Source organism: Mesorhizobium sp. M1066, assembly GCF_040318635.1.
Taxonomy (GTDB): domain Bacteria; phylum Pseudomonadota; class Alphaproteobacteria; order Rhizobiales; family Rhizobiaceae; genus Mesorhizobium.
The window spans coordinates 1-56,654 of sequence record NZ_JAMYMR010000002.1; the positions used below are offsets into that span (position 1 = coordinate 1).

General features: G+C 63.2%; 53 protein-coding genes, 1 tRNA gene and 1 pseudogene (1 of these 55 running past the window's edge). 24 read left to right on the forward strand and 31 right to left on the reverse strand.

The window, feature by feature from the left end; all coding sequences use genetic code 11:
- Window positions 1-156: 156 nt before the first annotated feature.
- A complete protein-coding gene (locus NKH52_RS02945; protein WP_013529716.1) occupies window positions 157-624 on the reverse strand; it encodes an Hsp20 family protein in 468 nt (155 codons plus the stop codon).
- A gap of 478 nt (window positions 625-1,102) precedes the next feature.
- Here NKH52_RS02945 and NKH52_RS02950 point away from each other — a divergent pair, with 478 nt between their 5' ends.
- Window positions 1,103-2,080 carry an alpha/beta fold hydrolase gene (locus NKH52_RS02950; protein ID WP_352728336.1) on the forward strand — a complete coding sequence of 326 codons (978 nt, stop codon included), beginning with the start codon at window positions 1,103-1,105 and terminating at the stop codon, window positions 2,078-2,080.
- A 97-nt stretch (window positions 2,081-2,177) separates the two neighbouring features.
- Here the strand turns inward: NKH52_RS02950 and hisN are convergent, their stop codons facing one another.
- A complete protein-coding gene (gene hisN / locus NKH52_RS02955) occupies window positions 2,178-2,951 on the reverse strand; it encodes a histidinol-phosphatase (protein ID WP_023810077.1) in 774 nt (257 codons plus the stop codon).
- A 327-nt stretch (window positions 2,952-3,278) separates the two neighbouring features.
- Window positions 3,279-4,220 (reverse strand): N-formylglutamate amidohydrolase, encoded by a 942-nt coding sequence (locus tag NKH52_RS02960; protein ID WP_352728334.1) that lies wholly within the window; start codon window positions 4,218-4,220, stop codon window positions 3,279-3,281.
- 164 nt (window positions 4,221-4,384) lie between these two features.
- Between NKH52_RS02960 and cpdR the strand changes: the two genes are divergently transcribed.
- On the forward strand, window positions 4,385-4,747 hold the full coding sequence (cpdR, locus tag NKH52_RS02965; RefSeq protein WP_006199474.1) for a cell cycle two-component system response regulator CpdR: 363 nt from the start codon (window positions 4,385-4,387) through the stop codon (window positions 4,745-4,747).
- Window positions 4,748-4,863: 116 nt separating this feature from the next.
- A tRNA-Val gene (locus NKH52_RS02970) sits at window positions 4,864-4,938 on the forward strand.
- Between the two features lie 112 nt (window positions 4,939-5,050).
- On the opposite strand, the gene NKH52_RS02975 is transcribed toward NKH52_RS02970, so the two are convergent.
- On the reverse strand, window positions 5,051-5,257 hold the full coding sequence (locus NKH52_RS02975; protein ID WP_352728333.1) for a hypothetical protein: 207 nt from the start codon (window positions 5,255-5,257) through the stop codon (window positions 5,051-5,053).
- Between the two features lie 189 nt (window positions 5,258-5,446).
- Window positions 5,447-6,601, reverse strand: a complete 1,155-nt coding sequence (locus NKH52_RS02980; protein WP_352728332.1) for a dihydrodipicolinate synthase family protein — start codon at window positions 6,599-6,601, stop codon at window positions 5,447-5,449.
- Window positions 6,602-6,853: 252 nt separating this feature from the next.
- Between NKH52_RS02980 and NKH52_RS02985 the strand changes: the two genes are divergently transcribed.
- From NKH52_RS02985 to NKH52_RS03045, 13 genes are all read left to right on the forward strand, one after another.
- On the forward strand, window positions 6,854-7,912 hold the full coding sequence (locus NKH52_RS02985; protein ID WP_352728330.1) for a LacI family DNA-binding transcriptional regulator: 1,059 nt from the start codon (window positions 6,854-6,856) through the stop codon (window positions 7,910-7,912).
- Window positions 7,909-9,510, forward strand: a complete 1,602-nt coding sequence (locus tag NKH52_RS02990; protein WP_352728328.1) for an acyl CoA:acetate/3-ketoacid CoA transferase — start codon at window positions 7,909-7,911, stop codon at window positions 9,508-9,510. Before NKH52_RS02985 ends, NKH52_RS02990 begins: the two co-directional genes overlap by 4 nt.
- Window positions 9,503-10,279, forward strand: coding sequence for an enoyl-CoA hydratase/isomerase family protein (locus NKH52_RS02995; protein WP_352728326.1), 777 nt, complete (start codon window positions 9,503-9,505; stop codon window positions 10,277-10,279). Before NKH52_RS02990 ends, NKH52_RS02995 begins: the two co-directional genes overlap by 8 nt.
- A 9-nt stretch (window positions 10,280-10,288) precedes the next feature.
- On the forward strand, window positions 10,289-11,800 hold the full coding sequence (locus NKH52_RS03000) for an aldehyde dehydrogenase family protein (protein ID WP_352728324.1): 1,512 nt from the start codon (window positions 10,289-10,291) through the stop codon (window positions 11,798-11,800).
- Window positions 11,801-11,857: 57 nt separating this feature from the next.
- Window positions 11,858-13,111, forward strand: coding sequence for an ABC transporter substrate-binding protein (locus NKH52_RS03005; RefSeq protein WP_352728322.1), 1,254 nt, complete (start codon window positions 11,858-11,860; stop codon window positions 13,109-13,111).
- Between the two features lie 104 nt (window positions 13,112-13,215).
- Window positions 13,216-14,172: a carbohydrate ABC transporter permease gene (locus NKH52_RS03010; protein WP_352728320.1), complete on the forward strand. Its 957-nt coding sequence runs from the start codon at window positions 13,216-13,218 to the stop codon at window positions 14,170-14,172.
- The gene (locus NKH52_RS03015) at window positions 14,169-15,113 is read left to right on the forward strand and encodes a carbohydrate ABC transporter permease (RefSeq protein ID WP_128303136.1); all 945 of its coding nucleotides are present in this window, start codon (window positions 14,169-14,171) and stop codon (window positions 15,111-15,113) included. The genes NKH52_RS03010 and NKH52_RS03015 overlap by 4 nt, the downstream gene beginning before the upstream one ends.
- A gap of 4 nt (window positions 15,114-15,117) precedes the next feature.
- Complete coding sequence (locus NKH52_RS03020; protein WP_023810089.1) at window positions 15,118-16,233, forward strand: ABC transporter ATP-binding protein; 1,116 nt, start codon at window positions 15,118-15,120, stop codon at window positions 16,231-16,233.
- Window positions 16,234-16,321: 88 nt separating this feature from the next.
- Window positions 16,322-17,824 (forward strand): GMC oxidoreductase, encoded by a 1,503-nt coding sequence (locus tag NKH52_RS03025; RefSeq protein ID WP_352728318.1) that lies wholly within the window; start codon window positions 16,322-16,324, stop codon window positions 17,822-17,824.
- Window positions 17,821-18,579 carry a 3-ketoacyl-ACP reductase gene (locus NKH52_RS03030; RefSeq protein WP_352728316.1) on the forward strand — a complete coding sequence of 253 codons (759 nt, stop codon included), beginning with the start codon at window positions 17,821-17,823 and terminating at the stop codon, window positions 18,577-18,579. The genes NKH52_RS03025 and NKH52_RS03030 overlap by 4 nt, the downstream gene beginning before the upstream one ends.
- A 12-nt stretch (window positions 18,580-18,591) precedes the next feature.
- Window positions 18,592-20,220 (forward strand): GMC family oxidoreductase, encoded by a 1,629-nt coding sequence (locus NKH52_RS03035; protein WP_352728315.1) that lies wholly within the window; start codon window positions 18,592-18,594, stop codon window positions 20,218-20,220.
- Window positions 20,221-20,237: 17 nt separating this feature from the next.
- Window positions 20,238-20,546: a Dabb family protein gene (locus tag NKH52_RS03040; protein WP_352728313.1), complete on the forward strand. Its 309-nt coding sequence runs from the start codon at window positions 20,238-20,240 to the stop codon at window positions 20,544-20,546.
- Window positions 20,547-20,701: 155 nt separating this feature from the next.
- Window positions 20,702-21,931: an MFS transporter gene (locus NKH52_RS03045; RefSeq protein ID WP_502908007.1), complete on the forward strand. Its 1,230-nt coding sequence runs from the start codon at window positions 20,702-20,704 to the stop codon at window positions 21,929-21,931.
- Between the two features lie 7 nt (window positions 21,932-21,938).
- Here NKH52_RS03045 and NKH52_RS03050 read toward each other — a convergent pair whose 3' ends face one another.
- The 15 genes from NKH52_RS03050 to NKH52_RS03120 all read right to left on the reverse strand — a co-directional run bounded on the left by NKH52_RS03050 (window position 21,939) and on the right by NKH52_RS03120 (window position 37,793).
- The gene (locus NKH52_RS03050; RefSeq protein ID WP_013529691.1) at window positions 21,939-22,784 is read right to left on the reverse strand and encodes an EamA family transporter; all 846 of its coding nucleotides are present in this window, start codon (window positions 22,782-22,784) and stop codon (window positions 21,939-21,941) included.
- Window positions 22,781-23,683 (reverse strand): endonuclease/exonuclease/phosphatase family protein, encoded by a 903-nt coding sequence (locus NKH52_RS03055; protein ID WP_128303141.1) that lies wholly within the window; start codon window positions 23,681-23,683, stop codon window positions 22,781-22,783. The genes NKH52_RS03050 and NKH52_RS03055 overlap by 4 nt, the downstream gene beginning before the upstream one ends.
- A 164-nt stretch (window positions 23,684-23,847) precedes the next feature.
- The gene (locus tag NKH52_RS03060) at window positions 23,848-25,398 is read right to left on the reverse strand and encodes a cation:proton antiporter (RefSeq protein WP_023810096.1); all 1,551 of its coding nucleotides are present in this window, start codon (window positions 25,396-25,398) and stop codon (window positions 23,848-23,850) included.
- A 271-nt stretch (window positions 25,399-25,669) separates the two neighbouring features.
- On the reverse strand, window positions 25,670-26,734 hold the full coding sequence (locus NKH52_RS03065) for an ABC transporter ATP-binding protein (RefSeq protein WP_023810097.1): 1,065 nt from the start codon (window positions 26,732-26,734) through the stop codon (window positions 25,670-25,672).
- 30 nt (window positions 26,735-26,764) lie between these two features.
- Window positions 26,765-27,556 (reverse strand): ABC transporter permease, encoded by a 792-nt coding sequence (locus tag NKH52_RS03070; RefSeq protein WP_023759707.1) that lies wholly within the window; start codon window positions 27,554-27,556, stop codon window positions 26,765-26,767.
- A complete protein-coding gene (locus NKH52_RS03075) occupies window positions 27,553-28,467 on the reverse strand; it encodes an ABC transporter permease (RefSeq protein WP_023810098.1) in 915 nt (304 codons plus the stop codon). The genes NKH52_RS03070 and NKH52_RS03075 overlap by 4 nt, the downstream gene beginning before the upstream one ends.
- A 63-nt stretch (window positions 28,468-28,530) precedes the next feature.
- On the reverse strand, window positions 28,531-29,637 hold the full coding sequence (locus NKH52_RS03080; RefSeq protein WP_127290572.1) for an ABC transporter substrate-binding protein: 1,107 nt from the start codon (window positions 29,635-29,637) through the stop codon (window positions 28,531-28,533).
- 242 nt (window positions 29,638-29,879) lie between these two features.
- A complete protein-coding gene (locus tag NKH52_RS03085) occupies window positions 29,880-31,052 on the reverse strand; it encodes an iron-containing alcohol dehydrogenase (protein WP_352728308.1) in 1,173 nt (390 codons plus the stop codon).
- 35 nt (window positions 31,053-31,087) lie between these two features.
- A complete protein-coding gene (locus NKH52_RS03090) occupies window positions 31,088-31,576 on the reverse strand; it encodes a DUF2569 family protein (RefSeq protein WP_352728306.1) in 489 nt (162 codons plus the stop codon).
- A 31-nt stretch (window positions 31,577-31,607) separates the two neighbouring features.
- The gene (locus NKH52_RS03095; protein ID WP_352728304.1) at window positions 31,608-32,993 is read right to left on the reverse strand and encodes an aldehyde dehydrogenase family protein; all 1,386 of its coding nucleotides are present in this window, start codon (window positions 32,991-32,993) and stop codon (window positions 31,608-31,610) included.
- Window positions 32,994-33,008: 15 nt separating this feature from the next.
- Window positions 33,009-33,428: a type II toxin-antitoxin system VapC family toxin gene (locus tag NKH52_RS03100; RefSeq protein ID WP_127290580.1), complete on the reverse strand. Its 420-nt coding sequence runs from the start codon at window positions 33,426-33,428 to the stop codon at window positions 33,009-33,011.
- Window positions 33,418-33,855 carry a helix-turn-helix domain-containing protein gene (locus NKH52_RS03105; protein WP_352728302.1) on the reverse strand — a complete coding sequence of 146 codons (438 nt, stop codon included), beginning with the start codon at window positions 33,853-33,855 and terminating at the stop codon, window positions 33,418-33,420. Before NKH52_RS03105 ends, NKH52_RS03100 begins: the two co-directional genes overlap by 11 nt.
- Before the next feature lie 60 nt (window positions 33,856-33,915).
- Complete coding sequence (locus NKH52_RS03110) at window positions 33,916-35,286, reverse strand: glutamine synthetase family protein (protein WP_352728300.1); 1,371 nt, start codon at window positions 35,284-35,286, stop codon at window positions 33,916-33,918.
- An 87-nt stretch (window positions 35,287-35,373) separates the two neighbouring features.
- Complete coding sequence (locus NKH52_RS03115; protein WP_352728298.1) at window positions 35,374-36,930, reverse strand: amino acid permease; 1,557 nt, start codon at window positions 36,928-36,930, stop codon at window positions 35,374-35,376.
- A 44-nt stretch (window positions 36,931-36,974) separates the two neighbouring features.
- The gene (locus NKH52_RS03120; protein ID WP_352728296.1) at window positions 36,975-37,793 is read right to left on the reverse strand and encodes an N-formylglutamate amidohydrolase; all 819 of its coding nucleotides are present in this window, start codon (window positions 37,791-37,793) and stop codon (window positions 36,975-36,977) included.
- Window positions 37,794-37,937: 144 nt separating this feature from the next.
- On the opposite strand from NKH52_RS03120, the gene NKH52_RS03125 reads away from it, so the two are divergent.
- The 3 genes from NKH52_RS03125 (at window position 37,938) to NKH52_RS03135 (ending at window position 43,247) form a co-directional block, all read left to right on the forward strand.
- Entirely contained in the window at window positions 37,938-38,765 is an 828-nt protein-coding gene (locus NKH52_RS03125) for a MurR/RpiR family transcriptional regulator (protein ID WP_127259943.1), read from the forward strand.
- A 193-nt stretch (window positions 38,766-38,958) separates the two neighbouring features.
- Window positions 38,959-40,119, forward strand: a complete 1,161-nt coding sequence (locus NKH52_RS03130; RefSeq protein ID WP_352728295.1) for an efflux RND transporter periplasmic adaptor subunit — start codon at window positions 38,959-38,961, stop codon at window positions 40,117-40,119.
- Window positions 40,116-43,247: an efflux RND transporter permease subunit gene (locus tag NKH52_RS03135; protein WP_352728293.1), complete on the forward strand. Its 3,132-nt coding sequence runs from the start codon at window positions 40,116-40,118 to the stop codon at window positions 43,245-43,247. Before NKH52_RS03130 ends, NKH52_RS03135 begins: the two co-directional genes overlap by 4 nt.
- Window positions 43,248-43,308: 61 nt before the next feature.
- Here the strand turns inward: NKH52_RS03135 and NKH52_RS03140 are convergent, their stop codons facing one another.
- From NKH52_RS03140 to NKH52_RS03165, 6 genes are all read right to left on the reverse strand, one after another.
- Window positions 43,309-43,719 (reverse strand): GtrA family protein, encoded by a 411-nt coding sequence (locus tag NKH52_RS03140; protein ID WP_352728291.1) that lies wholly within the window; start codon window positions 43,717-43,719, stop codon window positions 43,309-43,311.
- Entirely contained in the window at window positions 43,716-44,525 is an 810-nt protein-coding gene (locus NKH52_RS03145; RefSeq protein WP_352728289.1) for a ChbG/HpnK family deacetylase, read from the reverse strand. Before NKH52_RS03145 ends, NKH52_RS03140 begins: the two co-directional genes overlap by 4 nt.
- The gene (locus NKH52_RS03150; RefSeq protein WP_352728287.1) at window positions 44,522-45,511 is read right to left on the reverse strand and encodes a glycosyltransferase family 2 protein; all 990 of its coding nucleotides are present in this window, start codon (window positions 45,509-45,511) and stop codon (window positions 44,522-44,524) included. The genes NKH52_RS03145 and NKH52_RS03150 overlap by 4 nt, the downstream gene beginning before the upstream one ends.
- Complete coding sequence (locus NKH52_RS03155) at window positions 45,504-46,667, reverse strand: glycosyltransferase 87 family protein (RefSeq protein ID WP_352728285.1); 1,164 nt, start codon at window positions 46,665-46,667, stop codon at window positions 45,504-45,506. The genes NKH52_RS03150 and NKH52_RS03155 overlap by 8 nt, the downstream gene beginning before the upstream one ends.
- A 215-nt stretch (window positions 46,668-46,882) precedes the next feature.
- Complete coding sequence (locus NKH52_RS03160) at window positions 46,883-47,920, reverse strand: zinc-binding dehydrogenase (protein ID WP_352728283.1); 1,038 nt, start codon at window positions 47,918-47,920, stop codon at window positions 46,883-46,885.
- Between the two features lie 53 nt (window positions 47,921-47,973).
- Window positions 47,974-49,215 (reverse strand): acyl-CoA dehydrogenase family protein, encoded by a 1,242-nt coding sequence (locus NKH52_RS03165; RefSeq protein ID WP_352728281.1) that lies wholly within the window; start codon window positions 49,213-49,215, stop codon window positions 47,974-47,976.
- A gap of 115 nt (window positions 49,216-49,330) precedes the next feature.
- Here NKH52_RS03165 and NKH52_RS03170 point away from each other — a divergent pair, with 115 nt between their 5' ends.
- The 5 genes from NKH52_RS03170 to NKH52_RS03190 all read left to right on the forward strand — a co-directional run bounded on the left by NKH52_RS03170 (window position 49,331) and on the right by NKH52_RS03190 (window position 52,965).
- Window positions 49,331-50,146, forward strand: coding sequence for an SDR family oxidoreductase (locus tag NKH52_RS03170; protein WP_352728279.1), 816 nt, complete (start codon window positions 49,331-49,333; stop codon window positions 50,144-50,146).
- Window positions 50,147-50,158: 12 nt separating this feature from the next.
- A complete protein-coding gene (locus tag NKH52_RS03175) occupies window positions 50,159-50,671 on the forward strand; it encodes a MaoC family dehydratase (RefSeq protein ID WP_276325616.1) in 513 nt (170 codons plus the stop codon).
- A complete protein-coding gene (locus NKH52_RS03180) occupies window positions 50,668-51,699 on the forward strand; it encodes a phosphotransferase family protein (protein WP_352728277.1) in 1,032 nt (343 codons plus the stop codon). Before NKH52_RS03175 ends, NKH52_RS03180 begins: the two co-directional genes overlap by 4 nt.
- Before the next feature lie 166 nt (window positions 51,700-51,865).
- A complete protein-coding gene (locus NKH52_RS03185) occupies window positions 51,866-52,504 on the forward strand; it encodes a TetR/AcrR family transcriptional regulator (RefSeq protein WP_027037641.1) in 639 nt (212 codons plus the stop codon).
- 212 nt (window positions 52,505-52,716) lie between these two features.
- Window positions 52,717-52,965: a DUF680 domain-containing protein gene (locus NKH52_RS03190; protein ID WP_127290616.1), complete on the forward strand. Its 249-nt coding sequence runs from the start codon at window positions 52,717-52,719 to the stop codon at window positions 52,963-52,965.
- A gap of 43 nt (window positions 52,966-53,008) precedes the next feature.
- Here the strand turns inward: NKH52_RS03190 and NKH52_RS03195 are convergent.
- The 5 genes and pseudogenes from NKH52_RS03195 to NKH52_RS03215 form a co-directional block, all read right to left on the reverse strand.
- A pseudogene (locus tag NKH52_RS03195) lies at window positions 53,009-54,057 on the reverse strand (Gfo/Idh/MocA family protein).
- A gap of 65 nt (window positions 54,058-54,122) precedes the next feature.
- On the reverse strand, window positions 54,123-54,908 hold the full coding sequence (locus NKH52_RS03200) for a ThuA domain-containing protein (RefSeq protein ID WP_352728275.1): 786 nt from the start codon (window positions 54,906-54,908) through the stop codon (window positions 54,123-54,125).
- A 77-nt stretch (window positions 54,909-54,985) separates the two neighbouring features.
- Complete coding sequence (locus tag NKH52_RS03205; protein WP_352728273.1) at window positions 54,986-55,216, reverse strand: hypothetical protein; 231 nt, start codon at window positions 55,214-55,216, stop codon at window positions 54,986-54,988.
- A 58-nt stretch (window positions 55,217-55,274) separates the two neighbouring features.
- On the reverse strand, window positions 55,275-55,859 hold the full coding sequence (locus NKH52_RS03210; protein WP_352728271.1) for a sarcosine oxidase subunit gamma: 585 nt from the start codon (window positions 55,857-55,859) through the stop codon (window positions 55,275-55,277).
- Window positions 55,852-56,654: the end of a sarcosine oxidase subunit alpha gene (locus NKH52_RS03215; RefSeq protein ID WP_352728269.1), read on the reverse strand. It continues 2,194 nt past the right edge of the window; only the last 803 of its 2,997 coding nucleotides appear in the window; its start codon lies off the right edge, out of view — the gene reads right to left on this strand; it ends in the stop codon at window positions 55,852-55,854. Before NKH52_RS03215 ends, NKH52_RS03210 begins: the two co-directional genes overlap by 8 nt.

The window sequence follows — 56,654 nt, forward strand, 5'->3', positions numbered from 1 at the left end:
CCCCCCCCCCCGCCCCCCCCCCCCCCCCCCCCCCCCCCCCCCCCCCCCCACCCCCCCCCCGGTCCCCCCCCCCCCCCCCCCCCAACCCTCACCCCCCCCCCACCAAAACCCCCCCCCCCCGCCCCCCCGCTTCCGTCTCGGGAGGAGACTTGTACTTTAGGCAGCGGTCTTGGCCTCGATCTGCTTGGCCTTGGCCGAAGACGCCGTAATGGCGATCTTGCGCGGCTTCAGCTCCTCGGGGATGTTGCGCTTGAGGTCGACGAAGAGCAGGCCGTTCTTCAGCGAGGCGCCAACGACCTCGACGTGGTCGGCAAGCTGGAAGCGGCGTTCGAAAGCCCTCGAGGCAATGCCGCGATAGAGCAACTCGGACCCTTCGCCGGTACCCTCGTCCTTGCGCTCACCCTTCACGGTCAGCACGTTGCGATGGGCTTCGATCGAGATTTCCTCGTCCGAGAAGCCGGCAACCGCCATCGAGATGCGGTAGGAATCCTCACCGGTGCGCTCGATGTTGTAGGGCGGATAGGTCTGCGCGCCATCCGGCTGCGCAAGCGAATCCAGCATCGTGAACAGACGATCGAAGCCGACGGTAGAGCGATAAAGCGGGGAAAAATCAACGTGACGCATGAGGTGTTCTCCTGTTGAGCAACATGGTTTGCGTATGGCCGGTGCGAAACCCTTGAGCGGCGTTTCGGGTGGGCCAGCGGCCCCGACATTGGCGACCGCATCAGACATTTGGGGAGCGCTCGAAAGCATTTCAAGATTTCACCCGACGGCAAAAGCCGTGCGGCTGATTCCCAGATGAACGGCAGATGAACCGGCGCTTCGGCGCGCGTTCAGACAGCCGGCGCTAGAGTGCATTCCAGGATCAAGGACTGGCGGCGCCGATCGCACAACAGGCGCCGCAACGAGGCCGACCGGGTGTTAACGTCCCTTCCTCCCGGATCGACAGAGGCCGGAAGCACGCTTTCAAGCGGCTTCCGGCCTTCCCCGTTGCAGCCTCCGTCACCGGGAATTCCTTGGCTTTTGGCGCATGGGCGTCTATCACCTTAGCGGAGCCGGCCAGCGCAGGCGGGCATGCGAGACGCCGAGCACGAAGCGCCGAATGACGGATCTTTTCACCGAAAACTCCCTTTTTCACGAAATCGAGGGCAATCCGCGGCCGGAAAATGCCACCGGCGGCTTCTTCACCACGCGTGACCGCAAGAATATCCGCTACGGCCTGTTCGGCGCAGTCGCTCGCCCGATGAAGGGCACCGTGGTCCTGCTCACCGGCCGCAACGAGTGCATCGAGAAATATTTCGAAACCATCCGCAACCTTGCCGATCGCGGCTTTGGCGTCGCCACCCTCGATTGGCGCGGCCAGGGCGATTCCGACCGGCTGATCCGCGATCACCAGCGCGGCTACGTCAGCAGCTTCCGCGACTACACCGCCGACCTCGAACAATTCTTCGAGGAGATCGTGCTGCCCGATTGCCGCGGACCGTACTACATCCTCGCCCATTCGGCAGGTGCCTTGATCACCCTGCTTGCCGCCCCGTCGATGGTGAACCGCATCCGGCGCATGGTGCTGATCGCGCCCTTCCTGACGCTGCCCGACCTGCCGGTCTCGATCTCGACGGTTCGCCGCGTCTGTTCTCTGTTCTGCGCTCTGGGCCTCGGCCGGCTCTACGCCGCCTGGGGTCCGCGGCCGAGGGTAACGGCCCCTTTCGAGACCAACAAGCTGACATCGGACCCGGAGCGCTATCGGCGCAACACACGGATCTACGAAGAATACCCGCAACTGGCGCTTGGCGGGCCGACGATCCGCTGGCTGCAGGCAGCCGCGAAAGCTTCGGAAGCCGTCAGCGACCCCGATTTCATGGCTCGGATCCAGGTCCCGCTGCTGATCATCGCCGCCGGCGCCGACCAGGTCGTCTCGACCAGGGCCGTGGAAACCTACGCCAGGCGTCTGAGGCTCGGTTCGCTGCTGATGATCGATGGCTCCCGCCACGAAATCCTGCAGGAAGCCGACATTTACCGCGAGCAATTGCTCGCCGCTTTCGACGCCTTCATTCCCGGGAGCGACGACCCCACAGCCTGACAGGCGCCGGTCGCTGGCCTGCTCCCCAAGGAGGCCGCCGGCAGTAAAACGACTGCTTCAAGCGGTTGGCATTACCTGAATGGCAGCGGACGCTCGTTTAGCCGCGCAAGGCGGCCATGGCGGCGGCATGAAGCTCTGGCGTCGCCGCGGCGAGCACATCGCCGCCCTGTTCCGCCGGCCCGCCATCGAATGTGGTGACGACGCCGCCTGCCTTTTCGATGATCGGGATCAGCGCCACGATGTCGTAGGGCTTCAATCCGGGATCGGCGACGATGTCGACGCTTCCCGAGGCGATCATGGCGAAGGCATAGCAATCGGCGCCGTAGCGGGCGAGCTGGATCTGTCTTTCGAATGCATCGTAACGGTTGCGCGCCTCGCCCTTGAACAGGGCCGGCGTGGTGGTGAACAGCGTCGCCTGGTCCAACTTCGTCGTCTTGCGGGTCGTCAGTTTTCGTGGCCCGCCTGGCCCCTCATAATGGGAGCCCGAGCCGTTGGCGTAAAAAAGCTCGCCGGTGAAGGGTTGCGCCATCATGCCGGCAACGGCGTCGCCGTCGATCGTCAGCCCGACCAGTGTGCCCCACACCGGCAGGCCGGAAATGAACGCGCGCGTGCCGTCGATCGGGTCGATCACCCAGACATGCCGGCTCGAAATGTTCTCGCTGCCATGCTCTTCACCAAGAATGCCATGGTCGGGATACTCAGCAGAGATCAGCGCCCTGATGGCGCGCTCGGCCTCGCGATCGGCCTCGGTGACCGGATCGAAACTGCCCTGTTCCTTGTTGGCGACCGCACCTTGGCTGCGAAAGCGCGGCAAGGTCTCCGCCGCTGCCACCTGCGCGATGCGGCGCATGAAACCGACACTGATGTCCAACTGATTCTCCCGCACTGCAGCATGTCCGAGCCGTGCTCTGCCGCCAATTTCGCACCAAAACAAGAGAGTTCGACGACTTTTCCGCGACGGCATCTGTTGCCCGGATGTCACACAGGCGTCGTCGAAACGCAATTTCCACATCAGAGTGAATTAAAAAAGCCTGAAGGTCGCTTGACATTTGTGCAGCGCACAATACCCTTGATCTCGGACAGGGTTTCCTGTCCATGCCCTCCTTGGGCGTTTCCTCCCTAGACTTCGACCGTATCGTGCAAACGATGCGGTCTTTTTTTACGCCGCGATTTCACTCTGCGGCCAACGGCCGGTCGCTCACTCGGCGGCTAGCGGCAGGTCGATGAAATGATGGTCGGGCATCGACATCAGGTCGGCTGAGAACCGAGTCAGATCATCGACCAGCGCATCGAAGCCGGCGGCCTTCTCGAATGTCCGCTCGTTCATGTAGAGCCCGCGATTGACCTCGATCTGCAGCGCATGCAGATGGCGCGCCGGGCGGCCGTAATGCTCGGTGATGAAGCCGCCGGCATAGGGCTTGTTGTGGGCAACCGAATAGCCCATGGCGCTGAGCAGGCCGATCGCGGTCTCGGTCAGGGCGGCGGTTGCCGAGATGCCGAAGCGGTCGCCGATGATGAAGTCGGGCCGCAGACCGCTGTCGCCGACACGGATGCTCGCCGGCATCGAATGACAGTCGATCAGCACGGCAAAACCGAACCGCGCATGGGTCCGGGTCAAAAGCCGCTTCAGCGTTTCGTGATAGGGCTTGTAGACGGCTTCGATGCGGGCAACCGCTTCGGCCAGCGGCAGGCGGCCGGAATAGATGTCGAGCCCCTCGCCCACCAGCTTCGGCACCGTGCCAAGCCCGCCGGCCACCCGCGCCGAGCGGATGTTGCAGAACGACGGCACTGGTTCGGCGAACATGCGCGGATCGAGCTCCCACGGCTCGCGATTGACGTCGAGATAGGCGCGCGGGAAATTCGCCGCCAGCAACGGCGCGCCTAGCGCCACGGCGCCGCCGAACAGCTCATCGACGTAACAGTCTTCCGACCGGCGGATGGCGTTGCGGTCCAGCCTTGCCATGGCCAGGAAGCGTTCGGGATAGTAGCGGCCGCTATGCGGCGAGTTGAAGAGGAAAGGGACGCGCTGCTCGGCGCCCGACCGGATTTCGAAGGGTGGAAAGACCGAAAAATCCTCGGCTGCCGTCTTCAATTTGAGCGAACCCGAAAACACCAGTGCATCATGATGTGAAAGTGTCACCTTGCAGGCCGCGTGTCCAGCATTTCAGCGGCAGCACACGCCCTGGCAAATATGGATCATCGCCGTCCGCGTTCACTTGATGTTTACCCTCACCTCCTCATATACAGGATGGTTAACGGGCTTGCCCAACGGCAATCTCGGGCGGGTGATTCGGACGGGATAACATGGCACGCATTCTTCTGGCGGAAGACGACGACGATATGCGTCGGTTCCTCGTCAAGGCGCTGGAGCGCGCCGGTTACCAGGTCAGCGATTTCGACAATGGCGCCAGCGCCTATGAGCGGCTGCGCGAGGAGCCGTTCTCGCTGCTGTTGACCGACATCGTCATGCCGGAGATGGACGGCATCGAACTGGCGCGCCGCGCCACGGAGATCGATCCTGATTTGAAAGTCATGTTCATCACCGGTTTCGCCGCCGTTGCGCTGAACCCTGATTCCAAGGCGCCGAAAGACGCCAAGGTGCTGTCGAAACCGTTCCATCTGCGTGACCTCGTCAACGAGGTCGAGAAGATGCTGCAGGCGGCCTGAGCCGTTTTCTAGGCAAGGCGCCGCGCCTCTTCGCCACTGCGGCGAGACGACGCCTTCTTTCCTTTTTCCTGCTATTGACGCGCTGGATCAAAAATGGTGTATGCGCGGCTTCGGATGGGCGTGTAGCTCAGCGGGAGAGCACTGCATTGACATTGCAGGGGTCACAGGTTCAATCCCTGTCACGCCCACCATCCAACCAGACGATACGGTTTGCACATAGAGCTTGGGTTCATTGAACCACACGCAAGCTCCTTGGCGCGAAACCGTCCCGGTGCTGACCGGGACGGGCGACAGGCAATCAGATCATTGCGGCGCTGGATCAGGCGTATTGCCCGGCCTGTCGCCGCCGCCCTTGCCTTCGCGGCAAGGCTCGCCGATACCGCAGCATTTGCCGTTATAGGTGACGCCAGGCTTCAGCCTGTCGCATTCCCTGGGAGCGGTTGTTTTGCAGCCGGCCACCACCGAAACGGCGATGGCGGCCAAAAGGACGTTTCTTGAAACAGTAAACATCAGACGTTCTCCTTGATGGACCATGTTTGGACACATCGCTTGGTCGCGCCTCGGGAGAAATTGGTTCACAAGAAAGTTGGTGACGACGGCGATAACCACCCTCGCGGTCGTTCGACAGCGGAGACGCCTGGGCTGCCGCAGCAATCGCGTGGCGATGCGTCCCCTTCGACCGGTCAGCCTTTCTGCGCTTCAGATGCCCGCGACGGTGCAAAGGCTCTTCATCCTGGCCACCGCCAGATCGGGATCGGCGAGCAAACCTGCCTGGTCGGCAAGGCGGAACACGTCGGCATAGTGACGGATGCCGCGCGCCGACTGCATGCCGCCGATCATCGCAAAATGGTCCTGATGGCCATTCAGCCAGGCCATGAAGACGATGCCGGCCTTATAATATTCGGTCGGCGCCTCGAAGATTTTTCGTGATAGCGGCACGGTCGGCGCCATCAACGCGTCATAGCCAGTGCGGTCACCTTCCGCCAGTTTCGCCAGCGCTGCGTTGGCGACCGGCGCAATCGCGTCGAAAATACCGAGCAGTGCGTGCGAGTGCTTCCTGCCGTCGCCGGCGATCAGTTCGGGATAATTGAAATCGTCGCCGGTGAACATGAAGACGCCTTCCGGCAGCCGGCTCCTGAGCGCAACTTCCTTGCCGGCATCGAGCAATGAGATTTTTATCCCTTCGACCTTGCCGGCGTGGCGTTCGATGATGGCGACCACGGTGTCGAGCGCGGCCTCGAAATCGCTGCTGCCCCAATAGCCCCTGAGCGCCGGATCGAACATGTCGCCCAGCCAGTGCAGGATGACCTTGCCGGAGGACTGGGACAGGATGCGGTCGTAGACGCTGACATAGTCATCCGGCCCCTTGGCAACTGCCGCCAACGCCCGGCTGGCCATCATGATCGCCTTGCCGCCGAGCCCTTCGATAAAAGCGAATTGCTGCTCATAAGCGGTGATCACATCGTCCAGCGTCCTGGCGGCGGCGGGCGCCAGATGGTCGGTGCCGGCGCCCGAAGCCAGGTCGGCGCCATCGACGGTGCGCGCCTCGGCGATCGAGCGGCGGATCAATTCCTGCGCATTTGTCCAGTCGAAACCCATGCCGCGCTGCGACGTGTCCATCGCCTCGGCGATGCGGAAACCGAGCCGCCACAGATGGTGCCGGAACGCCATCGTCCTGTCCCAGTCGACCACCGGCCTGGACCATGGATCGGTCGTCGCAAGCGGATCGGCAACGACGTGTGCGGCGGCATAGGCGATGCGCGAGAACCGCGCGCCGATCATCGGCTGCACCGGCTGGCCGACAAGCACATAGCGGGCGCTGCGGCCATCCTCACCAGGCAAGAAAATGTCCATCGATCTCTCCCTTCGTCGCGCCTATAAATGGAACGTTCCAATAAATCAAGAACCTTTAGGATTCAGAGTTCATTCACAGGCAAATGCTGCATTGCAGCACAGAAAGCCTTATAGGACATGCCATTTGAGTACGCACAATCGATTTTCAAGGCTGAGAAAAAATCCGCATTGACTCGGGATTGAACAAGCGATTAGAACGTTCCAATAGATTTGATCATAAATTTGATCGTAATGTTGGGAGGATGCATCTGGATGGCCAACCGGGCCAAGGCGACGATATTCGACATCGCCCGCGAAGCAGGCGTGTCCAAGTCGACGGTATCGCTCGTGCTCCAGGGCAGCGGGCTGATCCGGCCCGAAACAGCAAGCAAGGTGCGCAAGGCGATCGAGGATGTCGGTTACGTCTACAACCGCGGCGCCGCCAATCTGCGCAAGGCGCACTCCAATGTCATCGGCATGGTCATCAACGATCTCACCAATCCTTTCTTCGCAGAGCTGGCGGTTGGCATGGAGCGGGTCTTCCAGTCGGCCGGCATCGTGCCGTTCATCGCCAACACGGCGGAAAATCCGGTGCGCCAGGAAGAAGTGCTGAAGTCGCTGATGGAGCAAGGCGTCGCCGGTCTCATCGTCTCGCCGGCTCGCGGCACGACGCCGGGCGCCTTCAGGCGGATCGAGACGGCGGGTCTGCCGGTTGTCTTCGCCATGCGCCGGCTTCCCGAGAGCCGCATTCCGGTGATCGCGCCCGACAATCATCGCGGCGCCTATCTCGCCACCGCTCATCTGATCGGCAAGGGACATCGCCGGCTGGTCTTCTTCGGCGGCTCGTCCGATCTGGTGGTCTATCACGAGCGGCTTGGCGGATTTCGCGAAGCCTGTGAGACGCAGGGCATCGCCGCCCGCGACGCACTTGTCGTCGAAGGCGAGACCAGCCGCAGAGGTGGTATCGCGTGCCTGGAGACCGCTCTCGCTATGGCTGAACCGCCGACCGCGGCACTCTGCTTCAACGACGCCGTCGCCTTTGGCGCCATGCTGGCGCTGCGCAAGCGCGGGCTTGAGCCGGGCGCGGATTTCGCCGTCGTCGGCTTCGACGACGTGGCCGAGGCCGAGCACTACATGCCGGCTCTGACCAGCGTTGCGGTGGACTCGGCCGGCCTCGGCGAACGCGCCGCCCATGTCATGCTGAAAATGATCCAGTCGCGCACCACGCGGGCCGAGGACCATATCGGCGCGGTCAATCTGGTCGTCAGGGAAAGCTGTGGCCCGGATCGCCGCACCCGAAACAGGACGGCCGGTTCGGGGAGCATGAATTGAGCAAGGTCGTTTCGGCAGCGCAGGCGGCGGGCCTGATCAAGGACGGCATGGTCGTATCCGTGTCGTCGTCGAGCGGTCTCGGCTGTCCGGACGCGGTGCTTGCCGCGATCGGCGAACGCTTCGATGGGGAAGGCCACCCAAAAAATATCACCACACTTCACCCGATCGCCGCCGGCGACATGTACGGCATCAAAGGCATCGACCATCTGGCCAAGCCCGGCCTGCTGAAGCGTACTTTGTGCGGCTCCTACCCGTCCGGCCCCTCCTCTTCCGAACCGCCGCAGATCTGGAAGATGATCGGCGACAATTCGGTCGCCGCCTACAACGTGCCGTCCGGCATTCTGTTCGACATGCACCGCGAAGCGGCCGCCAAGCGGCCGGGCGTGCTGACCAAGGTCGGTCTCGACACCTTCGCCGACCCGCGCCACCAGGGCTGCGCCATGAACGCCGCCGCCAGCGAGCCGATCGTTTCGGTGCAGCAGTTCGACGGCGAGGAATGGCTCTATTTCCGCTCCATCGTGCCGCAGGTCTCGATCATCCGCGCCACGTCGGCCGACGAGCGCGGCAACCTCACCTACGAGCATGAGGGGGCCTATCTCGGCGGGCTGGAGCAGGCGCTCGCCGCCCGCAACAATGGCGGCATCGTCATCGCGCAGGTCAAGCGCGTCGTCGAAAACGGTACGCTGAAACCGCATGACGTGCGCGTGCCGGGCGTCCTGGTCGACCATATCGTCGTCGCGCCCGACCAGTTGCAGACGACGCTGACACCCTATGACCCGGCGATCTCCGGAGAAATCTTCCGGCCGCTGTCGAGCTTCCGCACGCCGGAGATGAACGTCCAGAAGGTGATCGCGCGCCGCGTCGCCATGGAGTTGCGCGACGGCATGGCCGTCAACATCGGCTTCGGCATTTCCGCCAATGTCCCGCGCATCCTTCTCGAGGAAGGCCAGCACGGCAAGGTCACCTGGGTGATCGAACAGGGCGCGGTCGGCGGCGTGCCGCTGCTCGACTTCAAGTTCGGCTGCTCGTCAAACGCCGACGCCTTCATGCCTTCGCCGCACCAGTTCATCTATTTCCAGGCCGGTGGCTTCGATGCTTCGCTGTTGTCCTTCCTGCAGATCGACCGCCATGGCTCGGTCAACGTCTCGAAGCTTTCGGCGCGGCCGCATGTGACGGCGGGTGCCGGCGGCTTTGTCGACATCACCGCGCGGGCGAAGAAGATTGTGTTCTCCGGCTTCTTCAACGCCGGGGCAAAACTGTCATTGGCCGATGGCGGCATCCGCATCGACGCGGAAGGCAAGGTCAAGAAGGTGGTCGCGGAGGTCGAGCACATCTCGTTTTCGGGCAAGCGGGCGGTCGCGCAGGGACAGGACATCACCTATGTCACCGAGCGCTGCGTAATGAAGCTGACATCGGAGGGGTTGGTCGTCACAGAACTCGCACCCGGCATCGATCTGCAGCGCGATGTCATGGCCCAGGCCGAAATACCGCTTGGCGTTGCCAAGGACCTCAAGACGACACCGGAAGCCCTCTACCTGGACCAGCCGATAGGCCTGTCGCTGAATGACGGCGCGTCACTCGGAGGCGCGCATGGCTGAGCCTCTCGTCACCTTCGAGCAGGATGGTGCCATCGGCGTCGTCACGCTGCGCCGGCCGGAGAAATTCAACGCACTCGACATCCCGATGCTGCGCGCGCTGGAGACGGCGCTCGATGAAGCTGAGGACACGGACGGCGTGCGCGTCGTGCTGCTGCGCGGCGAAGGCAAGGGTTTTTGCGCCGGCGGCGATGTCGAGGCCTGGGCGCAGATGAGTGCCGCCGATTTCCAGGTGCAATGGGTGCGCTACGGCCACCGCGTCTTCGACCGGCTGGCGCGGCTCAGGCAGCCGACCATCGCCGTTCTGTCCGGCCATGCGCTGGGCGGCGGCCTGGAACTGGCTGTGGCTTGTGATTTCCGCGTCGCGGAGACACAGGTGAAACTGGGCTTCCCCGAAACCTCGATCGGCGTCGTTGCCGGCTGGTCCGGCACGCAGCGCGCCGTGCGCCGTTTCGGCGCGCAGACGGTGCGGCGCATGGCGCTAGGCGGCGAGATATTTCTCGCCCCTGAAGCACTGGCCTTGGGCATTGTCGATCGGGTGGTCGAAACCGGCAAGGCGCACGACGAAGCCAAGGCATGGGCCGAAAATATCGCCGAACGCGGACCGCTGGCGACGGAAGCCGCCAAGCTGATGATCGCCGTCGCCGAAGGCGAGGAAAGCGCTGCCGCCACGGAAGCGCTGGCCAGCGGCTTCATAGCCATGACCGGCGACCTCAAGGCCGGTGTCGGGGCCTTCAAGGCCAAGCAGAAGCCGGCCTTTTCGAGATCCTAGAGGAAACACATGAACGCACCCCTCAAGATTTCCATGCCGGCCGAGGCGTCCGCCGCGCCGAAGGCGTACAGGCTGCTGATCGACGGCAAGCATGTCGATGCCCGCGACGGCCGCACGATTGCGCGCCAGAGTCCCGGCCATGGCTTCACCGTCTCGCACTATGCGCAGGCCGGCGAGGCCGAAGTGGAAGCCGCGGTGCAGGCCGCGCACAAGGCTTTCGAGACCGGCCCATGGCCGCGCATGAAGGCGGCCGAACGTGCCGCGATCCTGCTCAAGGCGGCCGACCTGATCGAGGCGCGGCTCGAAGACATCGGCCGGCTCGACGCGCTGGAATCCGGCAAGCCGATCGCCCAGGCGCGCGGCGAGATCGGCGGCGCCGTCGACATCTGGCGCTATGCCGCCGCGCTCGCCCGCACGCTGCATGGCGAATCCTACGCCAATCTCGGCGACGCCATGCTGGGCGTCGTGCTGCGCGAGCCGATCGGCGTCGTCTCGATCATCACGCCGTGGAATTTCCCGTTCCTGATCGTCAGCCAGAAACTGCCCTTCGCACTCGCTGCCGGCTGCACGGCGGTGGTCAAGCCGAGCGAAATGACCTCGGCTTCGACCTTTGTGCTCGGCGACATCCTGATGCAGGCCGGCCTGCCCGCCGGCGTCGTCAACATCCTCGCCGGTCTGGGCGCCGATGTCGGCGCGCCGATGGTCAGCCATCCCCTGGTCGAGATGGTGTCGTTCACCGGCTCCACCCGCGTCGGCAAGATGACGATGGCCTCGGCCGCGCAGTCGCTGAAGAAAGTCTCGATGGAACTCGGCGGCAAGAACGGTCAGGTCGTCTTCCCGGACGCCGACCTCGAAGCGGCCGCCGATGCGGCGGTGTTCGGCGGCTTCTTCAATGCCGGCGAATGCTGCAATGCCGGCAGCCGGCTGATCGTGCACGAGGCGATCGCCGACGATTTTCTCAGCGCCGTAAAGGCGCTCACCGCCAGGGTAACGGTCGGCGATCCGCTCGACGACCGGACCAGGGTCGGCGCGATGATATCGTCCGACCATTTGAAGAAGGTAGCCGGCTATGTTTCTGCCGCTGAAGGCGACGGCAGCCAGGTTTACAGTGGCGGCAAGCAATTGACCTCCAATGTCGGCCAATACCTCGATCCCACCATCATCCGCGGCGTTACCGAGGACATGGCCATAGCGCGCGAGGAAGTGTTCGGTCCGGTGCTCTCGGTTCTGACATTTGAATCGATTGAAAAGGCGTTGCACATCGCCAACAACACGCCCTATGGTTTGTCGGCGGGCGTGTGGAGCGCCAGCATCGACACTTGCATGTCGGTCGCGCGTGGAGTGCGTTCGGGAACCGTCTGGGTGAACACATTCATGGAAGGTTATCCCGAGCTGCCGTTCGGAGGCTACAAGCAGTCCGGTCTCGGACGCGAACTCGGCAAACGCGCCGTCGAGGATTATACCGAGGAAAAGACAATCCAGTTTCATCGCGGCCAGCGCACCGGGTGGTGGGTCGGCTGAGTTGAGAAGAACCCGGTGGGCTTCACCGGTCGTGTAATGCAACAAGGGAGGAAGTACATGTTGCGCAAACTGCTTATCGGAACGGCTCTCGCGTCGGGCCTGGCTTTCGCGGCCCATGCCGAGGACGTCAAGGAAGTCCAGATGCTGCATTGGTGGACGTCGGGTGGCGAAGCGGCTGCTCTCAACGTCCTCAAGGGCGACCTGGCCAAGGAAGGCTATGCCTGGAAGGACGTGCCGGTGGCCGGCGGTGGCGGCGATGCCGCCATGACCGCGCTGAAGGCAATGGTCGCGGCCGGCAATTACCCGACCGCCTCGCAGATGCTCGGCTACACCGTGCTCGACTATGCGGCCGCCGGCGTCATGGGCGACCTGACCGAAACGGCGAAGAAAGAAGGCTGGGACAAGTCCGTTCCGGCAGCCCTGCAGAAGTTTTCGGTCTATGAGGGCAAGTGGGTCGCGGCTCCGGTCAACGTTCACTCGGTCAACTGGCTGTGGATCAACAAGGCCGTCCTGGACAAGATCGGCGGCACCGAGCCGAAGACCTTCGACGACTTCGTTGCCCTGCTCGACAAGGCCAAGGCGGCAGGCGTGATCCCGCTCGCTCTCGGCGGCCAGAACTGGCAGGAAGCCACCATGTTCGACTCCGTCGTGCTGTCGACCGGCGGACCCGAGTTCTACAAGAAGGCCTTCAACGACCTCGATGACGAGTCCCTGAAGTCCGACACGATGAAGAAGTCGTTCGACAATTTGGCCAAGCTCGTCACCTTTGTCGACCCCAACTTCTCCGGCCGCGACTGGAACCTTGCCACCGCCATGGTCATCAAGGGCGATGCCCTTGTGCAGGTCATGGGCGACTGGGCCAAGGGCGAGTTCAACGCCGCCAAGAAAACGCCGGGCACCGACTTCCTGTGCTATCGCTTCCCGGGCACCGACGGCTCAGTGATCTACAACTCCGACATGTTCGGCATGTTCAACGTTCCGGACGACCGCAAGGCCGCCCAGGTCGCGCTGGCCACCGCCACCCTGTCGAAGAGCTTCCAGTCGGCCTTCAACGTCGTCAAGGGTTCGGTTCCGGCCCGTACCGACGTTCCGGACACCGACTTCGACGCGTGCGGCAAGAAGGGCATCGCCGACCTGAAGGCAGCCAACGAAGGCGGCACGCTGTTCGGCTCGCTCGCCCAGGGCTATGGCGCGCCCCCGGCGGTCGCCAATGCCTACAAGGACGTCGTCTCCAAGTTCGTCCATGGTCAGATCAAGACCTCGGACGAGGCCGTGACCGAACTGGTCAAGGCGATCGACGACGCCAAGTAAGCGCCACGCGCCAAAAACGCCTTCCCCGCTCCGGCGGGGAAGGCCCAGATCCGCGAACTTAGATCCGCGAAGCTGGTTGGCCGCGAGTCGACGGGAGGAGCCCCATGAGCACGGTAGCGACAAGCCAGATCAAGCTGACGCCGGAGCATGCGGGGCCACGCGCCTCGGTGCGCTCACGCCTGCAGGACGCATTGCCGAAGATCGTGCTGGCGCCCAGCTTTGCCATCACCATCGTCTTCGTCTACGGCTTCATCCTGTGGACGATCTATTTGTCCTTCACCAATTCCAAGACCTTTCCGTCCTATGTCATCACCGGCTCGCGCGCCTATCAGCGACTGTGGGGCTGGACCTTCGACACCGACCCGCCCTCGAGCTGGTACACGTCGATCACCAATATGGGCATCTTCGGCTTTCTCTACATCTTCATCTGCCTGGCGCTCGGCCTGTTCCTGGCCATCCTGCTCGACCAGAAGATCCGCGGCGAAGGCGTGTTGAGGCCGATCTATCTCTACCCGATGGCGCTGTCCTTCATCGTCACCGGCGTCGCCTGGAAATGGTTCCTCGATCCCGGCCTCGGCCTCGAGCAGACCTTGCATCAATGGGGCTGGACGAGCTTCCATTTCGACTGGATCAAGAACAAGGATTTCGTCATCTACACGGTGGTCATTGCCGGCGTCTGGCAGGCCTCCGGCTTCATCATGGCGATGTTCCTGGCCGGCCTGCGCGGCATCGACGGCGAGATCATGAAGGCGGCGCAGATCGACGGCGCCACCACCTTCCAGCTCTACCGCCGCATCGTCATTCCGCTGCTGAGGCCGATCTTCCTGTCAGCCTTCATCGTGCTCGCGCACCTCGCCATCAAGTCCTACGATCTGGTCGTGGCGCTGACCAGCGGCGGCCCCGGCGGCTCGGCCTGGCTGCCCTCCAACTTCATGTATGAGTACACGTTCAAGCGCAACGAGATGGCCGTCGGCTCGGCAAGTGCGGTGATCATGCTGATGACCATCGTCACCATCATCGTGCCCTATCTCTATTCGGAACTGCAGGAGAAGCCGCGATGAGCGCCGTCACCACCCCCGCCCGCCAGGCCTCCGGCGGCGTCAACGTCAAGATCCTCAACCGTATCGTCATCTACGGGCTGCTGGCACTGTTTGCGCTATTTTATCTGATGCCGCTGTTCGTCATGCTGGTGACCTCGTTCAAGACCATGGACGAGATCCAGAACGGCAACATGCTGGCGCTGCCCACGGCGCCGACCTTCGATCCGTGGCTGAAGGCCTGGGGCGAGACCTGCGTCGGCCTCACCTGCGCCGGCATCAAGGGCTATTTCTGGAACTCCATCAAGATGGTGGTCCCGGCCGTGCTGATCTCGACGATGCTCGGCGCGCTCAACGGCTACGTGCTGACCAAGTGGCGTTTTCGCGGGGCAACGCTGGTGTTCGGGCTGATGCTGTTCGCCTGCTTCATCCCGTTCCAGTCGGTGCTGCTGCCGATGGCGACCATCCTCGGCAGCCTCGGCCGCTTCGGCGTCACGCTGCAGAATGCAACGGGAACCAGCTTTGGCCTCGGCAACCCGACGGTCAACCTCGTCTTCGTCCACGTCGTCTACGGCATCGGCTTCACCACGCTGTTCTTCCGCAACTACTATGAGGCGTTCCCGACCGAACTGGTCAAGGCGGCCCAGGTCGACGGCGCCTCGTTCTTCCAGATCTTCCGCCGCATCATGCTGCCGAATTCAATGCCGATCTTCGTCGTCACGGTGATCTACCAGTTCACCAACATCTGGAACGACTTCCTGTTCGCCTCGGCTTACGCCGGCACCGGCGACGCGATGCCGATGACGGTGGCGCTCAACAACGTCGTCAACACGTCGACCGGCGTCGTCGAATACAACGTCAACATGGCCGCCGCGATGATCGCGGCACTGCCCACCCTTCTCGTCTATGTGCTCGCCGGCCGCTACTTCGTGCGTGGTCTCATGGCTGGCGCCGTCAAAGGATGATCTGATGGCTTTTCTGGAAATTGATGGTCTGAGAAAGCGCTTCGGCCAGGTCGAGATCCTCAAAGGGATCGATGTCGAACTCGAGAAAGGCGGCTTCCTGGTGCTGGTCGGCCCTTCCGGCTGCGGCAAGTCGACCTTGCTCAACACCATCGCCGGCCTGGAGACGATCACGTCTGGCGAAATCCGCGTCGATGGCCGCACCATCAACGATCTGCATCCGTCGAAGCGCGACATCGCCATGGTTTTCCAGAGCTACGCGCTCTACCCCAACATGACGGTGGCCGGAAACATCTCCTTCGGCATGGAGATGCGCGGCGTGCCGGCGGCGGAGCGCCAGAAGGCCATCGACAAGGTGGCGAAGGTGCTGCAGATCGGTCATCTGCTGCAGCGCAAGCCGAGCCAGCTTTCGGGCGGTCAGCGCCAGCGCGTCGCCATGGGCCGGGCGCTGGTTCGCGACCCAAAACTGTTCCTTTTCGACGAGCCATTGTCCAACCTCGACGCCAAGCTGCGCGTCGACATGCGCATCGAAATCAAGCGCCTGCACGCCACCACCGGCACCACCATCGTCTACGTCACGCACGACCAGATCGAGGCGATGACGCTGGCCACCAAGATCGCGGTCATGCGGGATGGCGAGGTGCAGCAGTTCGGCACCCCGGCCGAGATCTACAACAACCCGAGCAATCTCTTCGTCGCCGACTTCATGGGCTCGCCGGCCATGAACCTGATCCCGGCGACCATCGGCACGTCAGGCAATGCGCTGTCGGTCGTGCTGCAGCGCGAGGCGCGCGAGCCGATCTCGCTGCCGATGGCCAATGCACCGGCCGGCCTGTCGGCATTCCAGGGCAAGCCGATCATCTTCGGTGTCCGCCCCGAAGCCCTGACCGATCCGGAAGGCGCCGAGCGCAACGCCTCGCACATCGCCACCGCAGACTGTCACATCGAGGTCGTCGAACCGGCCGGCTCGGATACCTTCGCCGTCACCAATCTCGGCGGCAAGGGCGTGGTGGCGCGGCTGCGCGCCGACGCCAACATCCAGCCGGGCACCAACACGCCGCTCGCCTTCAACCTGACCAAGGCGGTGTTCTTCGATCCGGCGACCGAGACCCGTATTCGCTAATGTATGTCGCCCAAAAGTGGATCCGGTTTTGGGGCAACGACATGCATCAAAACAAGAAGCTAAAGCGCGTCGGGACGCGATTTAGGCCATGACAAATCCGGACATCGTCATCATCGGCTCCGGCATCGGCGGCGCCACGATAGCCTCCGGCCTTGCCGGCAGCAGCGCCTCGATCCTGATGCTGGAACGCGGCGAGTCATTGCCGGCGACGCCGCATGCGCGCGACACGCGCTCGATCTTCGTCGACGGCCATTATAGGCCAAAGGAGATGTGGCGCGAGGCTGGCGGCGCCGCCTTCAACCCCGGCAATTACTACTATGTCGGCGGCAACTCGAAATTCTACGGCGCGGTGCTGATCCGCTACCGCAAGGAAGATTTCGCCGCCATGGAGCATTTCGGCGGCGTCTCGCCGGCCTGGCCGTTTTCCTATGACGAATTCGAGCCCTGGTATTCGAAAGCCGAACAGCTGTTTCGCGTGCGCGGCACGCTGGGCGAGGATCCGACCGAGCCGTTCCATTCGGTCCCCTACACCTACAAGCCGGTGCCCGACGAGGCGCCGATCGCCCGCGCCCGCGCCGAGCTGAAAAACCTCGGCCTGCATCCGGCCTCGCTGCCGCTCGGTGTCGACATCGAAACCTGGCTGAAGGAGGGCAAGACCGGCTGGGACGCGTTTCCCAACACCGGTCAGGGCAAGGTCGACGCGCAGACCGGACCGCTGACGGCGGCGCTGACCGACCAGAACATTCGGCTCGAGACTGGCGCCTATGTTGAATATCTCGAAGCCTCGGCGGATGGCAAAACCATCGCCGCGATTCACTATCGCCAGAACGGCGAACTGAAGAAGGTGTCGCCGAAGCTGGTCATCCTCTCCGCCGGTGCGGTCAATTCCGCCGTCATCCTGCTGCGCTCGCCCACATCGGATGGCAAAGGCCTAGCCAACCGCTCCGACCAGGTCGGCCGCAATTTCATGAACCACAATTCAAGCGCCATGCTGGCGATCGACCCGCGCCGCCGCAACGATGCCGTCTACCAGAAGACCTTGATGCTGAACGACTATTACCTGTCCGACGGCAAGGGCGGCAAGCCGCTCGGCAATGTCCAGCTTCTGGGAAAGATCGACGGCAACATGCTGCGGGCCAATGTCAAGTACACGCCGAAATTCGCGCTCGATTTCATGGCCGGCCACGCCGTCGACTGGTACCTGATGTGCGAAGACCTGCCCGATCCCGAAAGCCGCATCATGGTCGACGGCAAGGACATCGTCATGCAGTGGCGGCGCTCCAACATGCGGTCGCTCGACGGGCTGACCAAGGTGATGCGCGAAAATTTCCGCGCCTGCGGTTATCCCATCGTTCTCTCGCGCCCCTTCGACAAGCGCACGCCGTCGCACCAATGCGGCACGGTCAAGATGGGCGACGATCCGGCCACTGCGCCGCTCGATCCGTTCTGCCGCTCCTTCGATCACCGGAACCTGTTTGTCGTTGACGCCGGCTTCCTGCCGAACTCGGCGGCGGTCAATCCGGCATTGTCGATCGCCGCGCAGGCGCTGCGTGTCGCGGACCACATCCGTAAGACGGACCTCGCCGCATGACCCGCCCCTCCGCCATCGTCACCGGCGGCGCGCGCGGCATTGGGCTTGCCTGCGCCCAGGCACTGGCGGATGCCGGCTTCGATATTCTGGTCGTCGACCTTGCCGAAACGGCCGCTGACGGACTTGCCACCGACATCACCAAGCGTGGCGCGAAGTTCGCCTACGTCCAGTCCGACATCGCCGATCTCGCCAGCCACACCGCACTTGTCGATGCCGCGATGCGCGCCTTCGGCCGTATCGACTGCCTGGTCAACAATGCCGGCATCGGCGCCGTGGTGCGCGGTGACCTCCTGGACCTCAAGCCGGAGAACTTCGACCGCACAATGGGCATCAACCTGCGCGGTACCGTCTTCCTCAGCCAGGCTGTCGCCAAGGCGATGCTGGCCACTTCGGGCGATCAGAGATCAATCATCACCATCACCTCGGTCAGCGCCGAAATAGCGTCGCCGGAGCGACCGGATTACTGCATCTCGAAAGCCGGGCTTTCGATGTGGGTGAAGAACCTGGCGCTGCGGTTGGCTCCCGAAAACATCGGCGTGTTCGAGGTGCGGCCCGGCATCATCCGCACCGACATGACTTCAGGCGTGACCGCCAAATACGATGCCCTCATCGACAGTGGACTGGTGCCGGCCAAACGCTGGGGCGAAGCATCGGATATTGGTGCAGTGGTGGCGGCGCTCGCCGGCGGCAAATTCGGCTTTTCGACCGGCTCGATCATCAATGTCGATGGCGCCCTCTCCGTGCCGCGACTGTAAGTGGACAGTGTCATGACCGACTACATCATCGTGGGCGCCGGTCCGGCCGGCTGCGTTCTGGCCAACCGACTGAGCGAGGATCCGGCAAATTCGGTCCTGCTGCTGGAAGCCGGCGGCAAGGACTGGCATCCCTATATCCACATGCCGGCCGGTTTCGCCAAGATGACGAAGGGGATCGCCTCCTGGGGCTGGTCGACCGTGCCGCAGAGAAACATGAAGGGCCGCGTCTTCTGGTACACGCAGGCCAAGGTGGTCGGCGGCGGCTCGTCCATCAACGCTCAGATCTACACGCGCGGCAACGCCCGCGACTACGACGCCTGGGAGAAGGAAGAAGGCCTCGCCGGCTGGGGCTATCGCGATGTATTGCCCTATTTCAAACGCGCTGAGAACAACCAGCGCTACGCCAACGATTTTCACGGCGACCAGGGCCCGCTCGGCGTCTCGAACCCGATTGCGCCACTGCCTATCTGCGAGGCCTATTTCCGTGCCGGCCAGGAGATGGGCATCCCCTTCAACCCGGACTTCAACGGCGCTGCCCAAGAAGGCGTCGGCTATTACCAGCTGACCCAGAAGGATGCCCGGCGCTCGTCCGCTTCAGTCGCCTATTTGAGGCCGATCCGCGCCCGCAAGAACCTGACCGTCCGAACCGATGTGCTGGTGACGCGCATCGTCGTCGAGAACGGCCGCGCCGTCGGCGTCGAGGTGGTCGACAGGCCAGGCGGCGAGAAGAAAATCCTGCGCGCCGAGCGCGAGGTGATCGTCTCGTCCGGCGCCATCGGCTCGCCAAAACTCCTGATGCAGTCGGGCATCGGCCCCGCGGACCATCTGAAGTCGGTCGGCGTCACGCCGGTGCACGACCTGCCCGGCGTCGGCTCCAACATGCAGGACCATCTCGATCTGTTCGTCATCGCCGAATGCACCGGCGATCACACCTATGACAACTACGCCAAGCTGCACCGCACGGCATGGGCCGGCCTGCAATATCTGCTGCTGAAGAAAGGGCCGGTGGCCTCCAGCCTGTTCGAGACCGGCGGCTTCTGGTATGCCGACCCGACCGCCGCCTCGCCCGACATCCAGTTTCATCTCGGCCTCGGCTCCGGCATCGAGGCCGGCGTCGAGAAGCTGAACAACCCCGGCGTCACCCTGAACTCGGCCTTCCTGCGGCCGCGCTCGCGCGGCACGGTGCGGCTGAAGAGCGCCGACCCGGCCGACCACCCGCTGATTGATCCGAATTACTGGTCCGATCCCTACGACCGCGCCATGTCGATCAAGGGGCTGCGGCTGGCCCGCGAGATCATGCGGCAGAAGGCGCTTGCCCCTTACGTGCTGCGCGAAGTGCTGCCCGGACCGTCTCTCGCCAGCGACGACGAGCTGTTCGACTATGCCTGCCGCAGTTCCAAGACCGACCACCACCCGGTCGGCACCTGCCGCATGGGCCATGACGAGATGGCTGTCGTGACGCCGGATCTGCGGCTGCGCGGCATCGAGGGCCTGCGCGTCTGCGACGCCTCGGTGATGCCGCGCGTGCCTTCATCCAACACCAATGCGCCGACCATTATGGTCGGTGAAAAGGGCGCCGACCTGGTCCTTGGCCGCGAGCCGCTGCCGCCGGTGGTGTTTTCCGGAAACCGGGCTGCTTAGCCACTGAGGAGTAAGACATGATCAGGCACTGTGTTTTCGTCAAGCTGCGCAACGATGTCGCCGCCACCGAGCGCACGGCGATCCATGCCGATCTCGAGGCGCTGCGACAGGTGATCGACGGCATGGACGCAGTAAAATTCAGCGCCAATGTCAGCCCGGAGCCGTTCGCACGCGGCTTCACCCACGGCTTCACCATCGATTTCCGCGATGCTGCCGCGCGCGATGCCTATCTTGTGCATGAAGCGCACCAGCGCGCCGGCGCGCGCCTGGTCGCTGCCCTGGAAGGCGGCACGGACGGACTGATGGTGTTTGATCTCGAAATCTAGACCTCACCCTCAAGCCACGATCGAGTTCATGGACAGATGGCACCTGTCGCTCTCATCGCACCTTCCGCCATTCCAGCGGGCGTTCGATCAAATGAGCCACGCGAAAACGTGACCACCGGTCTTCACTGAACTGGCCGATAATTCCCCCATTGATGATGGAGGAAGATTTGCCCCTTAATTCGCAGCAGAAGAAGACCGTCCTCGCCTCATTCCTGGGCTGGACGCTCGATGCTTTCGATTTCTTCCTTCTGACATTCCTGCTTATCGATATCGCGACCGAATTCCACGCCGACGTGCCCGCGGTCTCCAAGGCGCTGTTCCTGACCTTGGCGACACGCTTCATCGGCGCGTTCTTCTTCGGCATGCTTGCCGACAAATACGGGCGCAAGCCGATCCTCATGCTCAACATCGTCAGCTATTCGGTGATTGGCGCGCTGGCCGCCTTCTCGCCCAATCTCGGCATATTCCTCGCCCTGCGTGCTTTGTTCGGCATCGCCATGGGCGGCGAATGGGGGCTTGGCAGTTCGCTGGCCATGGAGTCCATTCCGCCGAGCGCACGCGGCATGGTCTCCGGCATCCTGCAATGCGGCTATCCGGCCGGCTATCTGCTGGCGGCGGTGGTCTATGGTCTGCTCTATCAGCAGACGATCGGCGGCTACACGATCGGCTGGCGTGCCATGTTCCTGCTCAGCTTCGTGCCGGCGCTGATCGTGCTCTTCATCCGCTCGCATGTGCCGGAATCGCCGGCCTTCGTCGAAGCGCAGAAGACCGCGAGACCGGGCATGTGGGAAACCCTGCAGAAACACTGGGGCGTCGCGCTCTATGCCGTCGTGCTGATGATGTTCTTCAATTTCTTCAGCCATGGCACGCAGGATCTTTATCCGACCTTCCTGAAGAAGCAGCATGGCTTTGATCCGCACACAGTGAGCTGGATCACCATCGTTGCCAATATCGGCGCCATCGTCGGTGGCCTGGCATTCGGCGCGCTGTCGGAGAAGATCGGCCGCGTCAACGCCATCACGCTGGCATGCCTGATCGCCTTGCCGTCCATCCCGCTATGGGCCTACTCGACCACGCCGTTCATGCTCGCCATCGGCGCCTTCGTCATGCAGGTCGCGGTCCAGGGTGCCTGGGGCGTCATCCCCGTGCACCTCAACGAGCTTTCGCCCGGCGCGGTGCGGGCGACCTTGCCCGGCTTTATCTATCAGGCGGGCAATCTCGCCGCGTCCTATGGCGGCCCCTATCAAGCAGGAATCGCTGAAAGCGCCGGAGGCAGCTATGGCTATGCCCTGGCGCTGTTCGCAGGCGTGGTCGCCGTCTGCATCATCATCGTCATCCGCTTCAGCCCGGAACGACGTGGCCAGGTGATGACGGTCCTGACCTGAGCGGCGCCTAACCAAGCCTCAGCGCGACGACGCCGGCCACGATGCTGAGCGCGGCAGCACCGCGCCAGCCGGTCATTTTTTCGCCGAGAGCGAAGACCGAGATCATCATGGCAAACAGGATCGAGGTTTCACGCAGCGATGCCACCGAAGCGATCGGCGCCTTGGTCATCGCCCACATGACGATCCAGTAGGCGGCACCGCTGAGCACGCCGGTGAACAGCCCTGCCTTCCAGTCGCGCGCCAGCACCGGCAGCGCCTTCGGCCCGCGGAAGATGAGGCACAGCACCAAGGCGCCAAAAGCATCGCAGATGAACAGCCAGGCTGCATAGCTCTGCGCGGTTGCCGCCAGCCGCGCGCCGCTACCGTCGGACAGCGTGTAGCTGGCGATGAAGATAGAGGTGCCCAGCGCGAAGCCGACCGCGCGCAGATTGAGCTTCTCCAGATGCGCGCCGCCGCGAAACGACATCACCAGCGTGCCGGCCGACAACAGGAAGATGCCGAGCATGGCGAACGGGCCGGGGATTTCGGCAACGACGAACATGCCTCCAAAGGCCGAGAGCAGAGGTGCTGTGCCCCGCGCCAGCGGATAGGTCTGTGCGAAATCGCCGGCCTTGTAGGCGCCGATCAGGAACGTCCGGTAGCCCATGTGGAAAATGACCGAGGCGATGATGTAGGGCCACACTTCCGCCTTCGGCACTTCGACGAAAGGCAGCACCACGAGGGCCGCAGCGCCCATGCCGAGCGTCATCAGCGTGATCGACAGGAAGCGGTCGAGATGGACCTTGACCAGCGCGTTCCAGATCGCGTGCATGGCGGCGGCGGCAAGCACTGCGAAGAAGACGAAAAGCGTCATGTGGCAATTCCGGGCGTTTCCAGGTCGATGTCGACCCGCAGCGGAAAATGATCCGACGCAACCTCGCCGATGTCGGCACTGATCGAACGCACCCGCCCGGCGAACATGCCGCCGACGAAACAATGGTCGAGCCGGCGCTTTGCCAGCTTGCCGTCGATGGTCTTCACATGGGTGTGGAAGTCCGGAACCGGCTCCCCGGCAACGGCGGCGGCATCGACGAAACCATCAAGATAGGCGGCACCCCGATGGTAGGGCGTGCTGCCGACGATGCGGCGATATTCGGCGCTGCCCGGCTCCATGTTGAAATCACCCATCCAGATCGCCGCCAGCGGGTTTTCCGGTTCCGCTTCGCCGCTGGTCCAGTTGCGCGTGGGCTCGTCGTCGACGCCGCTCCACGGCCCGCCATCGGACGGTGCCCGGCGATGCTCGGCCAAGAGATAGTCGATCTGCTCCAGCCGCTCCTCGGCCGCGATGTGGGCGAGATGCAGCGACAACACCCGCACCGGCCCTGCCGGCGTGCGGATCATGCATTCAAGCGCGGCGTTGCGGGTGTTGAGCGGCCGCTGCGTGCGGCGCATCGGCAGCGCATGCAGCCGCGACCAGACGATCGGCAGTTTCGACAGCACCATGGTGCCGAACTGGCGGCGCCGATTGACCAGACGGCCGTCGCGCCTTTCGCTGGCATCCATGTCGAAGGCCGGGCCGTAAACCCAGTGATGTTCGGGCAGCAGACGGGAAAGCAGCTCCGGCTGATCATCGAAATTGCTGCGCTGCCAATTCCGCTCCACCTCTTGAAGCGCAATGATGTCGGCGCCGGCAACGATGCGCGCGGCGCGCGAAAGATCGTAGCGGCCGTCGCCGCCGAACCCGTACTGGATGTTGTAGCTGACCAGCTTCATTGCTTATCCGGCTCAATTTCGTGTTGGCAGTAGCGGTTCGATGCCACGGTTGCAATGTGCAGGAGAATGGACGTGGCTTGGACCAGCCTTGCTTCACCGGGATCATGCACCGATCCCGAAGCACTTCGGTATCTTCCGTGCGCCGGAAAACGGCGTGCGATGCCTTATGTATTCAGCGGCTGGAACCGGCCGGGTGGCGACGCCGCCAGTTCGGTCCAGTCGATCTCTTCCTCAAGGCGATGATAGGCTTCGTCGCCAATCGTCCCGTTGCGGCGCAATTCCTCCAGCGCGTCGCGCTGGCTCTTGATCGCATAAAGACGCAAGCGGTCATATTCGGTCGCTGCCTGGGCATCGTCGGGATTTTTGGCGATCTTGCGTTGAGCGGCATATTGCTCGCGCACCGCGGCCGCCGCGTCCGATGTCTTGCCGCCCAGTATGTCGAGCGCGGCCTGCATGACCACGACGCGTGCCTGCGCAACCTCGCGGTCGACCGTTTCGTCAGGGTCGAGATTTAGCAGGCGCAGCAGCGGCTTCAGGCTCATGCCTTGCAGCACCAGCGTGCCGAGCACGACCGTGAAGGCAGCGAGCACGATCGGGTCGCGGGCCGGGAATTCAGCCGGCAGGGCGAATGCCGCCGCAAGCGTCACCAAACCGCGCATCCCGCACCAGCCGATCAGCACGCCGCCCCGAAACGACGGAGCGTCACGCTGACGATCAGCTCCGCCGGAACGGTCAAACCACCTGATGATCGCGCCGCACCCCAGCACCCAGATGAGGCGTGAGACGATGACGATGGCAAGCACTGTCCCGGCCAGGACGAACGCATCGGTCTGCCCCTGCCCGGCAAGCCGGCCGACGATCGTACGCGCCTGCAGGCCCATCAGCACGAAAGCCAGGACATTGAGCACGAACACCGCCGTTTCCCAGACCGAATAAGAGCTGATGCGGTTTCTGGCCGGCATGCGGCGCGGCGCGGTGCGGGCGATCGTCATGGCATAGACGACTATGGTGATGATGGCCGACAGTCCGATCCTGTCGGCCAGGATCCAGACCCCGAATGTGCCGGCAAATTGCACCACGGTGCCGCTCGCCGGGTCCTCGATCCGGCCCAGCGTTATCAGAGACACCCGGCCAAGCAGGTAGCCGGCCGCAAGACTGCCGAGCGTGGACAGCAGGATCATCGGAACGGCGCTGCTCAGCAGAATGGAACCTGCTGCCGCCGAAATCGCCATCCGGTAAATCAGCAACGCGGTGGCGTCGTTGAGCAGGCTCTCGCCCTGCAGAATGGCAGTGATGCGGTGCGGCACCTTGAACTGGCCAAGCACGGCCGATGCCGCAACCGCATCGGGCGGCGCCACGATGGCGCCAAGCGCTATGGCTGCGGCGATCGGCAGGCCTGCCATCGCCCAGCCGGCCAGCGCAACCGTCGCTGTCGTGAAAAGGACGGCGCCAAGCGCCAGCAGCACAAGCGGCACCCTGTAGCGGTTGAGATCGCGCAGCGAGGTATCATAGGCGGCATCGAGCAGCACCGGCGCGATGAACAGGGCTAGCGCCAGTTCCGGATCGATCTCTATGGTCGGGACGCCAGGCACGAAGGCGATGGCCACCCCTGCCAGCGCCAGCAAAGAGGGATAGGGAACCTGCACGCGCCGCGACAGCGCCGTCAGCGCAACGGCGATCAACAGCAGAACGAGTGTCAGTTCGAAAAGCGCCATGGCCTGTTATAGCCGGGAAGCGAGACGCTGGCAGTGGCAAAGCGGCTGGAAACTGTTGATTGGCCAGCACGCTCGGGCCGGCAGGATATGCCTCGAATTGCCTTTCTGCTAATTCGACAAATGCGCCGACCGCACTGACATCGAAATCACCGATAGAGGGCTCGCTTAAACACGGACTTCCCTGCATTGCAGCCCATGCCACGCGGACGGAAGCATCCTCCCGTCTTCGCAGACCGGGATGCAGCCATTCATTTTGAACAAGCGCATCAGCCTAGTGAAGCACCAGCATGTCGCTCGACGAAAACGAGATTTCGGCCTTTTCACCGACTGCGGGGGGCGGGGTTGCCGGGCTGTTGAAGGTGTCGAGCGAGACCGTGTTGCCACCGATGCCGACGCGAACCCGGATGACCGAGCCGAGAAAATGCACTTCGGAGATTTCTCCGGACAGGCTGGAGTCGCGGCCGGGCTGACGGCCCAGCGAAATCGCTTCCGGACGCAGCGCCAGCGACAGCGTGTCGCCTGACTTGGAACCATTGAGCTTGCCCTTGAGCGAGACCTGTTCGGAATTGACCCGCACCGTTCCTGCAGCGGCGTCGGTGACAGTGCCTTCCAGCACGTTCAGTGTGCCGACGAAATTGGCGACGAACTTGGTCGCCGGGCGGTTGTAGATCTCGAACGGCGTGCCGACCTGCTCAGCCTTGCCGCCATACATGACGGCGATGCGATCCGAGATCGACAGCGCCTCTTCCTGGTCGTGCGTCACGAAAATGGTTGTGATGCCGAGCTTCTTCTGGATCGAGCGGATTTCCTCGCGCAGCGACACGCGCACCTTGGCATCGAGCGCCGACAGCGGTTCGTCGAGCAGCAGCAGCTTCGGCTTCGGGGCGATGGCGCGGGCCAATGCGATGCGCTGCTGCTGACCGCCCGAAAGCTGGTAGGGATAGCGATCGGCCATCTGCGGCAGCTTGATGATGCCGAGCATCTCGGCGACACGAGCATCGATGTCCGCCCTGGGCATGCCGGCGACCTTCAGGCCGAAGCCGATGTTCTGCGCCACGGTCAGGTTCGGGAACAGCGCATAGGCCTGGAACACCATGCCGACATTGCGCTGGTTGGGCTTCAGCCGCGTAATGTCCTTGCCGCCGACGACGATCGTGCCCGCGCTCGGCTCCTCGAAACCGGCGACCATGCGCAACACGGTAGTCTTGCCGCAACCGGACGGACCGAGGAACGAAACGAACTCACCACGCTCGACGTCGAGATTGAAATCCTCCACCACCGTGGTGGCGCCGAAGGATTTTCGAACGTGCTGGATGGAGAGGAATGGGTCGGCCATGGCGTTGTTCTTTCGATCAGTACTTTTCGATCAATTGGGACGGTTCGCCGATCTCGGCGCGAAGCGGGACAGGATCTGGATCAGCGACATGCAGCCCCAGGTGATGGCGAAGGCGATGATGGCGAGTGCCGCCGGCTCATAGGCGCGGTTGGCGCCGATGTTCTGCAGATACGGGCCGAAGGCGGGCCGGTTGAGCAGGCTGGCCATGGTGAACTCGCCAATGACGATAGCGAAGGTGAGGAAGGCGCCCGAAAGCACCGCGATCAGCACATTGGGCAGGATGACACGGGTGATGATGGTGCCCCAGCCAGCCCCAAGGATCTGTGCCGCTTCCGTCAAGGTGCGCACGTCGATTGTGCGAAGCCCGGTGTCGACGGCGCGATACATATAAGGCAGCGCCAGTGTCGCATAGCCGATGACCAGCAAGGCATTGGTGCCTGTATCGGTCGCCAGGAACGGCAGCGGCGAATTCGACCCGTACATTCTGATGTAGCCGAAGACGATGACGATGGCCGGGATGACCAGCGGCAGCAGCGTGATGAACTCGACGATCGGCCGCAACTGCGGCAGGCGAAGCCGGATCCAGTAGGCGGCGGGCACCACTATGAGCACACCGAGAATGATGGTGAAGACGGCGGCCAGTACCGAATAGCCGAAGGTGGCCTGGAAACGGGCATCGCCCAAAACGACCTTGTAGGCGTCGAAGGAGTACTCTCCGCGCCGCATGCGCATCGAGAACTCCACGGTCGCGATCAGCGGAATGAAAAAGTAGGCCGCGCCAAGAGCGAAGACGAGCCAGGCCCAGAACTTTCCTGACTTCATTTCAGCCACCTCTCGGAACGGGTCCGGAACCAGATGTAGAACACATTGGCAAGACCGGTGATGACGATCATGCCGAAGGCGATGGCATAGCCGAGATGGGCATTGTGCAGCACATCTCCACGGATCTGTGCATAAAGCAGGATCGGCACGATGTTGAGCGACGAGCCGGTCAGCGCATAGGCGGTGGCGATGGCGCCGAAGGCGTTGGCGAACAACAGGATCACGGTGCCGAGGAAACTCGGCCAGATCACCGGAATGACCACCATGCGCCAGTACTGCGACATCGTCGCGCCCAGCGTCGCGGCGGCCTCGCCCCATTCCTTCTTCAGCCCGTCGATGGCTGGCACGATGATCACCACCATCAGCGGTATCTGGAAATAGACATAGGTCAGTGTCAGGCCCCAGAATGACAGGATGTTGAAGCCATGCGCATAGATGTTAAGGCCGAACACGGTGTTCAGGATCACCGTCGCAAGGCCGAGGCGGCCGAGCGTGGCGAGGAAGGCAAAGGCCAGCGGCACGCCGGCAAAATTGGAGGCCACGCCGGAAAACGTCAGTGTCGCCGAACGTATCCAGTCCGGCAGGCCACCACGCACGATGGCAATGGCAATCGCCAGGCCCGCGAATGCGCCAATCAGCGATGAAGCAAGACTGATCTTGATAGAAATCCAGTAGGCGGCAACGATGGACGGTTGCGCCAGCGCTGCGATGTTTTCGAGAGTGAATTCGCCGGCATCGTTCTGGAATGCACCCAGCATCAGATAGAGCGTGGGCAGGATGAGGAACATGATGGCGAAGATGAAGAACGGTGCAACGCCAAGCCACTGGGTCGGCAGCCGCATGCTGCGTGCCTCGGCGGGAGGCGCGGTCTTCCCGGTAACAGCGTGGTCGGACAATGAGATATCGGTCATGCGCCGGCTACCGTCTTCGAGAGAAGGACCGGGCGGCCGCGAGGCCGCCCGGCATGGTGTGAGTTACTTGACGTTGGCGCCGACGACGGCATCCCAGTTCTTGGTGATGGCTTCCTTGGACTTGCCCTGCTCGTCAAGCGTCGGGAACACGGCGGAAGCATAGGCTTCGGCCGGCGGCAGCTTGGCGAGGATGTCAGCCGGGATCTTGCCGTTCTTGGCGAGATCGTTGAAGCGGATCGGGTGGCAATAGCCTTTCAGCCAGCCGATCTGGCCTTCGTCCGAGTAGAGGTATTCGAGCCAGAGTTTGGCTGCATTCGGATGCGGCGCGTAGGCGCTGATCGCCTGCACATAGACACCGGCGACAACACCGGTCTTCGGCACGACGACGTCGACGGGCGGATTGCCCTTCAGCGTGTCGCGGCCGGCGAGCGCGTTGTAGTCCCAGGTGACGAGGATCGGGGTCTGGCCCTGGGCGAGCGTCGCGGCCTTTCCGATGACCGGCACGAAATTGCCGGCGGCATTGAGCTTCTTGAAGAAGTCGAGGCCCGCGGTGCCGGCAGCCTCACCGGCGGCGGCGCCTGACGACAGGCCGGCGGCATAAACCGCCTGGATCGCCTGGTTCGAGGCACGCGGATCACCGGCAAGGGCTACCGAGTTGGCGAATTCCGGCTTCAGCAGGTCGGCCCAGTCGGCCGGAGCTTCCTTGACGAGGTCCTTGTTCACCTGGAAGGAAAGCACGCCGTAATAGTCACCGGTCCAGAAGCCTTCGGCATCCTTGGCGCTGTCGGGGATCGAGTCCCAGGTAGACACCTTGTAGGGCTGGATCAGGCCATCGGCCTTGGCGGTCGGACCGAAGGACAGGCCGACGTCGATGACGTCAGGCGCCTGCGGGCCCTTGTTGTCTTTGTTGGCCTTGATCGCCTCGATCTCGTCGCCGGAACCGGCATCGGGATTGAGTTCGTTGACGGTGATTTCCGGATACTTCGCCTTGAAGCCGGCGATGACGTCGCCGTAACCGCACCAGTCATGCGGCAGCGCGATGGTGGTGAGCTGGCCTTCCGCCTTGGCGGCCTTGACGAGATCGTCCAGCGAATCCGCGGACGAAATCACCGTCGACGCGAAAAGCGCCGCGGCCGAAAGGGAAAGCACTTTCCCCGTGAATTTGAACATGTGTTCTCTCCGTTGAACTGACGCCGTTGGACGCCTGCGATGCGGTATCGTTTTCATGTGACAGCCAGATGAAAGCTTTGTGAAAGCGGCTGCTCGCAGTGCGAAAAAGTAAACTCTTTTTAACCTGATGTAGCAATCGCTTCGGGATTCTTTTTCCGGCTAATTAATTTCTGCCTTGCCCGTCATCCTCCCCCTTTGTTTTCATAGCCCCTTTTCAGATCACTTTGCGTGCGGAAAACGCCTCAGACCGTGCCGGCGATGGCGTTTTCGAGCAAGGTCAGCGCCGCCTTTTTGGTCAGCTTGACCGGGTTGCCGCCGGCAGTCGGATCTACCACCGCCATATCGGCGATCAGCGTCTTACGCTTCTTGTCCATGTCGAGCCCCTTGATAAGGCCGGGCAGTGCATGCGGCACCTTCAGTTCCTTGCGAAGCTTGATGATGGCTTTGGCGAAGCCGTCGAAGCCTCCCTTGATGCCGCAATAGGCGGCGAGCCGGCCGATACGCTCCTCGATGGAGTCACGGTTGAAGGCGAGCACATACGGCATGAACACCGCATTGGTCATCCCGTGATGAGTGTCGTAGAGCGCACCGACCGGATGCGACAGCGAATGGATGGCGCCGAGGCCCTTCTGGAAGGCGGTGGCTCCCATCGCGGCGGCGCTCATCATATGCGCGCGGGCGACGAGATCCTTGCCGTTGGCATAGGCCTTCGGCAGGTTCTCGAAGACCAACCTCACACCTTCGACGGCGATGCCGTCGGCCATCGGATGGTAGCCGGGCGCGCAATAGGCTTCGAGGCAATGGGCCAGCGCATCCATGCCGGTACCGGCGGTGATGAAGCCCGGCATGCCGACCGAAAGCTCCGGATCGGCAATGACGATAGCCGGCAACAATTTGGGATGGAAGATGACCTTCTTGGTGTGCGTGGCCTCATTGGTGATGACACCGGCGCGGCCGACCTCCGATCCGGTCCCGGCGGTGGTGGGCACGGCGATGATCGGCGCGATGGCATCCGAATTGGCGCGCGTCCACCAGTCGTCGACATCCTCGAAGTCCCACACCGACCTGGTCTGCCCGGCCTGGAAGGCGATCAGCTTGCCGAGATCGAGCGCCGAGCCGCCGCCGAAGGCGATGACGCCGTCATGCTTGCCCTTCTTGAACACGGCGATGCCGGCGGTCAGGTTGGATTCGACCGGGTTCGGCCTGACCTCGGAGAAGACGCCGTACGGAACCTTCGCATGGTCGAGGATCTTCAGGGTCGAGGCGACGACCGGCAGTTTCGCCAGACCAGGATCGGTGACGAACAACGGCCGCTTGATGCCGGTGGCCGCCAGCACCTCAGGCAATTCCTTGATGCGCCCGGCGCCGAAGCGGACGGTGGTGGGGTAGTTCCATTTGGAGATCAGCTTGGACATTTTTTCTCGATTTCAGAACAATGGTTGATGGCAGGCTATTGGGTGAAGGTATTTTGAACGCGCAGGGACTTCTGCATGTATAGAATCCAGATCACGAAATACACGATCGAGCCTTGAATACTCCTTGCCGTCTCCCCACCGAACAAAGCCAAGCCTTGCGCTTCGAAGATATCACCAAGCAGGATTTTTGCGGCGGCAAGATCGACCAGGATAGAGACAGGACAGACGGCGGCCCAGACGATGTAAAGGCGCGGAAAGGCCCGCTTCTTGCCAAACAGCAGAATAAGTAGCCCAAGCGGGCAGGCGACGGCGATCGCCAGGTATCCAAAAATCTCCGCCATGACGAAGGCCTTCTGCGGACCGGTTAGTAGGCTAAAATACTCGGACAGGCCGATATGGTGCCCGAACGCAACCAGGCCAGCCAGAGGCATGAAAAAGAGGCCAAGCATCGGCACGATGAGGTAGCCGCCAATACCCTCCGGCCTCTGACGGGCCGATGGTAGGGACGGCTGTGTCTCAGACATTTCTCCTCCTTGGGCGGCTTAGCGTCGGTGCTCAGATGGCTTCGCGCAGATGGAATGATTTCGGCCTGGTGAGATTGTCATAGCCGATGGCCGACAAGCCCGCACCCTTGCCGGTGTCCTTGACCCCGGTCCAGACCAAGGCCGGGTCAAGATAGTCGCAGCGGTTCATGAACACCGTGCCGGTTTCGACGCGGTTGCCGATCGCCACCGCATGCTCGGTATCGCGCGTCCAGATCGAAGCGGTCAGCCCGTAGGGACTGTCGTTCATCAGCGCGATCGCTTCTTCGTCGTTGCGCACCTTCATGATGCCGACGATCGGGCCAAAGCTTTCCTCGCGCATGACGCTCATCTGATGGTCGACATTGGTCAGCACTTCCGGCGCCAGGTAGGGCGAGCCGGCCTTGTCGTCAGCAACCTTCATGTCGGTGTGCGCCACGGCGCCCTTGCGCAGTGCCTCGGCCTTCTGTTCGCGGATCAGGTCGGCGAAGCGCGCCTGCGCCATCGGCCCCATCGTCGTCGCCTGTTCCAGCGGATTGCCGACGACATAGTTCTTCGTCTCGGCGATGAAGCCTTCGACGAATTCGTCATAGACCTTCTCGTGCACATAGACGCGCTCGATGCCGCAGCAGCACTGGCCGGAATTGTAGAAGGCGCCGTCGACCAGATTGGCGACCGCATGATCCATCTTGGCGTCCGGCAGGACATAGGCTGGATCCTTGCCGCCAAGCTCCAGGCCGAGCGTCATGAAGGTGCCCGCCGCCGCCTTTTCGATGGCGCGGCCGCCGCCGACCGAACCGGTGAAATTGACATGGTCGATCTTGCCCGAGCCGAGCAGCCTTTCGGTCTGGGCGTGATTGAGCACGACATTTTGGAACACGCCTTTGGGCAGGCCGATCTTGTCGAAGGCCTGCTGGAAGCGTTCGCCGACCAGCAGCGTCTGCGCCGCATGCTTGAGGATGACGGTGTTGCCGGCCATCAGCGCCGGCACGATGGTGTTGACGGCGGTGAGATAGGGATAATTCCACGGCGCGATCACCATGACCACGCCAAGCGGGTCCTTCTTCACATAGCGGCGGAAGCCGTCCTTCGGGTTGGAGGCAGGCACCGACTTGAGCGCCTGCTCGGCGATCTCGACCATATAGGTGGTGCGTTCCCTGACGCCGCCGAACTCGCCGCCGTAGCGTACGGGCCGCCCCATCTGCCAGGCGATCTCCGGCACGATCTCGTCGGTCATCGCAACCAGCGCTTCCAGCATCGCCAGCATGTACTTGCCGCGCTCGACAATCGGCGTCTCGGCCCACTTCTCCTGCGCCGCCTTGGCGCGCTCCACCGCGGCGTTGATCGCCTGGTCCGTTGCCACGGGCCTCTCGGCATAGATCGAACCATCGACGGGGGATATGAGTTTCACGGTTTCCAATTAAACGTCTCCAAATCAACAAGGAACTGTTTTGACGAAGCCAGCCGAGCCATAGGCAAGGATCGCGCGATCGCGGGTGATAATTTCCAAATTCTTCGAGCGCGCCGTAGCTATGATGATCCGGTCTGTTGGATCGTTGTGAACGACGCCGGGCAGGAACGAAGATTCGACCAAGAGCTCACTGTCGATCCCTTCAACACTCGTTGCACCAGCCTGCACGAACCGTTCAAACCATGCGAGCGGTGACTTGATGAACGGAAGCCGGCCTTTAGAAACCAGCATTCCGATTTCCCAGGCGGACATGACGGAAACGGCGATCACGTCGCCATTTTTCCGCGCGCTTGTCACCCTCTCAACCGCCGCTCTCGCGACCGGTTGTTCCGTCGAGAGCCATAGTATGAAGCATGTGTCCAGGAGCACCCCATCAGTCGTCATACACTTTGCCCCAGTCCGGATCCGCGGGTGCGGTGTAATCGACGTCCGGAAGAAGCGTGAGCGTCCCAGCCATGCATCCAAACAACGGATCGCCGCCTCGAGGCGGCACGATGTATTCTCCAACGGTGTCGTTTACGTCTAACGCATTCTCGAAATCCACCTGCCCCTCCATGAAGCCGGGACGACGCTCCGCCGCCTTCGCATCCGAAGAGCCCAGGTGGACCAACACCTCGCTTTCCGGCTGGCCGAAAATTTCAGCGATCTTGCGTATTTCATCAACTTGCATACGCCGCTCGCCGTTCAGCGTCCGCGACAGGGCGCTGTAGTGCATGTTCATTTGGGTGGCCATGCGGCGCACCGTCAGGTTGCGCTCCTTCATCTGACTGTCAAACCATACCTTGTCGACGTTGGCTTTGCCTTGGGGCAATCCTGCCTCCCATATGTTGTGCTGCCATAATCACAACATAGTGAGAAAAACGCAACACTGTCAATATCGCTCGAACCCTCTGTGCAGTTCCCAATCTGTAATGCGGCGGTCGTATTCGAACTGCTCCCACTTTGCGGTGTGGACATAGTGTTCGAGCACATCCTCGCCGAGCGCCTGCTTGAGCATCTTCGACTTCGCCAGCGTCTCGGTCGCATCGCGCAGCGTCTTCGGGATCTCCGGCAGGCGCGATGCCTGGTAGGCATCGCCGACGAACGGCTTCTGCAATTCCAGCTTCTCGTCGATGCCGGCAAGGCCGGCGGCGATCAGCGCTGCGAAAGCAAGATACGGGTTGAGGTCGGCGCCGCCGATGCGGCATTCCATGCGGATGCCCTTGGTGCCCTCACCGCACAGGCGGAAGCCGGCGGTACGGTTGTCCTCGCTCCACATGATCTTGGTCGGCGCGAAGGTACCGGCCTGGAAGCGCTTGTAGGAGTTGATGAAGGGCGCCAGGAACCAGGTGAATTCCTTTGCGTATTTCAACTGCCCGGCGGCCCATTGCTGACCAAGCGTCGACAGCGTCCAGTCGGCCGTCTTGTCGAAGAACAGCGGCGTCTTGCCGTCGGCACTCCACAGCGAATTGTGGATGTGGCTGGAATTGCCGGCGAGCCCGTAATTATACTTGGACATGAACGAGATCGCCTTGCCCTCGGACTCGGCGATTTCCTTGGCGCCGTTCTTCAGGATGACGTGGCGGTCGGCCATGTCGAGCGCCTCGGCATAGCGCACATTGATCTCTTCCTGGCCTGGACCCCACTCGCCCTTGGAGTTCTCGATCGGGATGCCGGCCGCTTCCATCTCGTTGCGAAGCCGGCGCATGACGCCTTCTTCCTTGGTGGTGATGCCGATCTGGTAGTCGCCGATATAGGGCGATGCGGTGTCGAGACCCTGCCAGTGCTTCTTGCGGGCGGAATCATAGGTCTCGTTGAACAGATAGAATTCAAGCTCGGAAGCGAAATAGCCGATATAGCCGCGCTCGCTCAGTCGCTTGACCTGCTTCTTCAGGATGGCGCGTGGCGAATGCGGCAGGTCGTCATGGGTGTGGTGGTCGAGCACGTCGCAGATCACCAGCGCGGTCTTTTCCAGCCAGGGAATGCGCCGCAGCGTGGCGAGATCCGGCTTCATGACGAAGTCGCCATAACCTTTCGACCAGCTTGCCGCCTTGTAGCCCGGCACCGGCTCCATATCGATGTCGGCCGCCAGGAGATAGTTGCAGCCATGCGTTTCGTCATGCGCGGAATCGACGAAGTACTGCGCCAGGAAGCGCTTTCCCGCCAGCCGGCCCTGCATATCGACGATGCAGGCCAGCACGGTGTCGATCTCGCCGCTGGAGACCGCTTTCTTCAACTGATCGAACGAGAAATTTCCGGCCATTCCTTTGGCACTCCAGCGCTTGGGCTTTGAATGAGTTGAACAAAACCATGGCCGGCACGATGCCGGCCATGGCCATGATGGTCGATATCAGTGGCCGGTTTCGCCGACGGCCTGTTCGGCTGCCTTGATGGCCGCCTGACGCGCCGCGATGATGTCGCCGAGCGGCGGGCCCTGGAAGCGACGCTTCTCAAAGCCGAACCAGACGACCGCCGTCAGGATGAAGAAGCCGACGGTGATGTAGAGCGCCCAATCGTTCGGCGGCTGAATGCCGATGATGAAGATCAGGATCATCGAGACGATCGACAGGAAGGCGAACAGCATGAAGACGCCGCGCCCCATGTTCCACGGCCCCATCTTGTCCCACTTCGGTGTGCCCCAGGCCAGCATGCCGAGCACGATCGGCACGGTGAAGGACAGGAACAGGAAGATGACGGTGCAGGACACGACGATGGTGTAGGCCGAAGTGCCGGCGACCGAAACCAGCGTCGACCCCCAGACGAACAGCACCGACAGGATCGAGGCCGTCCAGATCGCCGCCACCGGCGTGCGGTAGGTCGGGCTGACCTTGGCGAGCGCCGATGAGCCCGGCAGGCCGCCGTCACGCGAGAAGGCGAAGATCATGCGCGAAGCCGAGGTCACGGTTGCGAGACCGCACAGCAGCTGCGCGATGAACACGACGAGGTAGACGAACTCCTTGATGCCGGGGCTGACGCGCTGGTCGAAAGCCCAGAAGAACACGTTCCAGCCCTGCTTGGCGGCATCGTCCATGTTCGGGATCATCAGCACGAAGGCAGCCAGGAACAGGTAGCCGAAAACGGCCGACCAGATCACCGACATGACCATGGCGCGCGGCACGGAAGAAGCCGCCTTGATGGTTTCCTCCGAGGTGTGCGCGGAAGCGTCATAACCGGTGATCGTATAGATCGGCAGCAACAGACCGAGCGCGAACACCCAGGCATTCGACACCGCTGGCCAGACGCCGCCGCCGGCATCGCCGGAGTAATTGTGGAAGGTGAAGAGACGGCTGAAATCCCAGGTCTCGGCGGAGATCAGGCAGACGACGGCAATCAGGATCGCGCCAAAGAAGATCAGATAGCCTGAGAAATCGGTCAGCTTGGCCGTCAGCTTGATGCCGAGATGGTTGATCAGCGCCTGGGCGCCGGTGATGATGATCAGGAAGATCATCTGGTTGGTCAGCGTGCCCTCGATGCCGAGCGTCGGTCCGAAGGCGCCGATGAAGAACGTCCAGGTGCCGACATTGATGGCGCCGAGCACGGTGATCAGGCCGAGCAGATTGAGCCAGGCGGTGACCCAGCCGGTGCCGCGGTTGCCGAGGATCGAACCCCAGTGGTAGAGGCCGCCGGCCGTCGGATAGGCCGAGCTGATCTGCGACATGGCGACCGCGAAGGTCAGCGAGACGAAGCAACCGACCAGCCAGCCGATGCCGATGCCGATGCCGCCAGCGCCGGAGGTGCCTTGCGCCAGCGAATTGATGCCGCCCGACAGGATGCAGATGATCGAGAAGGAAACGGCGAAATTCGAAAAGCGGCTGAGGCGCCGCTCCAGTTCCTGGGCATAGCCCATGCTGTGGAGGGCCTTTACGTCCTCCGCCTTGTCAACTTCAGTATAACCCGGTGCTGCCATTTTGGTGTCCCCTGTTGGTTCTCGGGTCGGGATGACATCCCGCCCTAGCTGGCCGATTGAACTGACTTCCCGACTGAATGCGATCTGGTGTGTCCGGCCTCCTCTGGCTCCAGATCCGAAAAAATGCCCGTGAGCAGATCCGCCCATTTCCGCTGCCCGGTCTCGCCGGCGATTTCGTCGTTGCGGATTTCGATCATCGCGCAGGGCAGGCCACGCGAGCGCGCATGCCGTTCCAGCGTGAAATAGACGCGGTCATCAGGTGAATACGGCTCGTTGACGCCGACGGTGACGCCGGCAAGCCGCTTCAGCGCCGATATCAGCGGCGCCGCCAGTCGGCGATCCTCGTCATGGATGATGCCTATATGCCAGGGCCGGTTTTTGGACTTGTATACCGGCGTGAAGGAATGGACCGAAACCAGGCGGGTCGTCTGTCCACGCGCCAGCCTGTCGTCGACAACATGCTCGATGGCGGCATGAAATGGCTGCCATGACAGCGCGACACGCGCCGCGCGCTCAGTTTCCGACAGGCCGGCATTGCCCGGTATTGCCGTTGTCTCGCTGACCGGCGGCACCAGGTCGGGCGCGTCAAGCGGCCGGTTGCAGTCGATGACAAGGCGCGAAATGCGGGTTTCGACCAGCGTCGCATCGAGCGCCTGCGCCATGCGGCGGGCAACCGGCAGCGCGCCGGGATCCCAGGCGATGTGGCGCGACAAGTCCTCGACGGCAAGGCCGAGCGTGCCGAATTCGGCGGGCAGGAAGTTCGAGGCGTGATCGCAAGTCAGCACGAAAGGGCTTGATCCGCCGGGGTTCGTCACCCTTACGGTATCAGACGATGCAAGGCTGGCGGGCCGTGCTTTCTCCATACTCTGCCGTCCCCGGGGAGCGCTGTATCGTATGTTACGTATTTTGCCTCATTGCGTCCCTGTGGATGATTTCATACAGTTTGTCCGGCTTTGTCAAATGCGATCTCGGAAAAGTCCGTCGACCGAGCCAGGGGTGGGGACAACATGATTTCCAGCATTGCCGAATTGATCGCCGACCGCATCGGTACCATGCCGGCCAGCGAACGGCGCGCGGCCCAGACGCTGATCGCCAACTATCCGATGATCGGCCTGAAAACTGTTGCAGAATTCTCGGCCGCGGCGGGCGTCTCCTCACCGACAATCCTGCGTTTCGTCGCCCGGCTGGGCTTTCAGAACTATCCGGAGTTCCAGTCGAGCCTGCAGGACGAACTGGCGGCGCAACTGCAATCGCCGGCGACAAGGACGCTCAACCCGCCCTCGCCTGGCGGTGGGACGGTGTCGCCGATGCTGGAAGCGACGCTCGACAATATGCGCGAGACGTTCAGGCACCTGTCCGACAAGCAGCTTGCCGACATCGCCGCCCGGCTAGCGGACCGGCGCGGCAAGACCTTCCTGATCGGCGGCCGCTTCACCGATCCGCTGGCGCGCTACATGGCCGCCCACCTCGCCATCATCCAGCCGGATGTCTTTCACCTCGCCGGGCAGGAAAGCATGTGGCGTGACCGCCTGATCGACATGGGCAAGCGCGACGTGCTGGTGATTTTCGACATCAGGCGCTACCAGGACAGCCTCCTCCGCTTCGCCGAAAAGGCGCATCAGCGTGGCGTCCAGATCGTGCTGTTCACCGACCAGTGGCTGTCGCCGATCGCCCGCTTTGCTCGTCATGTTATCGCCGGACGAACCGCGGTGCCGTCGGCATGGGACTCTTCGGCTGCCCTTTTCGTCGTCGCCGAAACGCTGATCGGCGCCGTCACCAGGCAACTGGAAGCAGAAGGCGCCAAACGCATTCGCGAGATGGAAAGTCTGCGTTAGTGCCTGTGCGATGATCCAAAGCGTTACGCATATTTTCTCAAACGTTACATATATTTAATGTGCGCAGCCCCCGGAGAATTGTCATAAAGACGCGATATCGAGGCGGCTTCTTTGCCTTACAATAGCCTCGCTGCGTCTGCTTCATTTCGGGAAACTGGTAGACGGAAGGATTGTTTTACCAACCGGAGTGCCGATGGCCGCCTGGAAACAGATACTTTTTGCACTTGTGGTGCTGGTGGTGGCGGCAGCCGCCTGGCTGCGCTTTTATCCCGGCGCGCCGGACGTGCTGGCACGTTGGGGCATCGACTGGGCCTACGCGGCAACGCCCCCGGCTGCAAGCGGCGCCGCGAACGCGAGGCAGGCAGACGGCCGCAACGGCAACCAGCCGGTGAACGTGGTTGCCCTGGCGGCCACTTCGGCTGTTATCAACGACCGCCTGCAGGCGATCGGCACCGGCCGTGCCAACGCCTCGGTGACAGTCAATCCCTACAGCTCCGGCCGCCTCGCCGAACTGCTGGTCGAATCCGGCAGCCATGTCGATAAGGGACAGATCCTCGCAACCCTCGATTCCGAGACCGAAGTGATCTCTCAGGACCGTGCCAAGCTGGCCTTGCAGGACGCGCAATCCAAGCTTGACCGCGTCAAGTCGCTTCGTGCCTCCAATGCCGCGACCCCGGTGGCCGTGGCTGATGCCGAGGTGGTGCTGGCGGGCGCTAAGCTGGCGCTTCAGGATGCGGAACTTGCACTGCAGCGCCGGTCGATTCTGGCGCCGATCGCCGGCACCGTCGGCATCCTACCGATCTCGGCCGGCAATTATGTCACCAGCCAGTCGGCCATCGCCACGCTCGACGACCGGTCCTCTATCCTGGTCGACTTCCTGGTGCCCGAGCGCTTCGCCGCCGCCGTCAAGGTCGGTGCGCAATTGACGGCGACGCCGATCGCCAATCCCAGCAACGCCTATAGCGGCACCGTTTCGGCCATCGACAACCACATCGATGAAAAGAGCCGCACCCTGCTGGTCAAGGCCAAGATCGCCAACCCGGCCGATTCGCTGCGCGCCGGCATGTCGTTCGGCATCATCATGAAATTTCCGGGGCAAACCTATCCGGCCGTCAGTCCGCTGGCGATCCTGTGGGGGTCGGACGGCGCCTATGTCTGGCAGATCGAGGACGGCAAGGCCAAGCGGGTCCCGGTGCGCATCGTACAGCGCAACACCGAGACCGTGCTGATCGACGCCGAGATCGACAATGGCGACATGGTGGTCACAGAGGGCACCCAGAGCGTCAGCGAGGGCGGCGCGGTCCGCCTTGCCGGCGAAGAGCAGCGCGCCGCGGACGCCGCCGCAGGCACATGACCAGCCCCGCCAACACTGCCAGCGAGACCGGCTTCACCGCCCTGTTCATCCGCAGGCCGGTGATGGCCTTCGTGCTCAACACACTGATTGCGGTCGCCGGCCTGGCCGCCTTTTACGGCGTCGAGATCCGCGAACTGCCGGACGTCGATCGCGCGGTCGTCACCGTTTCCACCACCTTCGAGGGCGCGGCGGCCGAGACCGTCGATCGCGAACTGACCGACACTATCGAGGGCGCCGTCGCCCGGGTCTCAGGCGTCAAGTCGATCTCGTCGTCTTCCTCGTTCGGCTCGAGCCGCGTCACCATCGAGTTCAATGATGGCGTCGATCTGAATGTCGCCGCCTCCGACGTGCGTGACGCCGTCGGCCGCGTCGCCAACCAGATGCCGGACACCGCCGATCCGCCGCGCATCGTCAAGGCCGACGCCAATTCCGACGCGGTGATGCGACTGGCGGTGACCTCGGACAACATGTCGATCCAGGACATGACCGTGGTGGTCCAGGACCAGATCGAGGACGAGCTGGCCGCCGTGCCCGGCGTTGCCGACGTCCAGGTCTATGGCGACCGCGACAAGATCTTTCGCATCGACGTCGACCAGAACAAGCTGGCCAGCCTCGGCTTCACGGTCGCCGACCTCAGGGCCGCCCTTGCCTCGGTCGCCTTCGATTCGCCGGCCGGTTCGATCACCACGACCAACCAGGACCTGATCGTCCGCACGACTGCCGACGTGACCACGCCGGAAGAGTTCGAAAACATAATTGTCGGCGGCACGACGCGCATTCGCGACGTCGCCACCGTCACGCTCGGCCCCGACGTCGGCCAGACCACGCTGCGCTCGGACGGCAAGACCGGCATCGGCATCGGCATCATCCGCCAGGCGGAATCGAATACGTTGGACATCTCGACCGGTGTCCAGGCCGCCGTCGCCAAGCTGCAGGAAAACCTGCCCAAGGGCATGTCGATCAAGATCACCAGCGACGACGCCGTCTTCGTCAAGGGGGCGGTGCACGAGGTCGAGATCGCGCTCGGCCTGTCCGTCACCATGGTGCTGATCGTCATCTATATGTTTCTCCTCGACTGGCGTGCGACGCTGATCCCCGGCCTGTCGATGCCGGTCGCCATGATCGGCACCATCGCCGCCATCTATCTGGCCGGCTTCTCGGTCAACATCCTGACCTTGCTCGCTCTGGTGCTGGCCACGGGACTGGTCGTCGACGACGCCATCGTCGTGCTCGAAAACATCGTGCGACGGCGCAACGAAGGCATGGGGCCGCGCGCCGCCGCCGTGCTCGGCGCGCAGGAGGTGTTCTTCGCCGTCATTGCCACCACCTTGACGCTGGTCGCCGTCTTCGTGCCGATCTCGTTCCTGCCTGGCCAGACCGGCGGCTTGTTCCGCGAATTCGGCTTCGTGCTTGCCATGTCGGTGCTTTTGTCCTGCGTGGTGGCGCTGACGCTGTGCCCGATGCTCGCCTCGCGCATGCTGACCAGCGCATCGCTCCACCACGAAGGTGGCCATGGCATCGGCGCCCGCATCGGCGGCGCGCTCAATACGGCCTACAAGCGCAGCCTGCACGCCTGCCTCGACGCGCCATGGATCGTGCTTCTGGTCGCGGTGCTGTTCGCCGGCACCGCCTTCACGCTGTTCGGCACCATCCGCCAGGAGCTGACGCCGACCGAGGACCGCGCCGCCGTGCTTCTGCGCATCAGCGCCCCGCAAGGCGTCAGCCTCGACTACACAACGCAGCAGATGCAGAAGATCGAGAGACTGATCCAGCCGATGCGCGATTCCGGCGAGATCCGCAGCACCTTCGAAAATGCCGGCCAGAACGGCTCCTACAACTCCGGCTTCATGGTGATGACGCTGGCGCCGTGGAACGAGCGCAGCCGCAGCCAGCAGGAGATCATGGCCGAGATCAGCCAGCTGACCAGGCAGGTGCCGAGCGTGCGCATCTTCCCGGTGCAGCCCAACAGCCTCGGCATCCGTGGCGCCGGCAACGGCTTGCAATTCGCGCTGGTCGGCAACGACCGCAAGGCGCTCGGCGACGCGGCCGTGAAGATCATCGCCGAGATGCAGAAGGACCCGCGCTTCCAGACACCGCGCCTGTCGATCGACCCGACGCAGCCGCAGCTCGCCGTGGCCATCGACCGCGAGCGCGCCTCCGACCTCGGCATCGACATATCAGGACTGGCCAACACCTTGCAGGCCATGCTCGACGGCAACGATGTCGTCGACGTCTACATCGCCGACCGCAGCTACGGCGTGAAGCTGGTCTCGACCACCAATCCGATCAACGATCCGACGGATCTGGAAAACATCTTCCTGAAAACAGCCGACGGGCGTTTCGTGCCGATGTCGACCATCGCCACGCTGACCGAACGCGCCGTGCCGCCATCGCTGTCGCGCGAACAGCAGCAGCCCTCTGTGGCGATCACCTCCAACCTCAGCGGCGACTTCGCGCTTGGCGACGCGCTCACCCGCGCCGAGCAAATCGCCACACCGCTGCTGCCGCCAGGCAGCCGCATCCTGCCCCTGGCCGAGGCGGCGACGCTGGGCGAGACCAACAGCGCCATGGTCACCATTTTCGGCTTCGCGCTGGTCATCATCCTTTTGGTGTTGGCCGCCCAGTTCGAGAGTTTTGTCAGCGCCGTCATCATCATGGCGACGGTGCCGCTCGGGCTGGCCTGTGCGATTTTCGCGCTTCTCCTCTCGGGCACCAGTCTCAACGCCTACAGCCAGATCGGCCTGGTGCTTTTGGTCGGCGTCATGGCCAAGAACGGCATCCTGATCGTCGAATTCGCCAACCAGTTGCGCGACCGCGGGCTTGGCGTGCGCGAGGCGATCGAACAGGCCTCGATCATCCGCGTGCGGCCGGTGATGATGACGATGATCTGCACCGTGCTCGGCGGCCTGCCGCTGGTGCTGGCGAGCGGCGCCGGTGCCGAGGCGCGCGTCGCGCTCGGCTGGGTCATCGTCGGCGGCCTGGGGCTGGCCACCGTCTCGACGCTGTTCCTGACGCCGGTCGCCTATCTCCTGCTTGGCCGCTTCGTCACGCCGAAGACCCACGAGGAAGCCCGGCTGAAGCGCGAGTTGGAGGAAGCCGCCTACACCAATGTGGAGCCGGCAGAATAGAAATTCCAGGAAAGTGTGTAGCGGTTTTTCGTCCGGAATTTCGTAAGAAAAATAATTCCGCCTATCTCAAGAACCGGCCTTCGATCGACCAGCGCGCGGCGAGGAAATTCAGCACCGCCGCCACCACGACGCCCCCGATTTTCGCCGGCCACACCCCGATGATGCCGGCGAATAGCGCGATCGAGAGGCTGGAGACACCGAGCGAAATCAGCGCTCCAAGCGTGGCGAAACGAAGGAACGCATCATGCAGCCGGATGGCTCGATTGCGCTCGAACGACCACAAGCCGTTCGCCGCGAAGGAAAAGGTGACGGCGACGAACCAGGCAGCGATGTTGGCCGGCACCGGCGGAACCCCGAGCTTGAGCAGCAGGAAAAAGCTGGCAAGGTCGATGGCCGTGTTCGCCAGTCCGACAATGGCGAAGCGGACGATCTTGTTGCCGGTCGAACGCGGGGGCCGCTCGGCGTCGCTCATCCCCTGCCATCCATGATTGCGACATTGGCGCGGGCCAGACCAGCGCCGAATTCGTCCGATGCGAGGGCCGCGAATTCCACCTCGCGCACATCTTGCATGGTGTCGCGCGCGCGCAGCGTCTCGTCGACATGGCCGGGATGACACATGAACACCCCTCGCTCCGGCAACCCTTCGACGGCCGCCTGCAGAACCGCAGCGAACTTTTCGGGCTGTCGCCAGTCATAGATGCCGGCGAGCGGCTGGAAAACGATGAAGCCCGCGCGCTGCATCGAGCGGTTGAACCCGGCAGCCAGCGCGGCAATCGCGGCGACTTTCGCTCCCGCGGCCAGCGCCGGGGCGCCGCGCAGGGCCGGCCTGTCGGCGCCTTCTGGAAAACGCGTGCGCAGCCATGTGCGCACGACGGGAAGGAAATGCACATGCTGGTGCCCATCGACGAAATCGGGGCGGCGGCCAAGCGCCTCGACGAAGCGGCTGTACTGGGCGTCAAGCTCGGCATGGACATGGCGATCGCCGATGCGGCCGCGCAGAACAGGCAAGGCCAGTGCGCGGAGCGGTGGCAGCCGGCCTTCCGGCGCCAGGGCCGACCGGCCGGTGACGGCCAACTGGTCGGTCAAGGTGAGGTGCAGCCCGACAGCGGCCCGGCCGCACAGCGGTTTTATGCGCTCTGCCTGCTTTGCCCACTCGGGAAAGCCGGTCATGCAGCTGGTGCCGGTCAGGCGCCCCCGATCGAGAAGATCGAGAATCCCGGCGGAAACGCCAGGCGCCAGGCCGTAATCGTCAGCGATCAGGCGAATGCGCCGCGTCATCTGTTCGAAGTGCCCGACTCCGGCCGGTCGGCGGGGGCCTCGCTGCGCACGACATCGCGCACGAGATAGACCGGCCGATTCTTGCTCTCGCTGAGCGTCACCCAGACATATTCGCCGATCAGGCCAAGCAGGGTCAGGTTGAGGCCGCCGAGCAGAACGACGGCAACCAGCAGGCTGGGGTAGCCCGGAACGGCAATGCCGTAGAAGATCACCTCGAAGAACACCTTGGCGCCATAGAGCGCGCCGGCCACCGCCGCGAGCAGCCCGCTAAGACTGATCAGGCGTAGCGGAATGACGGAGAACGAGGTGAACCCCTCCAGCGAGAAGGCGATGAGGTTGAGCCGGCTCCATTTCGATGTGCCGCTGGCGCGGCCTTCCGGCGAATAGGGCAACGCCTTCTGGCGAAAGCCGGCCCAGGCAAACAGGCCCTTGTTGAAGCGACGCTTGTCACGCAGGCTGGTCAGTGCGCGCGCCACGGCGCCGCGCATGACGCGAAAGTCGCCGGCATTTTCGGGAATGTCGAAACGCTGGCTGCTGTTGATCAGGCTGTAGAAAAGCCGTGCAAGCTGGCTGCGCCGCCAGCTCGCCTCGCGGCGGTCGTTCTGCGCAAAGACGACGTCGATGTCCAGATGGTCCACCAGCTCGGCGATCAGCTTCAGGCTGATGTCCAGGGAATGCTGGAGGTCGGCGTCCATGATCAGCACCATGTCGCCGCGCGACTGGTCGAGGCCGGCGAGCACCGCGACTTCCTTGCCGAAATTGCGGCTGAGGCGCACGATCTCCCACGATCCCGTCAGCGCTTGCGAAAATCGTCCAGCGCCATCGTCACGGCTGCCGTCATCGACCAGGATCTTGTGCACGGTCATGCCGAAGCGCTGTGCCACGGCCGCTTCGAGCTCGCCTAGCAGGCGCGCGAAGGCCGATGCCGATGCCGCCTCGTTGAAGAATGGCGCAACGATATCGAGGCTCTGTCGCAGCTCAGCCATTCGCGACTCCCGCATTCACCACCTTTTCCCGTGCCTTGGCCCAGAACCACCAGATCAGCGAACCGGCGATGAAAGTGACGGCGACCGGCCGGAACCAGGGGAAGAGGAAATCGTGCACATGGCGCTCGACGCCGCTCAGCCCGGTCACGAACAGCGTCATCGACAGCACCGAGGCGAGGACGCCGCCCCGTTCTTCGCGCCACAACAGGGCGATGGCAAGACCGGCTGGTACCGCGATCATGGCAAAGGTGTTGGGTTCGACGCGCGGGTTGAAGACGCACATGTAGAAGGTGGCCGTCAGGAAGATCGCCAGCGCCGCCTTTCCCTGTTCGAGCCTGCGGTCGAACCAGATGACGGCTGAAAGCGTAAGCAGGGCCATGACCATGCGCACGATCGTTGCGCCGAATTCCGGTATCGGCAGCCCTATCGTGGTGAACGGTGCCGTGAAATCGGTGGACACGAAATGGCTGGTGTTCTCGACGGCCATGGAGGTCAACATCTGGGCGAAGACACGATACTGATCGTTGAGATAGCCGGCGGGAGCAAAAGCGTAAGGCAGTGCGAGCACGAACAGCACCGCCAGCACCAGCACCGGCATCAACCGAAGCCGAAGGGCTCCTACCAACAACAGCATTATGATCGCGGTCGGCTTGGCGATGATGGCGAGCGAAGCCCAGAAGAACGTCTCCGCCCGTCGGCCCTCCAGCGCCGACAATGTGAGAAGCCAGCAAGCGCCGGTCAAAAGGATCGTCGCCTGGCCGTTGCGGATCGCGCCGAGCGCCATCGGCAAAGCGAGGAAGAGGCCGAAAGAAAGCAGCCACATCAACTCGTCACCACCGAGTTTGCGCACCTGCCGCATCGCGGCATAGGTCAGCACCGCAAACCCGAGGGAGTGCCACATCACGCCGCCCAGATGCGGACCGAGCTTGACTATTGGAGTGTAGAGCGCGGCGAAGGCCGGCGCGTAGAGATACCCCATCTCGGATTGGGTGTCGTAGAGTGGCAGACCGGCCAGAAGCGCCTCGCTGCCATCTATATAGGCCTTCCATACCGTCCGCGTGTACGGCGACCACAGGACCATGGCAAGAACAACCAGGAACGCTCCGATCCACAGGCCAAACCCCAAACGGTCGAAAACCGGCTTGGAAATCGTCATCAAGGCACCCCACACAATCCCGGAACAGGCTCAGTCCAGCCTGTCCCGGCATTCGATGGCGGCGGCATATCACGGACGCAGCGGCGTGGCATAGGGGGCTTGATGGACGCGGATATCGGCCTGACGGTCCCGCGTCGGCGGATAACCGGCAATCTCTGCCCGCAAAGCCCTCCGAGGCCCCCCGCGTCCAAACTTCTCGAATCTTTCGAATTGGCCTAAGGCCGGATGAACACCTTGCCGTTAGGCTTGGCCAGTTCCGCTGGCACCCGCGCCATCGCCTCGGCGAGCGGCACCACCGCCGTCACGTCGGTCGACCAGCGCCCATCGGAAAAACGCTTCTGCGCTTCCAGGATCGCCGGGCCGCGGCGGTCGCGGAACTGGCGCATCCACTCGCTCAGCCAAAAACCTTCGATATGCTTATGCTGGAAGATCAGTTGACCGGGCTCGCGGATAACGGTGGCTTCGGGATCGAGCCGCCCATAGATGATCCAGCGCGAACGCTTCGGCATGACGTCGAAGATGGCGGAGGCAAGTGGCCCGGTCACCGCGTCCAGGAAGATGCGCGGCTGTTCGGCCTTCATCACCTCGCGCAATGCCGCCTTGAAATCCGGCGCCTTTTCATTGAGGACGTGCGCCGCGCCAAGCGCTTTCAGCGAAGCGATCTGATCGTCACGCCGCACGGTGACGATTGGCCGGAAACCCTCTTCCTTGGCCAGGCCGATGATCAGCTTGCAGAGCTGGCTGGCGCCGGCGGTCATGACGAAGGCCTTTTCGCCTTCCTGTTTGACGATGTCGAACATGGCAAGCGCGGTGAGCGGGTTGACGATCATCGCCGCGCCATCCTCGTCGCGGACCGTGTCGAGCAGTGGAATGCATGCAGCAGCTTCAGCGACGGCATAGTCGGCCCATGAGCCCCAGTTGGTGACGCCCGTGGCAAAGGCGACGCGCTTGCCGATCAGGCTTTTGGGATAGGGCTCGTCGCCGCTGGCGACGACGATGCCGACACCCTCGAAGCCGGCCGGCTGGCCCTTGGCGCGCGGCTGGCCGTACTGACCCTTGATGAAGGCGATGTCGGACGGATTGATCGAGGCGAGGCTGACCTTGATCAGCACCTGTGTCGGTCCGGGTGTCGGCACGGCAATGCTGCCCGGCTCGAGATAGGGCTCCACCGCCTCCAGCACGCTGCCGCTCGGCGTCCTGGTGTAGCCGTCGCCGACCAGCAGCAGCGCCTTCATTTCGGAGGGGACGGTCATCGGAACACTCCTCGCCTGGACCCGTCGGCGTCGCCGGATGACGATCCCGGCGCTCAGACCTTTTCCTGCGTGTACTTCTTCAGCTCGGTGCGCGCCACCTGACGGCGATGCACGGCGTCAGGCCCGTCGGCAAGGCGCAAGGTCCGCAGATGCGTCCACGACCGCGCCAGCGGCGTGTCCTGGCTGATGCCTTGCGCGCCGAACATCTGCACAGCCTCGTCGGTGATCCTCAGCGCGACGCGCGGTGCGATCACCTTGATCTGGCTGATCCAGGGGGCGGCGGCCCGCGCATCGCCATGGTCGATCATCCACGCCGCCTTGAGGCAGAGCAGCCGGGCCATCTCGATCTCCATGCGGCATTCGGCGATGATGTCGAAATTGGCGCCGAGCTTTGCCAGCTTCTGGCCGAAGGCCTCGCGGCGCATGGAACGCTGGCACAGCATCTCGAGCGCCATCTCGGCCTGCCCGATGGCGCGCATGCAATGGTGGATGCGGCCGGGACCGAGCCGCCCTTGCGCGATCTCGAACCCCCTGCCCTCGCCCAGGATCAGGTTCGACGCCGGTACGCGCACATTGTCGAAGCGGAGATGCATATGGCCGTGCGGCGCGTCGTCATCGCCATAAACCTGCATGGCCCGCACCTTGGTCACGCCTTTCGTGTCTGATGGCACCAGGATCATCGAATGACGGCGGTGCTGCGGCTCGTCATCGCCGCCGGTCCTGACCATGACGATGTAGATGGCGCAGCGCGGATCGCCGGCGCCAGAGGCCCACCATTTCTCGCCGTTGAGCACATAGTCGTCGCCCTGACGCTCGCAGCGCATGGCAATGTTGGTGGCGTCGGACGAGGCGACGTCCGGCTCGGTCATCAGATAGGCCGAACGGATCTTGCCATCGAGCAGCGGTTCCAGCCATGCTTTCTTGTGGTCGGCCGAGCCGTACCGCTCCAGCACCTCCATGTTGCCGGTGTCGGGCGCCGAGCAGTTGAAGGTCTCGGCGCCGAGATGCGCCTTGCCCATCTCCTCGGCCAGATAGGCGTATTCGACGGTGGAAAGGCCGTAGCCGCGCTCCGAGCCGGTCAGCCAGAAATTCCACAGGCCGCGCTCTCGTGCGGTCTTCTTCAGCCCTTCGAGGATCTCGCTCTGGCGCGCACTGTAGACCCAGCGGTCGCCTGCCTTGCCCACCTCGCTGAGGAATTCATGGTCGAGCGGCATGATCTCGTCGCGCACCATGGCCGCGACGCGCGCGTGGATCGGCTTCAGCCGCTCGGTCATGCCGAGATTCATCTCCGTCATCGGTCGCTAACCCTTCATACACGCCAGGCATTTTGTCAGTGGCAAGGATGACCGTATTTCGGATAGCCTTGTCAACGCGAACTGTTTGCCCGCATGCCGAGCGCGGAGGATTGTGATGAGCTATCTAGACGAGCTGTTTTCGGTGGCTGGCAAGACCGCGCTGGTGACGGGTGCCGCGACCGGTATCGGCCGCATGGCGGCAACCGCGCTGGTCAGGGCCGGCGCCAGCGTGATGATCGCGTCGCGCAAGGGCGATGACTGCATCAAGGTGGCCGAAGAACTGAACGGTCTTGGCGCTTCCGGCCGGGCCGAAGGCTTTGCCGGCGATGTCTCCAGCGAAACCGGCATTGCCGCACTCGTCGCCGAGGTCAAAGCGCGGACCGGGAAACTGCATATTCTGGTCAACAATGCCGGCGTCTCCTGGGGCGCACCGCTGGAAAGCTTCCCCTATTCGGCATGGGCGAAGGTGCTCGGCATCAACGTCACCGCGGTCTTCCATCTGACCCGCGAATTGCTGCCGCTGCTCGAGGCCGCCGCCAGCGATGCCGATCCGGCCAGGGTGATCAACCTGGGATCGGTGATGGGCACGCAGCCGCTGGCCGACGACGCCTATTCCTACACCGCCTCCAAGGCCGCGGTTCATCATCTGACGCGCACACTGGCGCTCGAGTTCGCCGCCCGCCGCATCACCGTCAACGCCTTTGCCCCCGGCCCCTTCCAGAGCCGGATGACGGCATTTGCCACCGCCACAGAGGAACAGGCCACGCACGTCGGCAACCATGTTCCGATCGGCCGTATCGGCGCACCGGATGACATTGCCGGCGCAACGCTCTATTTGTGCAGCCGTGCAGGCAGCTATGTCACCGGCGCCATCCTGCCGATCGACGGCGGACAGTCGGTGCAGCATGGGCTGACGCTGTTCAAGGAATGACATTTTCCGGCCATGGAAGCCGGGGGTGAACTGGAGGACATCCGCGTGGAACCGATCAGTCTCGATGTGCTTCTGGCCAGTGTCGGCAAGGAGGTTGGCGTATCGCCGTGGCGGGTGGTGACGCAACGCATGATCGACCAGTTCGCCGACGCCACCGACGACCACCAGTTCATCCACTGCGATCCGGAGCGGGCCATGCGCGAAACGCCGTTCGGCGGCACCATCGCGCACGGCTTTCTGTCGCTGTCGCTGTTGTCGGCGATGACCTTCGAGACCATGCCGCCGCTGGAAAACGGCAAGATGGGCGTCAACCACGGCTTCGATTCGCTGCGCTTCCTGGCGCCGGTGAAAACGGGCGCGCGCATCCGCACGCGTTTCGTGCTGGCCGACGTCAAGGTCAGGCCGTCGGGCTGGGTGCAGACCGCGCATGACGTGACGATCGAGATCGAGGGTTCGAAGAAGCCGGCACTGACCGCGCGCTGGCTGACGCTGACCTTGATAGAACGCCAGCCCGAGACCGCATGAGTGATCCCGTTCTCGACCAGGCAGCGCTTGCGCCTTACCTGGAGGCGAACATACCTGGCTTTTCCGGGCTTGCTGCGGTCGAAAAATTCAAATCCGGCCAATCGAACCCGACCTACCTTTTAACGGCGGCAAGCGGCCGTTACGTGCTGCGCGCCAAGCCGCCGGGGCAATTGCTGAAATCGGCGCACCAGGTCGACCGCGAATTCAGGGTGATGAGCGCGCTTGCCGGCACCGCCGTGCCTGTGCCTGCCATGCTGCATCTGTCGGCTGAGGACTCACCGATCGGCCGCATGTTCTACGTCATGGATTTCCTGGACGGCCGTATTTTCTGGGATCCGGCCCTGCCGGAGGCTCGCGACAACGAAGACCGCGCTGCCATCTACAATGCCATGAACGATACTCTCGCGGCGCTGCACGAGGTCGATGTCGAAACAGTGGGTCTCGGCGATTTCGGCCGGCCGGGAAATTATTTCGAGCGCCAGCTGGCGCGCTGGACGAGCCAGTACCGTGCCTCGGAAACCGGCACCGTGACCGATATGGACCAGCTGATTGCCTGGCTGGAAACGCATATGCCCGCCGATGACGGCCGGATCTCGCTGGTGCATGGCGACTACCGGCTGGACAATCTGATCTTCGCGCCGAACCGGCCAACGGTGCTGGCGGTGCTCGACTGGGAACTGTCGACATCAGGCCACCCCTTCGCCGATATCGCCTATCAATGCATGCAATGGCGGCTGCCGCATGCTTCCGGCTTTCGCGGCCTGGGCGGCATCGACCGCGCGACGCTCGGGCTGCCCTCCGAAACGGACTACGTCGCCAGCTACTGCCGGCGGCGCGGGCTCAGCGGTATCGGCAACTGGACGTTCTTCCTGGCCTTTTCCTTCTTCCGGCTGGCCGCGATCTGCCAGGGTGTCTTCAAAAGGGCGCTGGACGGCAACGCCTCCAATCCGGAAAAGGCGAAAACCTATGGCGAGGCGGTGAAACTGCTTTCGCATCTCGCCGCAAGACTGATCGACAAGAAGGCGTGACGATGTGCGGCTGGGCGAGCAACAGTGCCGATCACGGGTGCCGCCAACTTCGACAAGCGTCGGCACGATCCGAAGCATACCGTTTGGGAACTTCCCGTGCCCTTGTCCGTTTCCGTACAGCGTATATAATTTAGCCAGGCACCAACCCAACCAAAGGCACCAGATCTTGCCGCAGAGCGTCCAGACACGCCGCGAGAAACAAAAGGCAGAACTGCGCTCCGAATTGCTCGAGGCCGCGCACAAGCTTGTCCATGAAGAGGGCTATGAGGGCCTGACCATACGCAAATTGGCCAAGCGGGTCGGCTATGCTCCTATGTCGGTCTATTCCTATTTCGCCGACAAGCAGGACATCCTGTTCGCTCTGGCCGAGGATGCGTTCGAGACGCTGGCCCGCCGCATCGAGGAGCATCCCTCCGACGATCCGATCGAGGCCTTGCAGGCGGTGATGACGGAATATGCCGCCTTCGGGCTTGGCAATCCCAACGAATACCGCACCGTGTTCATGACCGAAAAGACCAAGCTGCCGGAAGGCTACAACGAAATGGAAGAGAGCAACCCGGCGATGAAGGCGCTGATCAGCCGGGTCGAAGCCTGCGTCGCCGCCGGCAAATTGCAGGGCGATCCGCGCGCCATCGCTACCATGCTGTGGGCGGTCGGCCACGGCACGATCTCGTTGCTCATCACCTTTCCGTTCTACCCCTTCGGCGATCCGCAGGCCTTCGTGAAGCGGATGTGCGATTTCACGCTTGCAACGCTCAGCACGCAAAACGTGCCGCCGCTGACCGAGACCCCGGTCAACTGCTGAACGCCAGCTCCGTTCGTTTCCATATTTCCTCCCCACCCTTCCCCACCAAAACGGGGCGAATTTCTTGGTTAACAAAAAATTTACCGTACGCGTACGGTTTTGCCTTGAACTTCGCGACTGGCGGACGTATCTGTACAACGTATCGTACATGTACGAGAAAAATTCACCCGCCGGTACGAATTGAATTCGGCCCCGGAAACCGGAGACTGACGATGAAAAAGACACTTCTCACCCTCGCCGCAGTGCTGGCACTTTCGGGCTCGGCCTTCGCCGCCAACACCACCCACCCGGTCAAGCATGCGCCGGTGGCGGCCTGCGTGGACACCAAGACCAACGTGAAGCTCGATTGCGCTTCGACCGGTTCGGTCGAGAAGAAGGGCGCCACGGAAAACACCGCTGAAGGCAAGGGCCCGCGCCTCGGCATCAGCATCAATCCGTGGATTGTGCCGAGCGCATTCTGATTATCTGCAGAAATTACGTCTGGCCGGCGCAAGCCGGCCAGTTTCAAGCGACCATGATCGGCCGTTTGCCCGCTGAACTCTCGAAGGCGGCATCAATCAGCTTCTGCATGTCTGCGGCGCGCCGAAACGACGGATCGCCGTTACGGCCTACATCCAGCGCGTCGGCAAAGCGCCGGGCATTGCGCTTGACATCGGGCAGCGCCAGCGTTCGCCAACGCTGCAGATCGACATCCCCACCGAGACAGGCCGACAGGCTCGATGCCTTGCCGTCGGTCTCGGCCTTGATGGCGCCCTTGGTGCCGTGCAGGGCCAGCGACAGATCGTTGGCGTGGCCGGTCATGTAGCGGCTCGCCACGATCGTGGCGAGCGCGCCGGAACTGAGCCGGGCCGTCATCGCCACGCTGTCATTGGCGTCCAGCACATAGTCGCCGATGCGCTCGCCCTCGGCCTTCGGAAACGTCACCAGATCGGCGTGGAGGCTGACGATGTCCTGGCCGGCGCCATAGGTCGCAAAGTCCAGGATATGGATGCCGACGTCGCCCAGCACGCCGGTTGAACCGTGCCGGCTCGACAAGCGCCACAGCCATTTGTCCTCGACCCGCCAGTCACCCCATGATTTGCTGACCGCCAGCTTTGCCGATAGCTCGCCTCGACATGGCGCAACGCGCCGATCTCGCCGGCCTGAACCATGCGCCGTGCCTCGCGGATCGCCGGTGAATTGCGATAGGTGAGGTTGACCATGTTATTCACCCCGGCTGCCTCGGCCGCTTCGGTCATAACAAGCGCGTCGGCGTGGTTCGGCGCCAGCGGCTTTTCGCAAAACACATGCTTTCCCTGGGCAAGCAGCGCCAGCGTCGTCGCCATATGCGCACCATCCGGCGTCGCGTTGATGGCGGCATCGAACTGACCCCAGGCGATCGCCGCTTCCAGGCTCTCGAAAGAATCGCCGATCTTGCTGGCCGCGGCGAACGCCGCCGCGCGACCGGGCACCTGGTCGACACAAGCGACGATGCTGCAGCCGGGAATCCCGGCAAACTCCTCGACATGATGCCCGGCGATACCGCCGGTGCCGAGCAGAAGAATTCGATGCATTAGCCCCAAGCCCCCAAATCAACTCACGCCTTAGGCAACTCAGGCCCCGATCAGCTCAGACCCAATCAACTAAGGCCCTTGTCGCCGTCGGCATGCAGGCGCAGCCCCTTCTGCACGATCTTCTCCTTGGCCGCATCCGTCGGCACGTTCGGCGCATTGGTGATGCCGGACCATGCCGGCGCCGGGTTGTGCGCCCAATGGACGGCGTTGCGCAGCACCTGCTGCACGCCCTCATTGTGATAGATTGGATAGGTCTCGTGGCCGGGCGAGAAGTAGAAGATCCGTCCCGCGCCGCGCTGGTACGTCAGCCCGGACCGGAACACCTCGCCGCCCTCGTACCAGGAGACGAACACCGTCTCCAGCGGCTCCGGCACCGCGAACGGCTCGCCATACATTTCGGTCTCGCCGATCTCCAGGCATTCACCGATGCCTTGCGCGATCGGGTGGCCGTGGTTGATCGCCCAGACACGCTCGCGTTCGCCAGCCTCGCGCCATTTGAGCGAACAGGGTGTGCCCATCAGCCGCTTGAAGATCTTCGAGTAGTGGCCGGAATGGAGCACGATCAGGCCCATCCCTTCCCACACCCGCTTCTGCACCCGCTCGACGATCTCGTCCTTGACCTCGCCATGCGCCGCGTGGCCCCACCACAAAAGCACGTCGGTGGCCGCCAGACGCTTTTCGCTCAGGCCGTGCTCGGACTCCTGCAAGGTGGCGGTGGTCGCCTCGATGCCCTTGTCCTGGTTGAGGGCGGCGGCAATGGTGCCATGCATCCCCAACGGATAGAGCTCGCGCACGGCTTCATTGGTCTGCTCGTGGACGTTCTCGCCCCAAACGATCGCTTTTGTCGGCATTTTCATCTCCCAAAGCGCTTTAAATAGCACGCCCAAAGGGATTGAGAAGGTCCGATGCGATCTGGCCCGATGGAATACTAGGTCTTGCGCTTCTTGCGCCCGGGCACGGTCTTGGCTTGGCCCGGTTTCGCCGGTGCGCCGGGGATGGCGGTTCCGGTTATGGATATCGGATCACTGGCCGGGAACGTGTCTTCGAGGCCTTCCTCGAGTTCCTCTTCGGCGCTCGGCGCTTCATGCCGCTCATGTTCGAGCGAGCGTACGGCCGATGTCTTTATGACCGGCGACTTCGGTGCGGAATTCGACGGCATCGGCATTCTCCCTCGGCGTGCGGATGCAGAACGAGCGTGCCCTGCAAACGTTCCGCGTTCAGACCGCCGCGTCGCCCGATCCCTCGGACAGGAAAGTAAAGACATAGTCCGAGAAGGAACGCCAGCATTCGACCCGGAAGGCATCGGCGGCTGTGCGCAGCAGCACGATCTCGGTCTTGCCCAGGATGGTGCGCGACGCTGCACCCACCGGGAAGGCGTCGAGCGACAGGTCCTGCGGGCAGCCCGCATTGATCGCCGCCGCTGCCCCAGTGCCCGTCACCGATATCGCGATGTTGCGATGCGAGACGCCGACCGCCGAATGCAGCGCGGATACTTTGGCACAATCGACGAGCGGATCATTGCCGGCCTCATCGATAACAAGCCATTCGTCGGGGCCGAGCCACAGTGCGGTGCGCCCGCCCTTCGCGGCAGAGGTTTTCGGCTTGTTCGGCAAGGTCAAACCAAGCGCCTTCGAAAGCGCTGCAACCGAGGCTTCCGGCGCACGCAATGACATGCGCTCGGCCGGCGGCAATACCTCGACCTTGACGCCGGCAGCAGTGGTGCTGCGTCCAGTTAGCGCCGGACGGCGTTCCACCGAAGGCGATGCAGCCGGAGCCGTCTTTCTTGCAGCGGCCTTAGCCATTGAGGCGCCCTCCCGTTTCGTCGAAGAACACCATGCCGGTAACCTCCACCTCGATCACCCCGTTCGGCATCGGCACATGGAGGGTCTCGCCCATCCGGTCGCGGCCGCCGGCAACCAGCGCCAATGCGATCGAGCGGCCGCAATTTTCCGACCAGTAGCTCGAAGTGACATGGCCGATCATCTTCATCGGGATCGCCTGTTTCGGATCCTCGACGATCTGAGCGCCCTCTTCCAGAACCACTTTGGGGTCCTTGGTCTTCAGACCGACCAGCTGCTTGCGGCCCTTGGCGACAAGGTCCGGCCGCGTCAAACCCCTGATACCCACGAAATCGGTCTTCTTCTTGCCGACCGCCCAGTCGAGCCCGGCGTCGTTCGGCGTCACCGTGCCGTCGGTATCCTGGCCGACAATGATGTAGCCCTTTTCGGCGCGCAACACGTGCATCGCCTCGGTGCCATAGGCGGCGGCGCCATGCTTCTGGCCTTCGGCCCACAGCGCTTCCCAGACCGCCTGGCCGTAGTCGGCCGGCACATTGACCTCGAAGCCGCGCTCGCCTGTGAACGACATGCGAAACAGCCGCGTCGGCACGCCGCAGATCTTGCCTTCGCGCACCGACATATGCGGCAGCGCCTCGTCCGACATGTCTATGCCTTCGACCAAGGGCGCGATGATGTCACGCGACTTCGGTCCCTGCACCGCGATGACCGCCCACTGCTCGGTGATCGAGGTCAGCCAGACATTGAGATGCGGGAACTCGGTCTGGAGATAGTCCTCCATGTGGTTCATGACACGCGGCG

What these genes read in the sequence shown, in the direction of transcription:
- NKH52_RS02945 (WP_013529716.1), bottom strand. Translation starts at nt 624, where the DNA reads ATGCGTCACGTTGATTTTTCCCCGCTTTATCGCTCTACCGTCGGCTTC.
- NKH52_RS02950 (WP_352728336.1), top strand. Translation starts at nt 1,103, where the DNA reads ATGACGGATCTTTTCACCGAAAACTCCCTTTTTCACGAAATCGAGGGC.
- cpdR (WP_006199474.1), top strand. Translation starts at nt 4,385, where the DNA reads ATGGCACGCATTCTTCTGGCGGAAGACGACGACGATATGCGTCGGTTC.
- NKH52_RS02975 (WP_352728333.1), bottom strand. Translation starts at nt 5,257, where the DNA reads ATGTTTACTGTTTCAAGAAACGTCCTTTTGGCCGCCATCGCCGTTTCG.
- NKH52_RS02980 (WP_352728332.1), bottom strand. Translation starts at nt 6,601, where the DNA reads ATGGACATTTTCTTGCCTGGTGAGGATGGCCGCAGCGCCCGCTATGTG.
- NKH52_RS02985 (WP_352728330.1), top strand. Translation starts at nt 6,854, where the DNA reads ATGGCCAACCGGGCCAAGGCGACGATATTCGACATCGCCCGCGAAGCA.
- NKH52_RS02995 (WP_352728326.1), top strand. Translation starts at nt 9,503, where the DNA reads ATGGCTGAGCCTCTCGTCACCTTCGAGCAGGATGGTGCCATCGGCGTC.
- NKH52_RS03000 (WP_352728324.1), top strand. Translation starts at nt 10,289, where the DNA reads ATGAACGCACCCCTCAAGATTTCCATGCCGGCCGAGGCGTCCGCCGCG.
- NKH52_RS03005 (WP_352728322.1), top strand. Translation starts at nt 11,858, where the DNA reads ATGTTGCGCAAACTGCTTATCGGAACGGCTCTCGCGTCGGGCCTGGCT.
- NKH52_RS03010 (WP_352728320.1), top strand. Translation starts at nt 13,216, where the DNA reads ATGAGCACGGTAGCGACAAGCCAGATCAAGCTGACGCCGGAGCATGCG.
- NKH52_RS03015 (WP_128303136.1), top strand. Translation starts at nt 14,169, where the DNA reads ATGAGCGCCGTCACCACCCCCGCCCGCCAGGCCTCCGGCGGCGTCAAC.
- NKH52_RS03020 (WP_023810089.1), top strand. Translation starts at nt 15,118, where the DNA reads ATGGCTTTTCTGGAAATTGATGGTCTGAGAAAGCGCTTCGGCCAGGTC.
- NKH52_RS03025 (WP_352728318.1), top strand. Translation starts at nt 16,322, where the DNA reads ATGACAAATCCGGACATCGTCATCATCGGCTCCGGCATCGGCGGCGCC.
- NKH52_RS03030 (WP_352728316.1), top strand. Translation starts at nt 17,821, where the DNA reads ATGACCCGCCCCTCCGCCATCGTCACCGGCGGCGCGCGCGGCATTGGG.
- NKH52_RS03035 (WP_352728315.1), top strand. Translation starts at nt 18,592, where the DNA reads ATGACCGACTACATCATCGTGGGCGCCGGTCCGGCCGGCTGCGTTCTG.
- NKH52_RS03040 (WP_352728313.1), top strand. Translation starts at nt 20,238, where the DNA reads ATGATCAGGCACTGTGTTTTCGTCAAGCTGCGCAACGATGTCGCCGCC.
- NKH52_RS03045 (WP_502908007.1), top strand. Translation starts at nt 20,702, where the DNA reads ATGGAGGAAGATTTGCCCCTTAATTCGCAGCAGAAGAAGACCGTCCTC.
- NKH52_RS03050 (WP_013529691.1), bottom strand. Translation starts at nt 22,784, where the DNA reads ATGACGCTTTTCGTCTTCTTCGCAGTGCTTGCCGCCGCCGCCATGCAC.
- NKH52_RS03055 (WP_128303141.1), bottom strand. Translation starts at nt 23,683, where the DNA reads ATGAAGCTGGTCAGCTACAACATCCAGTACGGGTTCGGCGGCGACGGC.
- NKH52_RS03060 (WP_023810096.1), bottom strand. Translation starts at nt 25,398, where the DNA reads ATGGCGCTTTTCGAACTGACACTCGTTCTGCTGTTGATCGCCGTTGCG.
- NKH52_RS03065 (WP_023810097.1), bottom strand. Translation starts at nt 26,734, where the DNA reads ATGGCCGACCCATTCCTCTCCATCCAGCACGTTCGAAAATCCTTCGGC.
- NKH52_RS03070 (WP_023759707.1), bottom strand. Translation starts at nt 27,556, where the DNA reads ATGAAGTCAGGAAAGTTCTGGGCCTGGCTCGTCTTCGCTCTTGGCGCG.
- NKH52_RS03075 (WP_023810098.1), bottom strand. Translation starts at nt 28,467, where the DNA reads ATGACCGATATCTCATTGTCCGACCACGCTGTTACCGGGAAGACCGCG.
- NKH52_RS03080 (WP_127290572.1), bottom strand. Translation starts at nt 29,637, where the DNA reads ATGTTCAAATTCACGGGGAAAGTGCTTTCCCTTTCGGCCGCGGCGCTT.
- NKH52_RS03085 (WP_352728308.1), bottom strand. Translation starts at nt 31,052, where the DNA reads ATGTCCAAGCTGATCTCCAAATGGAACTACCCCACCACCGTCCGCTTC.
- NKH52_RS03090 (WP_352728306.1), bottom strand. Translation starts at nt 31,576, where the DNA reads ATGTCTGAGACACAGCCGTCCCTACCATCGGCCCGTCAGAGGCCGGAG.
- NKH52_RS03100 (WP_127290580.1), bottom strand. Translation starts at nt 33,428, where the DNA reads ATGACGACTGATGGGGTGCTCCTGGACACATGCTTCATACTATGGCTC.
- NKH52_RS03110 (WP_352728300.1), bottom strand. Translation starts at nt 35,286, where the DNA reads ATGGCCGGAAATTTCTCGTTCGATCAGTTGAAGAAAGCGGTCTCCAGC.
- NKH52_RS03115 (WP_352728298.1), bottom strand. Translation starts at nt 36,930, where the DNA reads ATGGCAGCACCGGGTTATACTGAAGTTGACAAGGCGGAGGACGTAAAG.
- NKH52_RS03120 (WP_352728296.1), bottom strand. Translation starts at nt 37,793, where the DNA reads ATGGAGAAAGCACGGCCCGCCAGCCTTGCATCGTCTGATACCGTAAGG.
- NKH52_RS03125 (WP_127259943.1), top strand. Translation starts at nt 37,938, where the DNA reads ATGATTTCCAGCATTGCCGAATTGATCGCCGACCGCATCGGTACCATG.
- NKH52_RS03130 (WP_352728295.1), top strand. Translation starts at nt 38,959, where the DNA reads ATGGCCGCCTGGAAACAGATACTTTTTGCACTTGTGGTGCTGGTGGTG.
- NKH52_RS03135 (WP_352728293.1), top strand. Translation starts at nt 40,116, where the DNA reads ATGACCAGCCCCGCCAACACTGCCAGCGAGACCGGCTTCACCGCCCTG.
- NKH52_RS03140 (WP_352728291.1), bottom strand. Translation starts at nt 43,719, where the DNA reads ATGAGCGACGCCGAGCGGCCCCCGCGTTCGACCGGCAACAAGATCGTC.
- NKH52_RS03145 (WP_352728289.1), bottom strand. Translation starts at nt 44,525, where the DNA reads ATGACGCGGCGCATTCGCCTGATCGCTGACGATTACGGCCTGGCGCCT.
- NKH52_RS03150 (WP_352728287.1), bottom strand. Translation starts at nt 45,511, where the DNA reads ATGGCTGAGCTGCGACAGAGCCTCGATATCGTTGCGCCATTCTTCAAC.
- NKH52_RS03155 (WP_352728285.1), bottom strand. Translation starts at nt 46,667, where the DNA reads ATGACGATTTCCAAGCCGGTTTTCGACCGTTTGGGGTTTGGCCTGTGG.
- NKH52_RS03160 (WP_352728283.1), bottom strand. Translation starts at nt 47,920, where the DNA reads ATGACCGTCCCCTCCGAAATGAAGGCGCTGCTGCTGGTCGGCGACGGC.
- NKH52_RS03165 (WP_352728281.1), bottom strand. Translation starts at nt 49,215, where the DNA reads ATGACGGAGATGAATCTCGGCATGACCGAGCGGCTGAAGCCGATCCAC.
- NKH52_RS03170 (WP_352728279.1), top strand. Translation starts at nt 49,331, where the DNA reads ATGAGCTATCTAGACGAGCTGTTTTCGGTGGCTGGCAAGACCGCGCTG.
- NKH52_RS03175 (WP_276325616.1), top strand. Translation starts at nt 50,159, where the DNA reads ATGGAAGCCGGGGGTGAACTGGAGGACATCCGCGTGGAACCGATCAGT.
- NKH52_RS03180 (WP_352728277.1), top strand. Translation starts at nt 50,668, where the DNA reads ATGAGTGATCCCGTTCTCGACCAGGCAGCGCTTGCGCCTTACCTGGAG.
- NKH52_RS03190 (WP_127290616.1), top strand. Translation starts at nt 52,717, where the DNA reads ATGAAAAAGACACTTCTCACCCTCGCCGCAGTGCTGGCACTTTCGGGC.
- NKH52_RS03200 (WP_352728275.1), bottom strand. Translation starts at nt 54,908, where the DNA reads ATGCCGACAAAAGCGATCGTTTGGGGCGAGAACGTCCACGAGCAGACC.
- NKH52_RS03205 (WP_352728273.1), bottom strand. Translation starts at nt 55,216, where the DNA reads ATGCCGTCGAATTCCGCACCGAAGTCGCCGGTCATAAAGACATCGGCC.
- NKH52_RS03210 (WP_352728271.1), bottom strand. Translation starts at nt 55,859, where the DNA reads ATGGCTAAGGCCGCTGCAAGAAAGACGGCTCCGGCTGCATCGCCTTCG.